Raw genomic sequence first — 57,671 nt, forward strand, 5'->3', positions numbered from 1 at the left:
GGCGGCCATGTCGCGTATCGCCGTGCCGGAAATGCTCAAGCACAACTATGACAAGGGGCTGGCCACCGGGACCATCGCAGCCTCGGGTACCCTGGGCTCACTGATACCACCCAGCGTATTGCTGGTGTTGTACGGGGTGTATGCTCAAGTCTCGGTGGGCCAATTGTTCATGGCAGGCTTTCTGCCCGGTGTGGTATCCGCCCTGCTCTATATCGGGATGATCATGGTGCGTACCAAGCTCAATCCCAGCCTGGCCGGTGATAGTGACGTGCGCTCCACGTGGCAGGAAAAGTGGGACGCCTTCAAGAACATCTGGCCGTTACCCTTGCTGATCGGGGCCGTTCTCGGCGGCATCTTCATGGGGGTTTTCTCACCGACCGAGGCCGGTGCCGTGGGCACGACCATTGCCGCACTGATTGCCCTGGCGCGCCGTTCCCTGACAATGGCAGCCATCAAGGAAGCACTGATACGTACCGCCGTGAGTACCGCCAGCATCTTCCTGATTCTGATCGGCTCGCTCTTTTTTACGCGCTTTTTGGCCATGAGCGGCGTACCGGAAGCGTTCTCAGAACTGATCCTCAGCGTCAGCACGGAGACCTGGTGGATCATCTTTGCCGTCACGTTGATCTATCTCGTCCTCGGCATGTTCATCGATTCCATCGGTTTGTTACTGCTGACGCTGCCGCTGATTCTGCCTTTGGTTCAGGGCGCGGATCTCAATTTGGTGTGGTTCGGCATCATCGTCGTGAAACTGCTCGAGGTCGGACTGATCACCCCACCGATTGGCCTCAATGTCTATGTGATCAAGGGAGCGCTGGGCAAGAGCGTCACGTTGTCTGAAGTCTTCAAGGGTGTGACATGGTTTTTGGCCATGGACATTGTCGCCCTGCTGCTGATCGTACTGATCCCTGCCCTTTCACTCTATCTGCCCCAGAAGATGTTCTGAGTGACATCATCAATAACATCAAGGAAAACCAATGACTACGACACGCTTGATCAATGCCAACGTGATCGACACCCGCAACGGGAAAGTCCTCGCCGAACAGCAGGTACGCGTTCAGGATGGCCGTATCGTCGAGGTCAGCAGCACGCCGCTTGAAGGAAGCGATGACCGGGTCATCGATCTGAAGGGACGTTACCTGATGCCTGGCATGGTCGATTCACACGTTCATGTCACGGCGATTACGCCCAACTTTGCACTGCTGGAAACGCTCTCACCCTTCTACGTCGGTGCCAAATCCAGCGAACTGCTCGAAAGCATGCTGATGCGTGGCTTCACCACCGTGCGGGACGCCGGCGGTGCGGACTATGGCCTGGCCAAGGCGGTTGATGAAGATAGCCTGATCGGGCCGCGAATCATGTACGCTGGCAGAGCCCTGTCACAGACAGGCGGGCACGCCGATATGCGTGGCCCGGGGCAGAATACCTTCGAGGGTTGCTTCTGCTGCGCGGGGCTCGGCCGTGTCTGTGATGGGGTCAGCGAGGTACGTCGAGCGGCACGCGACGAAATCCGCAAGGGCGCCACTCAGATCAAGATCATGGCTTCCGGTGGCGTCGCCTCACCCACCGACCGCATCGACAGCACCCAGTTCTCGCTGGAAGAGATCGATGCCATTGTCGAGGAAGCCACGGCGGCCAACATTCATACCATGGCCCATGCTTATACGGCGCGCGCCATCAATCGTTTGATCCCCCGCGGCGTCAAGACCATCGAGCATGGCAACCTGATGGATGAAGAGAGCTGTCGTCTATTCCTCGAGCATAACGCTTACCTGACCCCGACACTGGCCACCTACGACGCCTTGGCCAAGGAAGGCGTTGAAGCTGGGATGGCCGAACATCTTCAGCGCAAGGTCTTCGATGTGCTGGAAGCCGGTGGCAAAGCCCTGGAGATGGCCCAACGTTATGGCGTGAAAATGCTCTACGGCTCTGATCTGCTGGGTAGGATGCAGCGTCATCAGCTCAACGAATTCAATTTGCGCAAGGATGTCGTGCCGACGGATGAGCTGATCCGCACTGCCACCTGCAACGCTGCAGATGCCTACGGCCATACTGGCGACTTCGGCGAGATTATCCCGGGGGCCCGTGGAGACATGCTCGTTCTGAAGGATAATCCACTCGAGGATATTACCGTGCTGACCCGCCCGGATGAGCAGCTACTGCTAATCATGAAAGCAGGCAATGTCTACAAGGATATGCTGTAACGCTGAGGAGCCCCAGCACCCCTCGCGCAGGGATCTGCGCGAGGGATTAGGAATTTCAATCCAACTGCACCCGTAGCAGCGTATACGGCGCCTCGCAGGCGTGACGCTCATCGCGCTCGTCGACGCTGCCCAGCCCCATGTGCCGATCGTTATCGTAGGCGACAAATAGCCGCTCTCGATCCAGCACGGCTAGGCCTTCCGCCTTGTGTTCGAACTCAAGGGGAATGTCCCCTTCTGTCGTCACCAACGTCGGTAACTTGCCGGCGTCCATGTCTTCGAAACTCATCACCCAGAGGTAACCCCCAATGTGCGGGATGCCCTTTTCCTCGGTTTCGAAGCTGGTCACCAAGTACAGTCGCGCATGATAGGGATCGTACTCCAGGCTCGACAGGCCACACTCGAACCGCACGCCCTCATGATGGTTGGGGTCGAATGCATAGTGCTCCTGCATCTCATCGACGAAGACAAGATTGCCCTTATCATTGACCTCGTAGTGGGCCCCCACTAGCCGGCTGACGTAGTCAAAATCGTCATGGGCAGCGCCCTGCTCCCGAATGCCGAATAACAGCAGCCCGTCGCCGCGCTTACCGGGAATGGCTGCCAGCCCTTCGATCTTGTAATACGGGTAGCCGATCACCTGGTCGAGCTTGTTACGTAGCTCCAGGGAGCCCTCCACGCCGTCCCGGGGATCCGGATCGACCACCTGCACCTTTTCCGGCTCGCCCAAGGGCCAGATCAGTAGATGGTTATAGGCGTTGAGATCGTGACTGGCCTCGTCGATCCGGTCGAAGCCGGTGGTGGCCAAAACGTGACGGCCATCGGCGGTCAGGGCAAAGTCTTCATACTTGACCGCTTGCTTGATCAGGGGCGCGGTGAAATATTCGAGTTGGCTGTCGTCGGGGCCGCTTGCTTGCATGGGCATGGCAAAGACAGCTGAGCGAGCCTCGCCGGGAATGGGCTTATCGCTGGCCAGGATAAGTCGCTTGCCGTCATACAAGACGGCGGACACTTCGGCGTTGACCAGTTTACCTTGGTCGTCCCGAAGGCCTTCCGGAAAACAGTGAATGGTGCCTTGTTGCAGAATCTTGGCGTGCGTCATGGCCGGGAATGCCCCTCTTGCTGCAAATATCGAATCAGTCCCCTGCACTGTAGTCGATATGCGGGACACACCGCGCCAAGGCTTGCCGATTACACCTTATGGAGCTTCCATCTCGCCTTCAACGACGCCTTGAGCGGACGCGGGAAGCCGGCCAGGACCATCCGCTTCATGACACGCAGAAGGCGTTTCGCGTAGCCACGTCTTGCCGCCCCAGCGGGCGCGCCATCCCTTGCCGTGTAGATGCGATTATCTTCGCAGCTATACACGGCCTTGCCTGATAGCTTGGCGATACTGGCGGCCTGCCTTGCTTCACTCTCGATGAAAAAGCGGTAATCGGAATGCTTGTAGAATAGGCCCTTGTGCGTGGAATGAACGCCCTGCCGCTGACGCTCCGCCTTCGAGGGGAGATCCAGCATCACCAGGCGGTCGAAGTCGATGCCCTGCTGCTGCAGCCACGCTTCGGTCTGACTACGGTACTTCTCGAGCCGATTGGTCACCAGGCAGCCGATCCGACCGGCAGGAAGATACAGCGGCTCAGCACTGTTCAGGAAGGTAACGTACTTATCGCCGTCGTCGTTCTGTTGAGCGGTGGGATCGACACACAACACGCCATCGATATCGACACACGCCTGGCTGAGCAGCGCAGGGGTGAACAGGTTCCATTGAAAAGCGCGGGGCGCCTCCAGCGTGGCCAAGGCAATATCGATATGCGACTTACCCTTGGGGTCGGCGTAGATTGCCAGGGTATCGATCGTGCAGGGGCAGCCGTCAGGGATGGCCCGCCGCGCTTGCTGCATGGTGCGCCCTGTCAGCACGCTATCATCGACGAGGAGAACTTTTTTCGCCTCCCACGCGGTGCTGGGCTGCCCTTCAGCGTTTCTGCGCAAGCGGGTATTCAGCGCTTGGTTGGCAATGAAATCGGGGAGCCCCACCACATCGATATGCAAGCCCAAGGCAATCATGCTGGCCGGGATCATGCCACTGCGGGGAATGCCAACGACCAGGTCGTAGCCTTTACCCTGAACGCGATACAGGGATGCGGCAATGTCTTCGCTCAAGTCACCGTAGGATTTGTAGTTCATGGTTTGCGCCTCGCCCTTTGCCAGCAACAATAATGTAACATTGCGTAAAACAGGTGCCGGGACGATCATGCCATTGCACATGGCCTGGGGCGAGAACCAAAAGACTCAGCCGAAATCCTGCTATTGACTCAGGCGATCTTGCCGAGCTCCAGCAGCGTACGCATCAGGGTGGCGACGGATTCACGGGGCAAGGCATACTCTTCCATCAAGGCCTGCACACGGCGCTCGAACAGGGCCTCACGCTCGCGCTCCTTGCGCCTTGCCGCCAATTCATCGTCCTGCTCGATGGAAGGCATGGGTGGCTCAGCCTCGGGCTTGGGTGTCGGCTTGCCTTCGAGCTCGTTCAGCGCCTGGGCGAAGGCATCGTCCAGTTCGCGAAACTTACGCAGCTTTTCACGTTCGTCTACGTGGGTGTGGGCATTCTTATGCTTCATTGGCGCCTTTTACATGAATGAATAACGGTATTCGTTTAATGAAAGCCGACATTCTAAATATGCGAACCACGCAATGACTTGCTGACTACTAAGCATGCCTGGGCGTAGATAGTGCGCTGAGGACAGCAGAACCGTGCAGGCGTTAGTGCGTGGCGCAGGTCGTCCGCCGTCATGAGGATCCACCTGATGGTGAGCGGGGACGTGTGCAATCAGTATAACCCGTTTGTTAGCATTGGCGAAACTATAGGCGCCATTGCGGGTGGGTCGGTGTCGTTGCGGGAGCGCCAACCCTCGCGCAGCACTAGCCGGATCGCCGGGCCGTGCTCAGCTACACCCCAGCGTGTCGCCCCCGTAGAGCGCAGATCCTCTGCGCAATCAGTAGGCCTACCTGATCCCCCTACCGCCGAGCCAACCGTACCGTCCGTAAACCCTGACAGAATTGATCTGGCGCAATGAAACTGTGCTCAAACGCTCATTTGAATTAGCCGAACTTGCCTTAGGAACGGCGACCCCGTAATTAGTGGTCTAGCAGGAGCCATTCGATAACTAGAAAACGCCCTGAAAGTGCCATTGCCGATTAGATATCGCATGGAAGATACGTGACGCGCAGGGGCCGTAATGATCAATGACATGATGCGGGCTGAAATCTGGCTGCACGAGCGGCTGGATACACAGCAGGGAATTGAAGAACTGGCAGAGCGGCTAGGGTACTCTGCTTCACAAATACGTCGCAACTTCAAACGGTGCTTCGGCCTGTCTCCGAGTGCCTATCGCGATAAGTTACGCCTCGATCAGGCAACGCTGCTATTGAGCTATACCCCGCTCAACATCAACGATATCGCCTTTAAGTGTGGCTATCGCAATCATTCGGCTTTCTCACGAGCGTTTCTCAGGCACCACAACGTGAGCCCCAGAACTTTCCGAGAACAAGAACAAAGCCGGCTCCAGAAGCTACGGAGTCAGCTACGCCATGAATATGAAGTGACAATCGATCACGCCCAGGCCAAGCAAGGGATCGTTACACGCTTCTATGCCAAGCGAAACGATGAGCGTACCTTGCCCGACGAACTACTCTCCCACGAAGCGCTCGAGGTGTTACCCGAGAAACTTCGCCGTAAACGGACGATCGGCATCGTCTATGGCTTCAATAGCGATAATGACTTCTCCACCGCCGACATGGGTGTCGAAGTCGAGGCCGATATTGCCGATGAACTGGCAGCCCCCCTTCTTTTTCGCACCATACCCTTGCCTACCTATCGCTATGCCAGCGTAGATGCCACTGCGCTAAGCGAGTTACGGTCGATCCTGAACTATCTGCTAACCAAGGCCCTGCCCGAGCAGGAAGAGCGTATCAGTGGGGCGCCCTTGCAGCTCGTATGGCGCGATGAGGGAGTGAATGCCCTGGGCCAAGGCACGTTTGAAGTTCGCCTACCTTTGGCAGCACCGGCAAGTGGCGCCCGCGTTAGCAAACGATTGCTGAATTAGCCACTACATACAAGAAAACACCGCCTGAGTAAGGCGGTGTTTTACGGTACTGCACTATAGTGCTAACTCGTCATGGCGAGGACTTAGCTTTCTACGCGTACCAACCAGGATTCGACGGTGTCGTTGCCGTGCTCGTCTTTCCAGGCTTTGAGGGTCTTCTGGTTACCGCCGCGCGTTTCTACCACTTCACCCGTATTGGGGTTCTTGTAGATCTTCAGTTTGCGCTTGCGACGTCCACCTGAGCTGGATGCAGAAGCATTGCTCGGAGCAGACGCTTTAGAGCCGCCTTTGGGATCGAGTAACTCGATCACGTCAGACGCGTTCTTGTCGAATTCCTTCATCAGCGCCTCGAGTTTCTCTTTGAACTCGAGTTCGGCCTTGAGACGGGGATCGTTCTGAAGCTGCTGCAGTTTCTCGTTCAACTGCTTTAGCTGTTGCTCCTGCTGGAGATATTCGCTGAGTAGAGACATTACCTTTCCTTAACCGAGTGCAATTGGGATGCGAAGCTATTGTCACTGTTTCAGTTTAACTTGCCAAGAGGATAGCGAGGAATAACATAGTCCACAATGTAAAAATTACAACTTAGGCAACCCCAAGCAGATTAGAAAGACGACAGAACACGCAACTGACTACAAATAAATCACCGACGGTTATGCTTAGGCCATAAAAAACGCCGCCCCAAGGGGCGGCGTTTCGATGAAACCTGACTAATTAAAAGGTTATTAGTCCTGGCCCATCTGCTGCTTGATCAGATCGCCGATCGTGGTCGCACCACTGCTCTCGGAGCTCTCATCGCGCAGCTTCTTCATGTTTTGACGTGTATCGTCCTGATCCTTGGCCTTGATGGACAGGCTGATCGCACGGTTCTTGCGGTCGACACCGATGATACGGGCCTCGACGCTGTCGCCGATGTTCAGCACGTTACGCGCATCTTCGACGCGGTCGGCACTGATTTCAGACGCCTTGAGTACGGCGACGACATCGGTCGCCAGCTCGACGTGGGCTTCCTTGGCATCGATATCCACGACACGGCCGGTAACCATCGCGCCCTTGTCGTTGACGGCCAGGAACTCGGAGACCGGATCGTTCTCGAGCTGCTTGATGCCCAGCGAGATACGCTCACGCTCAGGATCGATCGACAGGATGACCGCTTCGACTTCGTCGCCCTTCTTGAACTGACGAACGGCTTCTTCGCCAGTCTCGGTCCAGGAGATGTCGGACAGGTGCACCAGGCCATCGATACCGCCTTCCAGGCCGATGAAGATACCGAAGTCGGTGATCGACTTGATGCTGCCTGAAACGCGATCGCCCTTGTTGTAGCGAGAGCTGAAGTCTTCCCACGGGTTAGTGGTGCACTGCTTGATACCCAGGGAGATACGACGACGCTCTTCGTCGATATCCAGCACCATGACTTCCACTTCGTCGCCGACCTGAACGACCTTGGACGGGTGGATGTTCTTGTTGGTCCAGTCCATTTCGGAGACGTGGACCAGGCCTTCGACACCCTCTTCCAGCTCGGCGAAGCAGCCGTAGTCGGTAAGGTTGGTGACACGGGCCATGACCTTGGTGCCTTCCGGGTAACGATCCTTGATGTTGACCCAGGGATCCTCGCCCAGCTGCTTGAGGCCCAGCGAGACGCGGTTGCGCTCACGGTCGAACTTCAGGACCTTGACGTTGATCTCGTCGCCGACGGCCACGATTTCGCTCGGATGCTTGATGCGCTTCCAGGCCATGTCGGTGATGTGCAGCAGGCCGTCGACGCCACCCAGATCCACGAACGCGCCGTAGTCGGTGAGGTTCTTGACGATACCCTTGATCTGCTGGCCTTCCTGGAGGGTGGCAAGCAGGGCTTCACGCTCGGCACTGTTCTCGGCTTCGAGCACGGCACGGCGAGAAACCACAACGTTGTTGCGCTTGGGATCGAGCTTGATGACCTTGAAGTCGAGCTCTTTGTGTTCGAGGTGTGCGGTGTCGCGCACCGGGCGAACGTCGACCAATGAACCCGGCAGGAAGGCACGGATAGAGGCCACGTCGACAGTGAAGCCGCCCTTGACCTTGCCGTTGATCACGCCTTTGACGATCTCTTCTTTCTCGAAGGCCGCTTCCAGCTCTTTCCAGGCTTCTGCGCGCTTGGCCTTCTCGCGAGACAAACGCGTCTCGCCGAAACCGTCTTCGACGGCTTCCAGGGCGACTTTGACTTCGTCGCCAACGGCAATGGTCAGTTCGCCATTGTCGTCACGGAATTGGGCAGCGGGAATCTGACCCTCGGACTTCAAACCGGCATTGACGATGATCCAATCACCTTCAATGTCGACGACCGTCGCCATGACAATGGCGCCCGGCTCCATGTTGATGTCCTGGAGAGACTGTTCAAACAAATCAGCAAAGCTTTCGCTCATGATATTCCTACGTGATCAACGTTTATGGCAGCAAGCCGCCTTTCTCCGCACCACCAGCAAGTACGGGCCTACTTTGATGATCCCCGGGGACGTTAACGCTGGTTCGACCTGGACAGGCTCTCTGCTTCCAAGGAACGTATCGCCTGGCCACGTCATTACGTCTTGCCGGGGGCTCCGCAAGGGATCGTCAGGCCTCGGGACCCAAGCCGCGCTGGGCAAGGGTGGCCGTCAACCGCTCCACCACTTCCGGTATTGTCAGGTGCGTGGTATCCAACTCGATGGCATCGTCTGCCGGCAAGAGTGGAGCGACACTCCGCTGCATGTCGCGGGTGTCACGTACCTGTATCTCCTTTAAAAGACTCGACAGACTAGCAGTTTCACCTGCCTCCCGCAACTGCCGGTAACGGCGCATGGCACGCTCCTCGGCGCTCGCCGTCAGGAATATCTTGAGCTCGGCCTGGGGGAACACCACGGTGCCCATGTCGCGTCCATCGGCCACCAGGCCCGGCGGTTGCTGGAAATTGCGCTGCCGTTGAAGCAGCGCCCGGCGAACCGCAGGAAGCGCCGCAACCTGTGAAGCACGGTCGCCCGCCTGTTCGGTACGGATCGCCCGGGTGACGTCTTCCCCCTCGAGGATGACCCTGACGCCTTCCGGCATGGGTTCGAAGACGACATCGAGATGGGCGGCCAAGGGTTCGAGGGCGGCCTCATCGGTGAGATCGACCCCGTGGCGCAGCGCCGCCAGCCCGGTCAGTCGGTAGAGTGCCCCGCTATCGAGCAGGTTCCAGCCAAGCCGGTCTGCAACCAGGCGGCTGATGGTGCCCTTTCCGGAACCGCCAGGGCCATCGATGGTAAGAATCGGTGCCTGGGTCGCGGTCACGCCGTGTTCGCTCATGCCGTCTCCTGCAGTTCCTCGTCGACCTGAAGCCCGACGCGCCGTGCCAACTCGACGAATCCCGGGAAGGAGGTTGCGACGTTGGCGCAATCGTCGATGACGATGATATCGCGGGCCCGCAGACCGGCGACGGTAAAGGCCATGGCAATGCGGTGGTCGCCAAGGCTATCGATGCGACCGCCCCCGTAATTGGGAACGTTGTTGGCGCCATCGCCCTGCCCGGCCGTTTGACCGACGATATCGATCCCGTCGTCATGGACCGTGTTTTCGACCCCCAGGGTGGCAAGGCCGTCGGCCATCGCCTGGATACGGTCGGACTCCTTGACGCGCAACTCCTCGGCACCGCGCAGGCGGGTCACCCCTTCGGCATTGGCGGCGGCCACGAACAGCGCGGGAAACTCGTCGATGGCCAAAGGCACCTGGTCCTGTGGAATATCGATGCCCTTGAGCGGCGCGTAACGTACATGGATATCCGCGACAGGCTCCCCTCCGACCTCGTGTTCGTTGGACAGTTCGAGATCGGCGCCCATCGCCTTGAGAATGTTGATCACCCCGATCCGGGTCGGATTGATGCCCACATGCTCGAGCGTGAGGTCGGCGCCGGGAGTAATGGCCGCGGCCACCAGGAAGAACGTGGCGGAGGAGATATCCGACGGCACGTCGATGGGCCCCGCCGTCAACGTGCCGCCACCCTGCAACCAGGCGGTGTCGCCGTCACGGGAAACGGGATACCCGAAGCCGTTGAGCATGCGTTCGGTATGATCACGGGTGGGCGCCGGCTCGCGCACGCGGGTTTCGCCTTGTGCATACATGCCGGCCAACAGCAGGCATGACTTTACCTGGGCGCTGGCCATGGGCATATCGTAATCGATGCCCTTGAGCGGCTGCCCGCCCTTGATTTTCAAGGGGGGGCGCCCGCCCTCGGCGGTCTCGATCACCGCACCCATCTGCCGTAGCGGATCCGCTACCCGGCCCATGGGGCGCTTGGTCAGCGAAGTATCGCCGGTCAACTCCGCGTCGAATGCCTGACCCGCCATCAAGCCGGCAAACAGGCGCATGGCCGTTCCGGCATTACCCACGTAAAGCGGCCCCGCCGGTGCCTTGAGGCCATGCATGCCCACGCCATGAATGGTGACCCGCCCTTGGTGAGGCCCTTCGATGGCCACGCCCATTTCGCGAAACGCCTGCAGCGTGGCGAGACTGTCCTCGCCCTCGAGAAAGCCCTTGACCTCGGTCACGCCTTCGGCCAATGCCCCCAGCATGATTGAGCGATGCGAGACGGACTTGTCACCGGGCACCCGAATGCGGCCGGTCACACTGCCACCGGGAGCAACCCGGTAGCGCACTGAGTTGTGTTCCATGGACTGTAAACCCGCTTGATAACTGGTCTGGTTGAGAAGCGTATCGAAATAGTGTCGTGCATGGCTGGCGCGATCGAAGATGGCGAGCATGGCATCGCCATCGCCGGTCTCCACTGCCTGGCGCAACCGACTGACGCCGGCCTCGAAATCGTCGAGAGCGCTGAGCACGGCATCGCGGTTGGCAGTAAAGATATCGCGCCACATGACCGGATCGCTGCCGGCAATACGCGTGAAGTCGCGAAAGCCTCCCGCGGCATAGCGAAAGATATCCAGTCGTTCGTCCTGACGTGCCAGGGTATCCACCAGCGAGAAGGCCAGCAGGTGCGGCAGGTGGCTGGTCCGAGCCAATACCTGGTCGTGGCGATCCACATCCATTTCGAGCACCTCGGCGCCACACGCCGACCACAGCGCACGCACGCGACGCACGGCCAGGGTATCGGTCTCGGCTTCCGGCGTCAGGATCACCTTATGGTTGCGAAATAGTGCAGGATTCGACGCGGCGACCCCGCTCTTTTCGGAACCGGCAATGGGGTGGCCCAGCACGAAATTCGTTGGCATGCGTCCAAAGGCGCGGATCGCACTATCACGAATCGCCCCCTTGGTGCTGCCGACATCGGTCATCACGCAGTGGGGCGCGACAGCGTTGCGGTGGTCGGCCAGTTCTGCCATGACGCTATCCATGGCCAGCACCGGCACGGCGAGCACCACCAGCGAAACGTCGTCGAGCAACGGAACCAACTGGGTGCCGCCATCGTCGATCAGGCCCAGCTCGATACCCAGACGAATCTCATCGGGATCCCGGTCGCAGGCAAGGATAGTCGCCTCAACCCCCGCCTGCTTGAGCGCCGCCGCCAGCGAGCCGCCGATCAGTCCCAGGCCGACGATCAGGATGCGGGATTCGGTGACGCTCGCCTGCATGGTCAAAGCACGCCAATGGGGTAGGACCCGAGCACCTTGAGCTCAGCCGCATGCGGCCTGACCTCCTCGATCACCGTCTTGATGGTGGGGTCGTCGTGATGCCCCTTGAAGTCGATGAAGAAGACGTAATTCCAAACGCCCGTGCGGGATGGGCGTGTCTCGAGGCGTGTCAGATCGATCTGGTGCCGGTAGAACGGCTCCAGCAATGCATGCAGCGCACCGGGCTGGTTGCGCATGGCCACGACCATCGAGGTCTTGTCCTGCCCGCACATCGGTACATCCTGGTTGCCGATGATCAGGAAGCGTGTCGAGTTATCGGGGCGATCCTCGATCTTCTCGGCGATGTAATCCAGGCCGTAGAGCTTGGCGGCCATGTCACCGGCGATGGCGGCACTGTGCCACTCCGTCTTGACCAGCTTGGCGGCTTCGGCGTTGGAGGCAACCGGGACCCGCTCGGCCAAGGGGTAATGAGCATCCAGCCACTTGCGACACTGGGCGAAGGACTGCGGGTGCGAGTAGATCCGCGACACCTTGTCCTTGCGCGTATTGCTGGAAATCAGCAGATGGTGATGAATGCGCAGCACGACTTCGCCGCAAATGCGCATCGATGAGTCCATGAACGAATCGAGCGTATGGTTGACCACCCCCTCGGTGGAGTTCTCGACGGGCACGACACCATAGTTGCAGGCGCCCGCCTCGACCTCGCGGAAGACCTCATCGATCGCCGCCATCGGCAGGCTGACGGCGCTATCGCCGAAGTGCTTGAGCGCAGCCTGTTGGGTAAAGGTGCCTTCCGGACCGAGATAGGCCACCTTGACCGGCTGTTCCAGCGCCAGGCAGGCCGACATGATCTCGCGGAACAGTCGTGCCATCTCTTCGGAATTGAGGGGGCCGGGGTTGAGGGCCATGATCCGCCGCAGTACCTGGGCTTCACGTTCGGGACGATAGAAGACCGCATCGGGATCGGAGGAGGTCTTGATCTCGGCCACCTGCTTGGCGCATTCGGCACGCTCGCTGATCAGGCGCAGGAGGTTGTCGTCGAGCTCGTCGATACGTTGGCGTAGCGCATCGAGGCTGGTGGATGTGTCTGTCATGTGGGTTCCTCCAGGTCGACGCCGACCCCTGCCTGATTCTTGTTGAGAGCACAAACCAGGAGCATCGCACAGCGAAACCGGATCGCCGGACCGTACGCTCCTATAAAACCATCTAGGTCTACCCGCGGCGCGTCTCGAAATCGTTCATGAACGCGATCAGCGCATCCACGGCGGCTTCGGGCACGGCGTTGTACAGACTGGCACGCATGCCGCCGACACTGCGGTGTCCCTTCAAGTTGAGCAGCCCCGTCGCTTCGGCCTCATCCAGGAAGGCCTGGTTGAGACGGTCGTCGGCCAGCACGAAGGGAACGTTCATACGTGAGCGGCTGCGCGTCGCGATCGGGTTCGAGTAGAAGTCACTCGAGTCGATGGCGGCATATAACTTGGCGGCCTTGCGGGAATTGATGGCATCCATCGCCTCCAGCCCACCGACCTCGTGCTTGAGCCAGTCGAAGACCAACCCCGCCAGGTACCAGGCATAGGTGGACGGCGTGTTGTACATCGAGTCGTTCTCGGCCATTACCTTATAGCTGAACATGGTCGGCGTATCGGGACGGGCGAGTTCGAGCAGGTCATCACGCACGATGGCGACCGTCAGCCCCGCCGGGCCGATGTTCTTCTGCGCACCGGCGTAGATCACGCCGAAACGCGACACATCGAGCGGCCCCGAAAGGATCGAGGACGACATGTCGCAGACCAGCGGAACCTGGACATCGGGAATGTAATCGAACTCCAGGCCACCGATGGTCTCGTTGGCGGTGTAATGCAGATAGGCGGCATCGCCGGACAGCTGGATATCTTCCTGGCGGGGTACGTCGGTAAGCCCGTTACCCTCACTGGTCGCGGCGACATGCGCGCTGGCCAGATGACGCGCTTCAGTAATCGCCTTCTTGCCCCAAATGCCGGTATAGAGGTAATTCGGCGTACCGCCCTGGCCCAGCAGGTTGTAAGGCAGCATGGCGAACTGCATCGAGGCGCCGCCCTGCAGGAACAGGATACGGTAATTGCTCGGCACGGCGAGCAGTTCCCGCATGTCACGCTCGGCCTGTTCGGCGATCGCCGTGTACTCGGGGCTACGGTGACTCATTTCCATTACCGAGAGGCCGCGCCCCTGGTAATCGAGCATTTCATCACGCGCGCGTTCGAGTACCGACGTAGGCAGCGCGGCCGGGCCGGCACAGAAGTTAAATAGACGTGTCATCAGCGTGCTTGACCCTATTCCTCGTTACCAGCATCAGTGGCGTCGCCTGCCGGCTCGTCACTGCCTGCCGTTTCATTGTGCCCTGCTTCGCCGTCGACAGGCGCATCGAGCAGAACGTCGTCCGGCTGTTCGTCGGGTTCGTCGATACGCACCGTCTTCACCAGGCGCTCGCTTTCGCCGAGACGAATCAGGGTGACGCCCTGGGTGTTGCGTGAACTGATCGAGACTTCCTCGACCCGGGTACGCACCAGGGTGCCGCGATCGGTGATCAGCATCATTTCGTCGTTGGCGTAGACCTGCATTGCCGCGACCATGGCACCGTTACGCTCGCTGGTCTGCATGGCGATGACGCCCTGCCCCCCGCGACCGCGCAGCGGGAACTCCTCGAGCCGCGTGCGCTTGCCGTAGCCATTCTCGGATGCGGTGAGGATGTAGATCTGCCCACCATTGGCGGCACTCACCGCCGTGGTGGCTTCGCTGTCACTCACGACCTCGCCATTTTCGTCATCGGCGTCCGAGTCGGCATCGATCTGCTGCGATTGCGGGATGATCAGGCTGATTACCTCGGCGCCCTCCAGCAGGCGCATGCCGCGCACGCCGCGCGCGGTACGGCCCATGGCGCGCACGTTACCTTCCTCGAAGCGGATCGCCTTGCCATTGGACGAGAGCAACATGACATGATCGTTGCCGGAGGTCACCGCAGCGCCCACCAGACGGTCGTCCTCATCGATATCGATGGCGATCAGGCCGACGCTACGCGGCCGCGAGAACTGGTCGAGGCTGGTACGCTTGACGGTGCCCTTGGCGGTAGCGAAGAAGATGTAGCAATCGGGGCTGTATTCCTGAACGGGCAGGATCGCGTTGATTGCCTCGCCTTCATCCAGCGGCAGCAGGTTGACCAGCGGCTTGCCGCGCGAACCACGGCTGGCGGCCGGCATCTCGTAGACCTTGAGCCAGTAGACCTTGCCCTTGTTGGAGAACAGCAGCACCGTGGCGTGCGTCGAAGCGACCAACAGGTGCTCTATGACATCCTCATCCTTCATTGCCGTGGCCGACTTGCCCCGCCCACCACGACGCTGCGCCTGGTAGTCGGAAAGCGGCTGGGTCTTGGCATAGCCACTGCGAGACACGGTCACCACCATGTCCTCTTCGGCAATCAGGTCTTCGATGTTGAGATCGAGATGGCTGATCTGGATCTCGGTACGCCGCTTGTCGCTGTACTGGTCGCGAATGGCGTGCAATTCTTCGCGAATGACCTCCAGCAGGCGGTCGCTGGACGCCAGAATCTCTGTCAGTTCGGCGATGCGCTCCAGGATGCCCAGGTATTCGTCGAGCAGCTTTTCCGTCTCGAGACCGGTCAGGCGGTGCAGGCGAAGCTCGAGGATGGCCTGGGCCTGGGCCGGAGACAGGTGATAACGGTTGTTGTCCGAATCGAGCCCGTAGCTCGGATCGAGATCCTCGGGCTTGCAGGACGTTGCCCCTGCCCGCTCCAGCATGCCGGTGACCTGCCCCGGCTGCCAGGATTTGGCCAGTAGCTTTTCCTTGGCTTCGGTCGCACTCGGCGAGGCCTTGATCAGTTCGATCACCTCGTCGATGTTGGAGATCGCCACCGCCAGGCCTTCGAGGATATGACCCCGTTCCCGCGCCTTCTTGAGTTCAAACAGGGTGCGCCGGGTCACCACTTCGCGGCGGTGACGGATGAAGGCTTCCAGCATCTCCTTCAGGTTCAGCGTCTTCGGCTGACCATTGTCGAGCGCGACCATGTTGATACCGAACACGTTCTGCAGCTGCGTCTGGGCGAACAGGTTGTTGACCACCACCTCGCCGGACTCGCCGCGCTTGACCTCGATCACCACGCGTAGCCCTTCCTTGTCGGACTCGTCGCGCAGTTCGGCGATACCCTCGATCTTCTTTTCCTTGACCAGCTCGGCGATCTTCTCGATCAGCCGCGCCTTGTTCACCTGGTAGGGAAGCTCGTGAACGATGATATGGTCGCGGCCGGTCTTGTCGTCATGCTCGATGGTGTGCTGGGCGCGCACATAGATGCGGCCGCGGCCGGTCCGGTAGGCATCGAGGATGCCCGCCTTGCCGTTGATGATGCCCCCGGTGGGGAAATCGGGACCCGGCACGTACTCCATCAGATCGTCGATGGTCAGCGTGTAGTCGTCGATCAACGCCAGGCAGGCATCGATGATCTCGCCCATGTTGTGCGGCGGGATATTGGTGGCCATACCAACCGCAATCCCGGAGGAGCCGTTGATCAGCAGGTTAGGCACCCGTGTCGGCAAGACTTCCGGGATACGCTCGGTCCCGTCGTAGTTGTCGACCCAGTCGACTGTCTCTTTCTCGAGATCGGCCAGCAACTCATGAGCCAGCTTGGACATGCGCACTTCGGTGTAACGCATCGCGGCGGCGTTGTCGCCGTCGATCGACCCGAAGTTGCCCTGGCCATCGACCAGCACATGGCGCATGGAAAAGTGTTGGGCCATGCGAACGATGGTGTCGTAAACGGCACTATCACCATGGGGGTGATATTTACCGATGACGTCACCGACCACACGGGCGGACTTCTTGTAGGGTTTGTTCCAGTCGTTACTCAATTCGTGCATGGCAAACAGCACGCGCCGGTGTACCGGCTTGAGGCCATCACGGACATCGGGCAGGGCCCGGCCTATGATGACGCTCATCGCGTAATCGAGGTACGACTGCTTGAGCTCGTCCTCGATATTGACTGGCAGAATCTCTCTGGCGATGTCACCCATGGGTCGTCAAATCCTTTGCATTGCGACACGTTGGCGCTGCAAGCGCCTGTCGAATAGCGTCTAGCGGCAGCCGGGGATTATATCATCGCAAGCGCCACAAAGGCAGCGGCAGCATGGGGCATCGACACGTTGCGTCAACGCGAGACGAGCAGCGGTTCGAATGTCTCGAGAAACGCCCCTTCGATCGGCAAGGGCTTCTGGGTCTGCATATCGAGCAGCACGAAGGTCAGGTCGGCATCGACGACCGGCGCGCCATCGCGGACTCGATGAATGGTCTGGTGCATGACAGCACTGCGCCCGCTGATCCGGCTCAGCATGGTGTGTACTTCGAGGTCGTCGCCGAGCACGGCCCCCTGGCGGTAATTGATGTTGAGATTGACCGCTACCATGGCCACGCCTTTGCGCAAGGTGTCGGCATCGCCGAGATGTTCGTCGAAATAGGCCCAGCGCCCCTCTTCGAGAAACTCGAGGTACCGGGCATTGTTGACATGGTCATAGACGTCGAGGTGAAACCCTCTGACGCGCAAGTTGTTCCGGGTAATGCGACTGTCCAGGGTATCGTCTGTCATGACTCGCTCCATCATTGCTATTTACGGATCAACACGATCGGATCAACACAATCGGGTTCTGATTCTAGACACAGGCCGGGCCTGATCACAAACGAACGTTTGAATCAGTCGCACTGAACGATCCAGACTGGTACCTGACTAGGCGTTTCGCCATAATGTGAATCCTTTCGCCAAGGATTCGCCCTTTTCCATGTGGTTCAAAAACTTGCATCTGTATCGTTGGCACGATGCGCCCGACATCGACCTGGATGCGCTCGAAGATGCGCTGATCGAACATGCCTATCGCCCCTTGGGCGGTAGCGAGGCCCGACGCTTGGGCTGGTGCCCGCCTGCGGGACGCCAGGGCGTCAGGCACGTGCATGAAGTGCAGGGCCACCGGCTGCTGGCGACACTGCGCCAGGAGCGGTTGCTGCCGGCCGGCGTGGTCCGCGAAGAGGTCGAGTCGCGCGCGGCAGATCGCGAGGCCGCCGAAGGGCGCCCTCTGCCACGCAAGGAAAAGCAGGCACTCAAGGAGCAGGTTTACGAGGAGTTCCTGCCGCGGGCGTTCGTGCGTAGTCAACGCGTCGAACTGTGGTGGGATACGCGTCGCTCGTTGATCGGCATCAATACCAGCAGCCGCAAGCGTGCCGAGGAAATGCTCGACCTGCTGCGTCAGACGCTGGGCAGCCTCAAGGTCACCCCGTTGGCAACCCAGACGTTGCCGATTCGCGCCATGACCACATGGCTGACCGACATCGACGCCCGCCCACCGATGCTGACACTTGGCGACCAGGTGGAACTCAAGGCCAAGGGCGACGATGGCGTGTTGCGCGCACGCCAGGTCGACCTCGACAGCGATGAGATACAGAACGTGTTGGCAGGCGGGCGCGAGGCCACCAAACTGGCGATTCATCTCGAAGGCCATTTGTCGCTGACGCTGCACGACGATCTCGCCCTGAAAGGCTTGCGCTTCGATGATAAATTGCTTGATGAAGCCTCCCAGGCTGACGATGGCGGCGATGCCATACTGCGCCTGGAAACGGATTTCGTTCTGATGGCTCAGGCACTGGCAACGACCGTCGAGCAATTGATCGACTGGCTGGGTGGCGAATCGCAGGCAGCCGCCTCACCACTTTCCAGCGATGCAATGGCCAGCGACGCACCATGAATTCACCCGTTTTCTTTACCGACTTCGACATCAGCAGCGTGACGCTCTTATCGTGACTTACGAATCGAACAGCCAGGCACAACAAACCGACTCGCAAGCGACGGATCCGTATGCCGAGATCCGGCCATATAATGACGACGAGGTTGCCGAAGTCATTGCGCGACTGGCCAATGATCCCGAGCTCCTCGATGCTCTGACGCAATATCGCCTGCCTCGGCTGCGGCGTTATGCCCCCCGGCTGGCCAGGGGCATTGCCAGCCTCGCCATACGGCGGGAAATGCGGGGCGTGAACTCAGTGCGTGATTTCCAGATGCGCCTAGCAAGCTACATGCATCGCATGATCCGCTCGACGACAGACGCCTTCGAGGTCGAAGGGCTCGACCGGTTGGATCCCGATACGGCCTATCTTTTCATCGGCAATCATCGCGATATTGCACTGGACCCGGCCTTCGTCAACTATGCGCTCTACCAGGCGGGCCGTAATACGGTACGCATCGCCATCGGCGACAACCTGCTGCAGAAGCCCTACGTGACCGACCTGATGCGGCTCAACAAGAGCTTCATCGTGCCGCGTTCGGCACGGGGCAAGCGTGCCATGCTGGCGGCCTTCCAGGCACTATCGAGTTATATTCGCCACTCGATCATCGGCGATAACCACTCTATATGGCTCGCCCAGCGCGAAGGTCGCGCCAAGGATGGTATCGACCGAGCCGATACGGCGATCGTCAAGATGCTCACCATGGCGCGCCGGCAGGCCGATAAAACGGCCGACTTCGGGGAAGCCATCGAAGAGCTGCGCATGGTGCCTATCTCGATCAGCTACGAATACGATCCGTGCGACCTGCAGAAGGCCCGCGAGCTTCATGCCATGCATACCGAAGGTCGCTACCAGAAGGTCGAGTTCGAGGATATCCGCTCCATCGTGGCCGGCATTACCGGCAACAAGGGGCGGATCAAGCTCAGCTTCGGTTCACCGCTGGACAGGATATTCGACACGCCCGACGCCGTCGCTGCAGAGATCGATCGTCAGGTATTGGGTGGCTACCACTTGTTCCCGAGCCATATGCTCGCACTCGAAGCCACCGGCCTGGCACCCGACCTGCTGGATCTTTCGGAGGTCACCGATGTTGACCGGGCGCGGTTCAGCGCTCGCCTGGCGGAAATCCCCACCCATCTGCATGACTGGTGGTTGGCGCAATACGCCAATCCGGTCCTCAACCGTGCCGGGCGCCTCACGGAGGAACGCTAGCGAGATAGGGGACCAATTCAGTCCACATTGGTGATGCCGCCCCGGTTTCGTGTAAACTGGGGCCACGCTTGACTGGCATGGCGGATGGCACCGCCCGAGGAACCTGACGCATGGGCACCCCTTTACCCTCTACCCTGACGCCCCGCGAGATCGATACTCGCGAGGCCCATCGTGTGACGCTGATCGGTGCCGTCATCGATGGTCTGCTGGGCATATTCAAGGTGCTCGCCGGCATCATGGTGGGCTCCGTGGCATTGATTGCCGACGGTATCCACTCCTTTTCCGACCTGGTCACCGATGCGCTGGTCCTGGTCGCTACGCACTTCGGACGCATGGAGCCGGACCATAACCATCCCTACGGTCATGGACGCATCGAGACACTGGCCACGTTGTGGCTGGGCAGTATGCTCATCTTCATCGCCGGGGGTATCGCCTGGGCCAGCCTGACCCGCCTTCTTGCCTCGGAACACGCCCTGCCCCCGGGCTACTGGCCGATCGTGCTGAGTGTCATTGCCCTGTTGGCCAAGGAATGGATCTTCCGTTACACCATGCGTGTAGCGAAGCGCGTCAAATCGCGGCTGCTCGAGGCGAATGCCTGGCACTCCCGCTCGGATGCACTCTCGACCGGTGCAGTCCTCGTCGGCCTGGTGGCTGCGCAAATGGGCATCGGCTGGGTCGATGCCCTGGCGGCGATACTCGTCGGCTTGCTGGTCGGCAAGGTAGGCTGGAGCCTGCTCAAGGAAGCAAGCCATGAACTGGTCGATACAGCCTTGCCCGAAGAGCAACAGGCCAGGATGCTAGCGACCGTGACCCGGGTGCCCGGCGTGCTCAGCGTCCATGATATGCGTACCCGCACCATCGGCGGCCAAATCCTGCTCGACATGCACCTGGTGGTATCGCCGCGCATTTCAGTCTCCGAAGCCCACGAGGTGGGCAACCAGGCGCATCGCAACCTGCACGAGGCCTTCCCCCTGCTTACCGATGTCACATTCCACATCGATCCGGAAGACGATTCAGACGTTCCCGATATCGAGCAGCGCGAAGGGCTTCCGCTGCGTGACGACGTCGAAGCGGAACTCATCGAGCGCTGGGGCGACCTGCCTGTCTGGCCGGAACATACGGCAATGCGGCTCCACTACCTGGATCATCAGATCGAGGTCGTACTCTACCTGCGTGCCGACGAACGCCGCTCCAGCAGCGATCTGAAAGCCATTGCTACTGACTTGAAGCAGCGAGCCAGCGATCTGGAATGGCTGGCGTCGGTGCATGTCTGGCAAGGCGAGGGGCATCCCTGAATCTAGGTTCTGGGGCCGACTTTCGCCTATTTGTCGTCCATCTGCGCAGCTTAGGCACTGCTGCCAACAACAACATGCCCGCCACCACCCGATACAGCGAACCTGCATAAGCTGTGCTATGGTCGCGCCAATAACCGGCAGGGCCGGTCGTCATCCATACAGGAGCTTGCCATGTCCGCTTCCGAGATTCAGAAAACCCGCGTCATCAATGAACTACGCGGCTTCATCAAGAAGCTGCTGCAGGACCCCAAGATCCTCGAACAATCGTTGGAAATCGCCCGCAAGCACCTCCCCCAGGGTGACAAGGGCGCCATGGCGCGTGTCGCCAACGAGATCTCCGATACCACCAGCGTCCACATCCCTGAAGACCCGAGTGAGCACTCTGAGGCCGATCGGCTGTATCTGGAACTGCTCAAGGAAGTGATCGACGAGGAGCAGGCCCTTTATTAAAGCCTCTTGTGTTCGCATTCGACTCGCCCGCTCTTGAACTTACCACCACGGACAGGAGCGGGACGGCCTCGCCAGTGGCAAACGTTTGTCTGAAACGATAACAAATATTATTTACACAACGTAACGAAACCTCTATAACGAGGTAAACGCTTAGCCTAAAAGGCCTCCCATGCGTCCCTGTGCCATTCCAACTCAGCCCCCACGGCGCCAGGCCGGGGCAGCACTGATCGTTACCCTGGTGCTACTGGTCACGACCACCCTTCTTGCCCTGACCAGCTACCAGTCATCGCTTTTGAATGAACGGATGGCGGGGAATTATCGTGCCTCCCTGATTGCACTGAACGAGGCTGAGGCAGGCGTTGCAGGGTTCTACCGCGCACTGCAGAACCCTGAGAATACAGATAATCCCCTTACCTATAAGAATAATCGTGGTTATGCAGCGCGCGAAAAACTGCTGGATGACCTAAAAAAAGGCAAGCTGAGCGGGACAGTAAGCTTAGCTCCTATCAACAATGGGCCAGCTAAAATTTTCCCCCATCTTGAGCCGTTCGACCCTGACAGCGAGGCAATTTCACTGGAAGGAGATGCCTTCTGGCTGGTCAGCGAGGGGCGATATGGGCCAGAGGGTAGTGAAGCGATCCGACGTATCAGAGCGCTATTTACTGTGCCACAGTCAACCTCGTATCCCTTCGGCGGCATCATTACCTGCGAAGGCGCCACATTGGGTGGCAGCGGCTTGATCGACAGCTACGATTCCCGCCTGGGTGCCTATGGGGCTAATCAGAACGCCGCGAGGAGCAATGTCACAGTCGCTAGCCAAGTCATTCGGGACGATCCGACAGATGATAGCGTCATCAGCCTCAACGGTAACGCACCGATATATGGGAACATTAAAGCTCCGGGCAACATAGTGACTCAAGGCTCGTCGGCTATTATCGGTAATATAGATGCGATGGGTCGTGTCGATATACGCGGGGGAAATTGGTGGAACTCCCAGACGCAACAAAATGGCCGTGTCTTCGGCGATATACGCGCTATCGGAAGCGTAAACAGTAACGTAACACTTCATGGTAATGTCGACTCACAAGAACGAATCATGCTGGATTGGGGAGCGAAGATAACCGGTAACGCTACGGCTCCCTATATCGAGCTACCCAACCATGCCAATGCCAGCGACTTTGTCGAGGGGACGCGTCAAGCAACTAGCGGAACGACTCCTGATTTCAGCGACATCGAGCTCGTCACGTCCGCAGCGGAGTGTGCCACGCTTGATGTCGACGAGCGCGTGCAGACGTTAGGCGATGTTGTCTCTTCCTCCGGCACCCTGTCACTTAATGGAGGCGGGAGAGATGTAGTGCTCAATGCCAGCGGTCTTCATGATCCCAACGGCGGCCCGGATGTTAGCGTAGCCAACCATACACTCGATGGCCGCGAGGTAAGTGTGGTTCGCTTCGACAGTTTCTCGATGGGTGGCAGCCCACGTTTCATCATTGGCGAGCCCAACCGACCCGTCGATATGGTCATGGTTGTGGATGGCAATACCGATATCGGCGGCGGCGGTAGTTTCACCATCAGCCCCGGCAGCACCTTGCAGATCGTGACAAGTGGACAATTCAATCTGGGCAGCGGTATCACCGTCGGCGACGGCAAGCCCAGCAAGGTGACCGATGAGGGTAGTGTTCCGATCCTCTCGGTGGTCTCAAACTATCGCGATGCCAATAGCAATGGCTATGGACACAGCGGGGTACGCATCGGGGGCGGCGCAGCCTTTTATGGCCAGGTTATCGCACCCTATGCGTTGGTCGATGTACATGGCAGTGGGGGAATGTATGGGGCTGTGAATGCCGGGAAGGTGGATATTTCGGGGGCAGGCGGGTTTCATTATGACGAGAGCTTTAATGACATAACGATTCACAACCCGAGCAATAGAGCAGAATCATTTAATTTACTAACAATCAATGAGACTTATTGATTTAGAACCAACCAGCAAGCTCACAATATATAATAAGCTTTACCCACCATTCATATTATCATTATAACATTCAATCCAATTAAAGCCATCAGAACTCAAGTTAGACTAAAAACCACGGAAAATAATACAATCAAGAATAAGCTAATTAAATATTACGCCGAAATAACTGCTACGTTCTTGTTATAAGGACCACCCAAAGCTGTGAGCAATAAAATCAAGGGCGCCGTGGCGCCCTTGACTCAATTTCACCCCGCGAGCTCTCTAACAACAGCCCTTTGAACCACTGTGCTTCTCGCTGGGGTCCCTTGGATTACCCTATTACCATCGGAGTCTGCAAAGGAAATAGCTGTGGCCCCCGCCCCCTCACCGGCCACACATGCCTCAGGCTCGATAGCTGCTATAGCTGCAGTTTCCGCAGCTGCTGTATCTGAATTTACTAATTCAGCGAAATATGCAGTCCTTACCGAGTTAACTTCTGCTAAACATGCGTTTTCCGACGCAGTAACCAAATAATTCTGATACTGCGGAATCGCAATCGCCGCCAAAATGCCGATGATCGCCACCACGATCAGCAGCTCGATCAGCGTAAAGCCGCCCTGACCGCCTTGAGTCCCCTGCATACCTTTCATTCTTTTCATCTCTCGTTCCCCTGGGCCAGCGCCCTGTCGTACTGTTCACCAGCGTTTCGATTCGCGGTCGTTTCGGCCGGCGGGTAGGGTTACGACCTGCTACCCTCGGCTTACGCCCAGATTACTTACCGTTGCGGTCCCAGCCTAACCGAACCATGCGTTAACGAATGAGGCGAGGTCATTCTCAAAACGCCTCCATTTCAACGGTTCGGCCTGACGCCCTCTGCGTAAACCATGCAAAGGCGCGCCCTCACGAGACGTAACATAACACAGCACAACATAAAGACACACAACAAGCCTCATACCGATACATTACTTGGTTGAGGTTGCGCTGGAGTGCTCAAACCTGCGAAATGGCGTTGAAATCATCACAAGCCCCATGATTCGCTGCACTATTGAGGTCATCACATAGCCGCTAGAATACGAAGGATAACGCGCCGTCTGCCCAACGAAGCGACGGCCATACCAGGGAACTTGCTAATGCACGACCCCACATCACCGCCGGTGACGGGTCCACACGATCATGAAGCAGCGGGCGAGAATTCATCGCTGGTCCGAGCAGCCAGCCGCAACGGCCTGCACGGTCTCGCACGCCGCCTGGTGGACGAAGGCCTGCTTTCCGAGGCGGCAGCCCACCGTGCCGAGCTCGAGGCACGCGAGGAAGATGTCTCGTTGATGCAGCATGTCGTTGCCAGCGGCCAGGTGACGGCGCGCGATGCCGCGTTCACTGCCGCGTGGGAATACGGCCTGCCGCTGATCGATCTCGATGCAGTGAAGCTAACCAGCCTGCCGGCAGCCTCGGAGCTGCCTGAGAAGCTGTTGCGTAAGCTCTCGGCCATGCCGCTCTACCGGGATGCGAACCATCTCACCGTGGCCATTCCCTACCCCACCAGCCTGGCCCAGCTCGACGAATTGCAGTTTGCCACGGGGTTGAGCGTGGAAGGTGTGCTGGCCTCGGTCGACCAGCTCGGCCCGGCGCTCGAGAACTATCTGAACCACGCCGACAGCAGCGCCATGCTCGGTGGGCTGGAAGGCGCCGAAGGCGAACTCGACCACCTCGATTTCGACGAGTACGATCCCGAGGACGATACCGCCATCACTGCCGGCAGTGACGACGCCCCGGTGGTGCGCTACGTCAACAAGATCCTGCTCGACGCGATACGCCGCGGGGCTTCGGATATCCACTTCGAACCCTACGAAACCAGCTTCCGGATACGTTTTCGCATCGATGGCATGCTGCTCGAGGCCGCACGGCCGCCATTTGGCATGCGCACACGCATTGCCGCCCGCCTCAAGGTGATGGCGCGCCTGGATATCTCCGAGCGGCGTTTGCCTCAGGACGGCGCGATCAAGCTGCGTCTGTCGCGTCAGCGCTCGATCGATTTTCGTGTGAATTCCCTACCGACGGTGTATGGCGAAAAGATCGTGCTGCGCATACTCGACCCCGCTTCGGCGCGGCTGGGTATCGATGCGCTGGGCTTCTCCCCCCGCCAGAAGGCAATGTACGAGAAAGTGCTCGCGCAGCCCCAAGGCATGATCCTGGTGACCGGCCCCACCGGTAGCGGCAAGACGGTCACGCTCTATACCGGCATCAATATTCTCAACACTGCCGAACGCAACATCTCCACGGCCGAGGATCCGGTCGAGCTCAAGGTCCCCGGGGTGAACCAGGTCAACGTCCAGCCCAAGATCGGCCTGGACTTCGCCAGCGCGCTGCGTGCCTTCCTGCGCCAGGATCCCGATGTGGTCATGGTCGGCGAGATACGTGACCTTGAAACGGCGGAGATTTCGGTCAAGGCCTCCCAGACCGGCCACCTGGTGCTGTCGACCGTACATACCAACTCGGCAGCCGAAACCCTGACCCGCCTGCAGAACATGGGCGTGGCGGCATTCAATATCGCCAGCTCGGTGTCGTTAATCATTGCCCAACGTCTGGCACGCAAATTATGTACACATTGCCGCCAACCTGCCGATATACCCAGGGAGGCCCTGCTCGAAGAGGGTTTCGCCGAAGAAGACATCGGTCAGGCCACGATCTTTCAACCGGTGGGCTGCCGACAGTGCACGCTGGGCTACAAGGGCCGCGTAGGCATCTACGAGGTAGTGCCGATCAGCAACGCCATGAGCCAATTGATCATGCGCCAGGGCAATGCCCTGGAACTCGACGCCCAGGCACGTCAGGAAGGACATCCCGATCTTCGCCGCAGCGGGCTCGAGAAGGTCATGCAAGGGGTGACCAGCCTCGAAGAGATCAATCGAATTACCAAGGACTGATGCTTCATCAGCCTTTACGCAGTCGTGCCGAAGCGTGGCGTTCAGACCCGCCGGCCCGTGAGATGACGTCGAAACGACGCAGGGAACCACTATGGCGACACAACAGATGAGAGCGCCACAACGCATCAAGCTGTATCGCTGGCGTTGGAGCGGCAAGGGCCCCAACGGCCGTCGCGTGAGCGGCGAGATCGTGGCCGGCCACAAGGACGAGGTCGAACGCGAGCTCTCGGGCCAGAACATCATGGTCAAGACGATTCGTCGTCGCAGCAGCCTGTTTGGCGGTGTCGGCAAGATCAAGCCCCGCGACATCATGCTGTTTGCCCGGCAGATGGCGACGATGATCCGTGCCGGTGTGCCGGTATTGCAGGCCTTTGACGTGGTGGCCGAAAGCCTCAAGAAACCGGCGATGCGCTCATTGGTCCAGGAATTGATGAACGATGTCTCGGCCGGGTCGAGCTTTTCCGATGCGCTGCGCAAGCACCCGCAACACTTCGACCGGCTGTTTGCCAACATGGTCGAAGCGGGCGAACAATCGGGGTCGCTGGATCGCATGCTGGAGCGGGTCGCCAGCTACAAGGAGAAGATCGAGTCGCTCAAGGGCCGGGTCAAGAAGGCGCTCTATTATCCGGCTGCCGTCATCTCCGTTGGGGTAGGCGTTACCGCCCTGCTGCTAATCAAGGTCGTACCGCAGTTCGAGAGCCTATTCCGGGGCTTCGGCGCCGAACTGCCGGTCATGACCCAGATGACCATCACCCTGTCGGAGTTCGCGCAACGGTATTGGCTATGGGGCATCGGCCTGCTCATCGCCTCGATATTTCTTCTGCGCCAGGGTATGAAGCGCTCGGAGGCGTTTGCCTACCGCATGCACGCGCTCTCGCTGAAGATACCGGTGATCGGCGATATTCTCGACAAATCGTCAGTGGCTCGCTATTCGCGTACGCTGGCCACCACCTTCGGGGCGGGTGTGCCACTGGTGGAGTCGCTGGATACCGCTGCGGGAGCTGCCGGCAACCAGGTCTACGAACGGGCCATCCGCCAGATTCGCGAGGATGTCTCCACCGGCCAGCAGTTGCACTTCGCCATGCGCCTGAGCGAGCGCTTCCCGGCGCTGGCGGTACAGATGGTGGGTATCGGGGAGGAGTCCGGTGCACTGGACGCCATGCTCAACCGCGTGGCGGACTATTACGAGGAGGAAGTCGATAACAAGGTCGATGCCCTCACCTCATTGCTCGAACCGTTCATCATCGTGGTGCTTGGCGTACTCGTGGGTGGTCTGGTGGTGTCGATGTATCTGCCCATCTTCGAACTCGGCACGGTGCTGTAGGTATGGGTCATGAAATCGCTACGCTCGACCTGCCTCCCGCCCTCCTTTGGCCACTAGTCGTCGTGCTGGGTCTGTGCCTGGGCAGCTTCCTGAACGTGGTCATCACCCGCGTGCCGGTCATGCTCATGCAAGGCTGGCGTGCCGAGGCCCGCGAGGCGCTGGAGCTCGAGACGGAAGATACGCCACGCTTCAACCTGCTCACGCCGGCGTCTCAGTGCCCTGCCTGTGGCAATCCCATCGCCTGGCACGACAACGTACCGGTGATCGGATACCTCAAGCGCCGCGGGCGCTGCGCTCAGTGTGGTACTCGCATCAGTCCACAGTACCCGCTGGTAGAAGTCGCCGGCGCGGCGCTGACAGTCGCGGTGGTCGCCATCCATGGGCCAAACCTGGCCTCGCTATTCCTTATAGGCGCCTGCCTGACGCTTCTCGCCCTGGCCGTCATCGATTTTCGCACCCAGTTGCTGCCGGACATGATGACCCTGCCGCTGCTGTGGGCCGGGCTGCTGTATCAGCTTCTGTTCCAGCCGCTGATGTTACACAGTGCCGTGATCGGTGCGATGGCAGGCTATCTTGTCCTGTGGTCGTTTTATTGGCTGTTCAAGCTGGTCACCGGTAAGGAAGGCATGGGTTACGGCGATTTCAAGCTGCTCGCCGCGCTGGGTGCCTGGCTGGGCTGGCAGCAGTTACCGCTGCTACTGTTGCTTTCTGCTGGTGTCGGGGCGCTGGTGGGCATCGCCATTCAACTGGCCCTTCCTCGTCTACGTGGCGCACCCATGCCTTTCGGACCCTACCTGGCCATGGCAGGTTGGATCGCACTGTTGGCCGGCGCGCCCCTTATCGCCTGGTATCAGGGCTTGCTAATCTAGCCCCTGACTGAACCCTGACGAAAGGACACACACGTGAAGAAGCTGACCATCGGCGTCACAGGGGGCATCGCCTCGGGAAAATCGACCGTTGCCCGCGCTTTCGAGGCGCACGGCATCCCCTGGGTGGATGCCGATGATGTGGCCCGCGAGATCGTCGCCCCCGGCGAGCCGGCCCTGGACGAGATCGTTGCGCGCCATGGCCAGGCCATGCTGGATGCCGAGGGCCAGCTCAATCGACGCGCCCTGCGCGAGCTCGTGTTTCGCGAGGCCGACGAGCGCGCCTGGCTGGAGTCGGTCATGCATCCGCGCATTCGTCAGCGCATCCTGGCGTATCTCGAACGGATGCGCGAGTCACAGGCGCCCTATCATCTGCTGGTCTCGCCCTTGTTGTTCGAGTCCGGTCAATTTCGCCTCGTCGACCGCACTCTGGTCATCGATATTCCCGAATCGGTGCAGATCACCCGCACCGCAGCCCGTGACGATGTCAATGAAGCCCAGGCCCAGGCCATCGTCGATGCCCAGATGCCACGCCATGAGCGTCTAGCCTGCGCCGATGATGTCATCGACAACAGTGGCGAGGCTAAATCGCTTGCCGAGCAGGTCGCCACATTGGACCGGAAATATCGGGCGTTGTGTGCATCGTCGTAATTGGGCATCCTTGTCCCACATGCCCCGACCCGCCGAATGCCATGAGCCAACACCACGCTACACGACCGCTTGAAGTCTCCTGCCCCCAGTGCCACACCAAGGTACTCTGGGTCGAGGACAATCTGTATCGCCCGTTCTGTTCCAAGCGCTGCAAGCTGCTTGATCTGGGCGCCTGGGCCGATGAATCGCACCGCATTGCGGGCGAGCCGGCCATGGACGAAACCGAAATCGACGAGATGATTCTGCGTGCCGAACGTGGACAGCGCGACGACGGCTAACCCGGCCATGAAGCCTACCTACCGGCTTCTGGCGGAGCTTGAATTGGCCTTCGACAGGACAATCGAAAGCATCGAGGCGCTTGCGGTGCACTACCGGCAATCGCCTGGGGCCGCCTGGGCGCTGCACAGTCCAACGCCGGACGCCGACTGGCTGCGTAGCGCCCTCCTGGATTTCTGGTATCAGGACGGCCAGGATGGCCGCGTGACCCGCAGCTACGTGGGGCTTATCGCCGCCGATGCCTCCCTGCTGGAGCATGTCGCCGCCGTCAATTCCGCAAAGGCACACTTTGCCGAGATTCTGGCCAGTATTCGTGAGGAAGCCGCCGGTCTGATCCCCGAACTCAAGGCCGTATTGCCCTTCCGCCACCCTGCCCTGCATACGCATCTACGCGGCCAGGGCCTGGCACGGCTGCATCTCAAGCAATGCTGGCGGGCGATCCCGGTGGCCGATGCCCCGCTATCGAGGGTGAGGCTCTCCTGGTACTCCAGCGGCCGCTCGATCAAGAAACTGACGGTACGCGAAGCCGAGCAAAAGCTGCTCGCGCTGGATCACGACGCACCACATATCCGTATCCAACTGCAGCGATTGGCAGGTATTCCCGACGGCGAGCCGTTGGCACAAGTGCAGAAACAAGCCCCGCTGATGCGCGCCAATCTGTTCTTCGCCGAACCGTTGGCGGATGGCCGGGAGCGCCGCGCCATGAATGTAGCGCTGCCGCTGTTCATCCCCAGCAGTGACGGCAAGCTGCCTGACTACAATATGCCGCCCCCCTTCCCTAGCGAAAAACGCACCCGCGCCAAGCGAAGTGATGAACGTCTGGAAGAAGAGGTGTTCTTGCCGAGCCTGAGAGCGTTTCGGTATCGGGGATGAGCTAGAGCGGCGGGGTTAACATAATCGCGCAGCTATTTTGCTGCGCGATTATGTTTATTGTGATGAACTCAGAACAACCGGTTCAACCCATTCTGTGCCGCGACGCGGTAGGCCTCGGCCATGGTGGGGTAATTGAAGGTGGTATTGATGAAATACTTGAGCGTATTCGCGCCACCTTCCTGCTGCATGATCGCCTGACCGATATGCACGATCTCGGAGGCCTGGTCACCGAAGCAGTGGATACCCAGAATTTCCAGCGTATCGGTGTGGAACAGGATCTTGAGCATGCCTACCGTGTCACCGGTAATTTGAGCACGGGCGGTATCCTTGAAGAAGGCCTGGGCCACTTCATAAGGGACCTTGGCCTCCGTCAGCTCACGCTCGGTCTTGCCCACGGAGCTGATCTCGGGAATGGTATAGATACCTGTCGGTACGTCATCGACGAAACGGAAGGTTGAATCGAGCAGATCGTCACTGGCGTTCTTGCCCTGGTCGTAGGCGGCACTGGCCAGGCTCGGCCAGCCGATGACATCGCCCACTGCATAGATATGCGGGATCTCGGTGCGATAGTGTTCGTCGACCTGGAGTTGGCCGCGTCCGTTGGGCTGCAGTCCGATATTCTCGAGACCAAGGTTGTCGGTGTTGCCGGTACGACCGTTGGCCCAGAGGAAGGCATCGGCACGCAGTTTCTTGCCTGACTTGAGGTAGACCACCACGCCGGCTTCATCCCCTTCGATACGCTCGTAGTCTTCGTTGTGGCGCACCAAGACGCCATGTTGGCGAAGATGATAGGAGAGCGCGTCGCTGATCTCGTCATCGAGGAATGAAAGCAGACGATCACGAGTGTCGATCAGGTCGACCTTGACGCCCAGGCCGGAGAAGATCGAGGCATACTCGCTGCCGATCACACCGGCGCCGAAGATGATCAGTGTGCGCGGGGTGTGTGAAAGGCCCAGGATGGTATCCGAGCAGTAGATACGGGGGTGGCGAAAATTGACGTCGCCCGGTCGATAGGGGCGCGAACCGGTGGCAATGACGATTTTCTGCGCGACCAGTTCTTCCGTGCCCTCATGGTTGTCGCGAACCATCAGGGTGTTCTCGTCCTTGAATCGCGCTACCCCGAAGAACAGATCGATGCGGTTGCGCGCATAGAACCTGGTACGCATCTCGACCTGCTGGTCGATGGTGACACGGGAGCGTTCAAGTACCCGGGGGAAGGAGAACCAACGAGGCTCACCGATATCGCGGAACATGCGGTTGGTATTGAACTGCATGATCTGCTTGACCTGATGGCGCAGCGCCTTGGAGGGAATCGTACCCCAATGGGTACAGTTACCGCCTACGGCTTGCTGTTTCTCGATGACCGCAACGCGCTTGCCGTGCTTGGCGGCGTTGATGGCGGCGCTTTCCCCCGCCGGGCCGGTACCGACTACCACCACATCGTAATTGTGCACTGCCATTGGCTGATTTCTCCTCCCTTCGTGTTCTCTTTGTACGAGACTCTATGGATCGCCGGACCGTGCGCTCCTACATAACCCAACGGGCTTTCCGTTCGATCTAGCGGCGTGTGGCGTCGTAGCCCAGATCGGCCCCACGGCTCTCGTCACTGCGGCGCCGCTCACCGCCCCGCTTGCGGTTCTCTTCCTCACAGACTTGATCGTTGCCACCACAGATGTCGCAGCCCTGCTTGAGGCCCAGATTGTTGAGCCCACCGCATGAACCGGCGATCGGTTTACGACCGACAATGACCCCGATGGCCATGGCGGCGACGATGAGCAGCATGAACGCGAATACCAGTAACCAGATCGTCATGATGACCTCCTTGAATGACCTGTCCCTTGGACAGAACATCACACTATTCGTTTAATCGGCCAATCCCCCTTGAATAGCGGCGACATCGGCACCGGCATTCAGCGGAAATCGAGGCGTCTAGCGATCAGGGCCGACCCTTTCGGATCGGCCCTGACACCGCCTGACGGCGGGGAGCGGCATCAGCCGCCGAAGTCGTCGAGCATGATGTTTTCGGGCTCGACCCCCAGATCCAGCAGCAACTTGATCACCGAGGCGTTCATCATGGGCGGCCCGCACATGTAGTACTCGCAATCCTCGGGCGCCGGGTGATCCTTGAGATAGTTGTCGTAGAGCACGTTATGAATGAAGCCGGTCGGCCCTTCCCAGTTGTCCTCGGGAAGCGGATCGGAGAGCGCCAGATGCCACTCGAAGTTGGGGAACTCCTCGGCCAACTGGTCATACTCTTCGTTGTAGAACGTCTCACGCCAGGAGCGCGCGCCGTACCAGAACGAGATCTTGCGATCCGACTTGAGTCGCTTGAGCTGGTCGAAGATATGGCTACGCATCGGCGCCATGCCGGCCCCACCACCGATGAAGACCATCTCGTTGTCGGAGTCCTTGGCGAAGAACTCACCGAACGGCCCCATCACGGTGACCTTGTCGCCCGGCTTCAAGCTGAAGACGTACGTCGACATCAGGCCCGGCGGATGGCTCGTGCCGGGAGGCGGCGTAGCGATACGGATATTGAACTTGAGGATACCCACTTCTTCCGGGTAGTTGGCCATCGAGTAGGCGCGGATGACTTCCTCGTCGTTCTTGTGGGCGATCTTGAATAGATCGAACTTCTCCCAGTCGCCGCGATACTCTTCCTCGATCTCGAAATCAGAGAACTTGATATCGTAGGGCGGCGCCACCAGCTGCACGTAACCGCCGGCACGGAAGTCGACGTTTTCGCCTTCGGGAAGCTTGAGATTCAGCTCCTTGATGAAGGTCGCGACGTTGGGGTTGCCGATGACTTCGCATTCCCACTTCTTGACCCCGAAGACCTCTTCGGGCACCTCGATCTTCATGTCCTGCTTGACCGGCACCTGGCACGACAGGCGCCAGCCTTCCTTTTTCTCGCGCAGGGTAAAGGCCGATTCCTCGGTGGGCAGGATCGCACCACCGCCCTCTTCGATACGGCATTTGCACTGGGCGCACGAGCCACCGCCACCACAGGCGGAGGACAGGAAGATGCCGTTTGAAGCCAGGGTTTGCAGCAGCTTGCCGCCGGCCTGGGTCTTGACGGTGTTCTGAGGGTCGCCGTTGATCTCGATGCTGACGTCCCCGCTGCTCACGAGCTTGCTGCGGGCGGCGAGGATGATCAACACCAGGCCGATGACGACCACGGTGAACATCACCACACCGAGCAAGATGACAGATGTATCAACCATGTCGGGTTCCTATACGTTGTGTTCCTAGAGCTGGATACCGGAGAAGGACATGAAGCCCAACGACATCAAACCCACGGTAATGAAGGTGATGCCCAAGCCTTGCAGTCCGGCAGGCACGTCGCTGTACTTGAGCTTCTCGCGGATCCCGGCCAGCGCCGTGATGGCCAGGGCCCAGCCCACGCCAGCGCCGGCGCCGTAGACCACGGATTCACCGAAGGTGTAGTTACGCTCAACCATGAACAGCACGCCACCGAGGATGGCGCAGTTCACGGTAATCAGCGGCAGGAACACGCCCAGCGCGTTATAGAGCGCGGGTACGTACTTGTCGAGGAACATCTCCATGATCTGGACCAGGGCGGCGATGACACCGATGTAGCTCAACAGGCCCAGGAACGAGAGGTCGATGTTTTCGGCACCCTCGATACCGGTCCAGGTTAAGGCACCCTCTTCCAGCAGGTAGGTCAGCACCAGATTGTTGACCGGGACGGTCACCGTCAATACCACGACGACCGCGATGCCCAGGCCGATCGCCGAGGATACCTTCTTGGATACCGCCAGGAAGGTACACATGCCCAGGAAGAACGCCAGGGCCATGTTCTCGACGAAGACCGAGGCAACGAACAGGCTCAGATAGTGTTCCATGGCTTACACGGCCTCCTTCGGCATGCTGTTCTTGCGGATCACGAATTCGTTCGTCTCGATCTGTTCCGGGTTGAGGCTACGCAACAACCAGATGAACAGGCCGATGATGAAGAACGCCGAGGGCGGTAGCAGCAGCAGGCCATTGGGTACGTACCAGCCACCATCGTTGACGGTGTGAAGGATCGTGAAGCCAAACACGCTACCGGCACCGAGCAGTTCACGGAAGAACGACACGATCAGCAGGATCACGCCGTATCCCATGCCGTTGCCGATACCGTCAAGGAAGGACAGGCCCGGCCCGTTCTGCATGGCGAAGGCTTCAGCGCGCCCCATCACGATGCAGTTGGTGATGATCAGCCCCACGAACACCGAGAGCTGCTTGGACATGTCGTAGGCGTAGGCCTTGAGCACCTGATCCACCACGATGACCAATGACGCAATGATGGTCATCTGCACGATGATACGAATCGACGACGGAATATGATGGCGGATCGTCGACACGAACAGGTTGGAGAAGGCCGTTACCGCGATGACCGCCAACGCCATGACCAGCGACACGCTCATGCTGGTGGTCACGGCCAGGGCCGAGCAGATCCCCAGGATCTGCAAGGCGATGGGGTTGTTCTTGAAGATCGGGTTGACCAGAACCCCTTTGGGAGTAACTGCAGACATGGTCAGGCTCCTTCTGCCGTTTCGAAGTCAGGATCGGCTTCGGCAGCGTCGTCTGGGTTCACACCGTCACGGAAGCGGGCAAGGTACTCCGCAAACCCTTCGGCGCTCAGCCAGAATTGCAACATGTTGGTGACACCGTTGCTGGTCAGGGTAGCACCTGACAGGGCATCGACTTCGGTTTCCCCGGATGCGCCCCCTTTGACCAGACGGATGGCGGGATCGATGCTATCGCTGTCGGCGTAGATCTGCTTGCCTTCCCAAAGCGCCTGCCAGCGTGGGTTCTCGACTTCACCGCCAAGCCCCGGCGTCTCGCTGTGCTCGTAGTAGGTGATGCCGACGATGGTGTTGCCATCGCCTTCCACGGCGAAGAAGCCGCGCATCCGCCCCCAAAGACCCTGGCCACGGATCGGCAGGATGATCTGTTCGGGATCTTCCGGATCGCCCACCAGGTAAACGGTACTGTACATCTCCTGACGGCTCAGCCCGGCAATGTCACGATCGCCGGATAGCGTGCGTCCGGTGGCCGGATCGCGCGCAGCCTCGAAGCCATCGAAGGTTTCAGGATCGAACTCGTCGGTGTATTCGCCGGTACGTAGGTCCACTACTCGCGCGGTGACGGACTCGAACTGCTCGTCGATCGGCACGCCCGGCTGGTACAGGTTGGCGACCCGCAGAATGTTGCTCTTGCGGTCGGCTTCCTGGTTGGCCTGCTGCAGCGGGCGCAATGCCACGGCAGCGGTCGATACGATCACCGAACAGACGATACATAGCGCGAAAGCGACGATCAGGATCTTCTTGATGGAGTTATTGCTGGCAGCCATCAGGCACTCTCCTCGGCCAAGTCACCGGTACGCTTCTGGCGACGTTTGATATTGGCCTGGACAAAGAAGTGATCGATCAGAGGCGCGAACAGGTTGGCGAACAGGATCGCCAGCATGATGCCCTCCGGGAATGCCGGGTTGACGACACGAATCAGCACCGTCATGACACCGATGAGCACGCCGAAGATCAGGCGTCCCGGGTTGGTCATCGACGCCGAGACCGGGTCGGTCGCCATGAACACCATGCCGAAGGCAAAGCCGCCGACTACCAGGTGCCAGTACCACGGCATGTTGAACATCGGATTGCTGTCTGAACCGATCAGGTTGAACAGCGCACTGGTCAAGGCCATGCCCAGGAAGGTCCCGAACATGATCCGCCAGGAGGCGATCTTTGTGAACAGCAGCACGGCGGCACCGATCAGGATCGCCAGGGTCGAGGTTTCACCGACCGACCCCGGAACGAAACCGAGGAACGCATCCCACCAGCTCCACTGGCTGGAAAGCGCCGCCATGCCGTCCTGAAAGCCCACCGAAAGCGGGGTGGCTCCGGTGAAGCCGTCGGCGGCGACCCACACCGCATCCCCTGAGATCTGCGCCGGATAGGCGAAGTAGAGGAAGGCACGACCGGTCAGCGCCGGGTTCAGGAAGTTCTTGCCGGTACCACCGAAGATCTCCTTGCCGATGACCACACCGAAGGTGATACCCAGCGCCACCTGCCATAACGGAATGGTCGGCGGCAGGATCAAGGCGAAGAGCACCGAGGTGACGAAGAACCCTTCGTTGACCTCATGGCCACGCTTGACGGCAAACACGACTTCCCAGAAGCCGCCCACCACGAACGTCACGAGGTAGATCGGCAGGAAGAAGGTCGCCCCCAACACGAAGTTGGCCCAATGGCTGTCGGGATCGTGGCTACCGGCCAAGGCCATCACCAGCGCTTCGCGCCAGCCGCCCAGGGCATCATAACCGTCGGCAATCGCCATGTTCGCCAACCAGCCGGCATTCCACATGCCAAAGAACATGGCAGGGAATGTGCACAGCCAGACGGTGATCATGATGCGCTTCAGATCGACACCATCACGCACGTGAGCCGTGGTCTTGGTGACATCGGGCGGCGCGTAGAAGATCGTGTCTACCGCTTCATACAGCGGATACAGCTTTTCGTACCTGCCACCCTTGTGAAAGTGCGGCTCGAGACTGTCGAGTGTCTGTCGGATACCCATCATCAGGCCTCTTTCTCGATCATGGTCAGGTTGTCGCGCAGGATGGGACCGTATTCATACTTGCCGGGGCACACGTAGGTGCACAGGGCGAGGTCCTCTTCATCCAGTTCCAGACAACCCAGCTGCATCGCGACCTCGATATCGCCGACGATCAACGAGCGCAGTAACTGGGTGGGCAGGATATCCAGCGGCATCACTTCCTCGTAGGCCCCTACCGGCACCATGGCACGTTCGGAACCGTTGGTGGAAGTGTTCGGCGCGTAATCGCGCAAACCGAATATCCGCGACAGGTAGATACCCATGTTGGAATGGCGGTTGGTACCCGGCGACAACCAGCCCATGAAGGCACGCTTGTTCCCTTCCTCGAGCAGGCTGATCTGGTTGTGGAAGCGCCCCAGGTAGGTCACGCAGCCTTCGGCGGTGAAACCGGAGAACACCGAACCGGATATCACCCGCGTGTCTTCGGGATTTTCTACCTCATTGGCCAGCAATTCCTCGCTGCTGGCCCCGACGCGCGTGCGTACCAGGCGCGGCGACTTGGCACGGGGCCCACCGATGGCGACGATGCGGGTCATGTCCAACGTGCCCTCGGCGAACAGCTTGCCGAAGGCGATCACGTCCTGATAACCGATGTGCCAGACCTGCTTGTGCAGGGCCACCGGTGACAGGAAGTGAATATGGGTGCCGGCCAGCCCCGCAGGGTGCGGGCCGCCGAAGGTCTGTTGCTCGACCCCTTCGATGCCACCAGGTATCTGGGCATCCGGAGCGGTGCACAGGAATACCTTGCCTTGGGTCAGGCGTGTCAGGACCTTGAGGCCATCTTCGAACGCCTCGCGCTGCCCGTCGATCACCAACGCGGGATCGGCAGACAGCGGATGGGTATCGATCGCGGTGACGAAGATGTTTTCGGGGTGGGCATCCAGGGCCGGCGTGCGCGAATACGGGCGCGTACGCAGCGCAGTCCACAGGCCCGATTCGACCAGTTGGTCGACGACCACTTGCCGGTCGAGACCTGCCAGGCCCTCGCGACCGTGCGCAGTGAGCTCGATGGTCTCCTGCTGGTCGGCCACCTTGATGACCACGGAAAGCAGCTTGCGCTTCTCGCCCCGATTGATGGCTACCACTTCACCGGACGCCGGTGCAGTGAAGCGCACTCCCTCGGTCTTCTTGTCTGTGAAGAGTAACTGGCCCAGCTTGACGCTGTCCCCTTCCCGGACCGCCATGGTCGGCTTCATGCCGACGTAGTCGCTACCCAGAATGGCCACGTGGCGTACCGGCTTCGCATCCTCGATGCGTTGCTCAGGCGCCCCCGAGATGGGGAGATCCAGGCCTCGTTTGACTTCGATCATAGTCTCGCCCAGTTAGGATCTGATGTGCTAGGAAAGGAGTTCGAAAGACGTGCAGACGCGCGGGAGCCTAGCCAGCGGAGGAGCCTGCCGCCACGGTTCGAATGCTTTTCTTATCAGAAGTTTGTCGTTCAGCCCGACCTAGGGCGGGCCTTCCCAAAAATCCCGAGCATTATAAAGACATGGGCCTCGAAAGGCCACAAAGGCTTAGGTCCTAATGCACGGGAAAAAGGCCGCTGCGTGAGCAGCGGCCTGGACGAAATCCCATGGGAAGGGGGAGTTAGCGTCTCTTGGCTGGACGCCTCAGTCGCGATCCTTGGGAAACGCGAGGAAGGAGACGTTGGACATATGCTGCAGAATACGCACCACCTGACAGCTATAACCGAATTCGTTGTCGTACCACACGTAGACCACGGCATTCTTGCCATCTGCGATAGTGGCCTTGGCATCCACGACACCGGCATGACGGTTACCGACGAAATCGGAAGACACCACCTCCGGTGAGTCGACATAGTCGATCTGCTTCTGCATCGGCGAATTGATCGCCATACGACGCAGGTAGTCGTTCAATTCCGCTGCATCGGTCTCCTTGTGCAAGCGCAGGTTCAGGATCGCCATAGACACGTTGGGCGTAGGCACCCGGATCGCGTTACCGGTCAGCTTGCCGCCCAGCTCAGGCAACGCCTTGGCCACCGCCTTGGCCGCCCCGGTCTCGGTCAACACCATGTTGAGCGGCGCACTGCGACCGCGGCGATCGCCCTTGTGGTAGTTGTCGATCAGGTTCTGGTCGTTGGTATAGGAGTGCACCGTTTCCATATGGCCATGCTCGACCCCGTACTGGTCGTTGAGCGCTTTGAGCACGGGCACGATGGCATTGGTGGTGCAGGACGCGGCGGACACGATGCGATCGTCGTCGGTGATATCGCTCTGGTTGATACCGAAGACGATGTTCTTGATATCGCCCTTGCCCGGTGCGGTGAGCAGTGCCTTGGCAGCGCCCTTGCAAGCCAGATGCTGGCCCAGGCCTTCCTCGTCACGCCAGATACCGGTGTTATCGACGATCAGGGCGTTGTCGATCCCGTGAGCGGTATAGTCGACATCGCTGGGTGAATCCGCATAGATCACCTTGATGACGTTGCCATTGGCGATCAGGGCACTGTTTTCGGCGTCGACGCTGATCGAGCCGGCAAACGGACCGTGAACGCTATCACGGCGCAGCAGGCTGGCACGCTTTTCGAGGTCCTTGGCGACATCGCCCCGACCGCGCACCACGATGGCCCGCAGGCGCAGCAGGTTTCCGCCACCGGCCTTCTCGACCAGGATACGCGCCAGGATTCGGCCGATACGCCCGAAACCGTAGAGCACCACATCCTTGGGTTCGCCATTGTTCCCGTTCTGGGCATGGCCGTTGACGATCTCTGCCAACTCTTTCTTGAGGAATGCCGTGACGTCGCTTTCGCCGGAATTCTTGAAGGCCACCGCCAGCTTGCCGACATCGACATGCGCCGGACCGAGGTTCAGGTCGGTCATGGCCTTGACCAGCGGGTAGGTGTCGCGAACCGACAGCTCGGTTCCCTCGACCTTCTTCACGAACCGATGATCCTTGAGGATACGGATCACGGAACGGTTGATCAGCGAGCGCCCGTATACAGAAGGCACAATGTTGTACTTGCGGTACAGCGTACCCAGCAGCGGGATCATCTCCTCTGCCAGCGCTTCATCGTGTTGCCATTCCTCGAAGACGGTCTCAAGCTTTTGCTGAGTCACGTGGGGCCTCTTTGATAGTTAAGGTCACAAATATGCGATGAGACGATGCATAATGTGACGTTTATTATCGGACCCCCGCTGCGCTGCCGCAATTGCTGTATAGTCGCACGCGCTGTAGGGCAATTACAGAATCGAGGGGTTGACTACAAGCTCGATATAGGCCAGCTATCAAATCACGCCGACATACGACCCGAACCATGCCGCAATTTTCTCCGCTCGACCCACCGCGTCCCACCGGCACGCGCGAAACGCTCTTCTGGCAGACGCCGCAGGGCAGTGCCACGGCGCTGGCCCTGTCGCGCCTGGCCGATACGGCCCCCCTGCTAGTCATTACCGCCGACACGGCCAGCGCCCAGCGCCTGGAAGTTGAGTTGCGATTCTTCTCGAGCGTGCCGGTACTGCCGTTTCCCGATTGGGAAACGCTGCCCTACGACAGTTTTTCGCCGCATCAGGACATCGTCTCGGCGCGTCTGCGTACCTTGAAGGAACTGCGCCATGTACAACACGGCATCGTGCTGGTACCGATCAATACATTGATGCAACGCTTGGCGCCCGTCGAATACATCGCGGGACGGGTGCTTACCCTCGAAGTGGGCATGACACTGGATCGCGAGTCGTTTCGCCGTACGTTGGCACAGGCCGGTTACCGGGCGGTGGAAACGGTCTACGAGCCGGGTGAATACGCCCTGCGTGGGGCTCTGATAGACCTCTACCCCATGGGCAGCGACGCCCCCCTGCGCATCGACCTTTTCGATGACGAGGTCGATACCCTGCGCTATTTCGATCCCGACACCCAGCGCTCCCGCGACAAGGTCGAATCGATCGAACTGCTACCGGCCCACGAATATTCGTTATCGCGCTCGGCCATCGCCTGCTTCCGCGAAGGCTTCGAGACCTTGTTCGACGTCGATCCTCGCCAGAGCCCGCTTTACAACGATGCGATCAAGGGTATCCCCTCCCCGGGGCTGGAGCAGTACCTGCCGCTGTTCTTCGAGGAGACCGCGACGCTGTTCGACCACTTGGCGAAAGGCACCCAGGTCGCCTTGCTGCCTGAGGTCCACGAGGCGGCGGAACATCACTGGGCGGCCATCGAGAGCCGCTACGAGAACCTGGGCGTCGACCCCACACGGCCCTTGCTGCCCCCGGCCCGCGCCTTCGTCCCGGTACCCGAGGTGTTTGCCGCCATCAAGCGGCATCCGCGTGTCGAACTGGTGAACGATCCCGAACACCCGCACGCCCAGCAGCCGCTGACCCAGCCGCCACCCCAGGTGGCGATCAACGCCCGGGCCCAGCATCCGCTGGCCTCGCTGGAGCGCTTCCTGAACCAGCAGGAAGGATCGCGCGTGTTGTTCGTGGCCGAATCCCGAGGCCGCCGCGAAGCGCTGGAAGAAACCTTGGCGCCGCTGCATCTCATGCTGCCTCACGTCGATGACTGGACGACCTTCCTGAGCCAGGATACGTCGCTGGCGATCACCGAGAGCGCACTGGACCGGGGGCTATGGCTCGAGGAAGGCACGCATCCGGCGCTATCGGTCATTACCGAAACCGAACTGTTCGGTGACGTGGTTCGCCAGAGCCGACGTCGCGAGAAAGCCACCGACGATAACGAACTGGCCATACGCCACCTGTCGGAGCTGCGCCCCGGCTCCCCGGTCGTGCATCAGACCCATGGCGTGGGCCGCTACGTGGGCCTGGAGACGCTCGAAGCGGGCGGCCAGGCGGCCGAGTTCGTTGCCCTGGAGTATGCCGAAGGCGCACGCCTGTACGTCCCGGTGGATAGCCTGCACTTCATCTCTCGCTATGCCGGGGCCAGCGATGAGCTCGCTCCCTTGCATCGGCTGGGCTCGGAGCAATGGGACAAGGCCAAGAAAAAGGCTGCGGAGAAAATACGCGATACCGCAGCCGAACTGCTCGACGTTTACGCCCGGCGCGAGGCCCGCGAAGGCTTCGCCTGCGATCCCCCCGGCGAGGAGTACCTGCGCTTTGCCGGCAACTTCCCGTTCGAGGAAACGCCAGACCAGCGGGCGGCGATTCATGCCGTCATCCAGGACATGACCGCCCCGCGCCCCATGGATCGCGTGGTGTGTGGCGACGTGGGCTTCGGCAAGACCGAGGTCGCCATGCGGGCCGCTTTCCTCGCCGTCCATTCGGGCCGTCAAGTCGTGGTGCTGGTGCCTACGACCCTGCTTGCCCAGCAGCATTACGACAATTTCCGCGATCGCTTCGCCGACACTGCGGTTCAGGTCGAGCTCGTGTCGCGTTTCTCGGCCGGCAAGGGCCAGGCGGATTCGCTCAAGCGCATCCAGGATGGCCGGGCCGACATCGTCATCGGAACCCACAAGTTGCTCTCCAAGTCGATGCAGTATCCCAACATGGGATTGATCATCATCGACGAGGAGCACCGCTTCGGCGTGGCGCAGAAGGAAAAGCTCAAGAGCCTGCGCGCCGAGGTCGATATCCTCACGCTTACCGCCACGCCCATCCCGCGAACACTGAACATGGCCATGAGCGGCATTCGCGACCTGTCGATCATTGCGACACCGCCGGCGCGTCGCCTGTCGGTCAAGACGTTCGTGCAGCAGCGTAACGAATCGGTGATCAAGGAAGCCTTGCTGCGTGAACTGCTCCGTGGCGGCCAGGTCTACTTCCTGCACAACGAAGTGAAGTCGATCGAACTGGCCGCAGAGAAGGTGCGCGACCTGGTACCGGAAGCCCGGGTCGGTGTCGCCCATGGCCAGTTGCCCGAACGCAGCCTCGAGCGCGTGATGTCGGATTTCTATCACAAGCGCTTCAATGTGCTGGTCTGCTCGACGATCATCGAGACCGGGATCGACGTACCCAGCGCCAATACCATCGTGATCGAGCGAGCCGACAAGTTCGGGCTGGCCCAGCTTCACCAGTTGCGAGGCCGTGTCGGCCGCAGCCACCACCAGGCGTATGCTTACCTGCTCACACCGCCGCCGAAGGCAATCACCCGCGATGCGGTCAAGCGCCTCGAAGCCATTGGCCAGGCGGAGGATCTGGGTGCCGGCTTCACGCTGGCCAGCCACGACATGGAGATCCGCGGTGCAGGCGAGCTGCTCGGCGACGAGCAGAGCGGCCAAATGGAGACGATCGGCTATAGTCTCTACATGCAGATGCTGGACCGTGCCGTGAAGGCGATACGTGCCGGGAAGACGCCCAACATCGAAGCGCCATTTGACGAGGGGGTGGAAGTCAGCCTCAATTTGCCGGCGTTGATCCCCAGCGACTACATGCCGGATGTACAGCAGCGCCTGATCATGTATAAACGCATTGCCAGTACTACGGACGAGGCCGAGCTGAAGGAGCTGCAGGTGGAGTTGATCGATCGTTTCGGCCTGCTGCCTGCCCCGGTCAAGACGCTGATTCGCCAGACGCTGTTGCGCCAACGCGCCGAGCGCCTGGGCATCACTCGCCTGGAGGCCGGCCCCCAGCGAGGCCGTGTGATCTTCGGGCAATCCACGGCCGTCGACCCGATGACACTGGTCAACCTGATTCAGCGGGATTCAGCCCACTATCGGCTGGACGGCGCCGACACCTTGCGGTTCGATGCCGACATGGAAAATGCCGAGGCACGCTTCGCAGCCATCGAGGCCTTGCTGACGCGACTCAACAGAAAAACCGAGGCCGCTTAGGCCATGAGACCATTCATGAAGAAGACGTTTCGTTATTGCGCCCAGCGCATCACCCGCGCCACGGTGGCCATTCCCGTCGTGATGACTGCCCTGCTGTTGTCGCCGGGACTACAAGCCCAGGAAGACGGATTGCCCCCAGGGCACTATTATCTGCCCGAAAGCGGCTCGGTCATCGGCAAGATCCAGACGGTCGTTGCCAATGAGAACGACACACTCATCGACATCGGTCACCAGCACAAGCTAGGGTTCGAAGAGATGCAGCGTGCCAATCCCGACCTCGGCATGTGGTATCCGGGGGAAGGCGCCGAGGTCGTTCTGCCGACGCGCTTCATTCTGCCGCCGGGGCCGCGCGAAGGATTGGTGATCAACTTGTCTGAGCTGCGTCTTTACTATTACCCGCCCGCTGGCCAAGGTGAGCGCCCCATCGTCGAGACCTACCCGATCAGTGTCGGTCGCCAGGGTTTCGAAACGCCGTTGGGTACGTTCAAGACCACGGTCAAGGTCAAAGACCCTGCATGGTCCCCGCCCGAGTCGATGCGCCGCGAAGCCGCTGCGCGGGGCGAGCCGGCCCCCAGCATCGTCCCCCCGGGCCCTGACAACCCGCTGGGTCGCCATGCGATCCTGCTCAACATTCCTAGCTACCTGATCCACGGTACCAATCGCCCCGCTGGCGTAGGTATGCGCGTGAGTCGAGGTTGTGTACGCATGCTGCCCGAGGATATCGAATCGCTGTATGAACGCGTCCCCAGTGGCACGCAAGTGACACTGATCAACGAGCCCTTCAAGGCCGGCTGGGAAGAGGATGAGCTTTTCGTTCAGTCCTACCCATTGATGGGGGAAAAAGAGGGAACGGTCGAGCCTTTGATCGATGCCCTCGATGTACTGGCCGAGACCTTGGGCGACAAACAGCCGCCAGTGGATTATGCCTTGGTCCGGCAAGCCGTCGAGGCCCGCTCCGGCCGCCCGATCGCGGTGCTTCGCGATCCGACACCTGAGCCTGAGCCGGTCTTCATCTATCAGGAAGTGGATACTGACGCGACGGTCGAATTGCTGCATCGCATCGATACCGTGTCCTGAATACTGACCGACCCGAAACACAAGAGACCCCGCCAAGGCGGGGTCTTTTGTCTTACAAACCGGTAACGGGAAGGTCCCCCTACCGGCTGATATCCGAAGCGCTTACTTCTGCATGGAGCGCTCGAACATGCGGTTCATCTGCTCGCGGTTTTCACGAGCCATTTGCAGAGCGGCTTGTGCATCACGCTGCGCCTGGTTGGCAGTATTCTGCGCCTGGTTGGCAGTGTTCAGAGCCTGGGAAGCGTCAGACTGAGCGGACTCAGCGGTAGTACGAACTTCTTCCAGGGCGCTGTTGCTGGCACAGCCCGCCAGAACGGCCAGAGAGGCAGCAGCGGCAGTCAGCTTAAGAGTGTTCTTGAAAGTCATCATGTTCTCCTTGAGAAACTTCCTTGATTGGGTTGTGCCTGGTGTCATTCAGGCGTCCTGCCCTTGCAGGTTCTTTCTACCATGACTTTGACACATAAGTCATGAAGTCAAACGCTGTTTTATTATAGATAGGTTAGTCCTGTCTACCTAGCAAAACCGCGTTTTCCATTGAGAGCCTAGCGGATCACGACTCGTGTGCCAATTCCCACGAGCGATGCCAGGCGTTCGATCTGTCGATTGGTCACTGCGACACATCCTTCGGTCCAGTGATATCGTTGATGAATCTCGGGATCGCCGCGTCCGAGACCATGAATGCCGATGTCTCCCCCCAAGGCAGTGTCCTGCGGCGGCCGACCATGCCGGCCCAGGTAGGCGTAATAGTCGTCCGCTTCCTGTTCGGTGATCACGCCGGCTTCTAGCGCATCGAGGACATGCCAAGGGGTGGGATAGTTGAGCCCAAGAAAGATATGAAAGCGGCTCTGGTTATTGATTCGATTGATGCGGAATTCCCCCAGCGGCGTTTTCAGGTCGCCCCGTATGCGCATGGGCGCAGCACCGCCTCGCCCCAGCGAAATGGGAGAAAAGCGTTCGATGACCTGATCGCCGCGATAGATTTCCAGGGTGGCTTCCTTGTCATCGACCAATACCCAGATCTCATTGGGCGAGTGCGGGACAAGATTGGCCTGAGCAGCCATGATAGGCAGCACGACCAAGGCACAAGCCAGCAATAAGCGGGTAAGATGACGCATCCTGGGGAACTCCAACAAAAGTGACGATAGCGGCGCATTGATACCGTATTGCCAGCCCTGACACAATCCCTCCCCTCGGTTATTTCCAACGCAAGCGTTGAATGCCCCTTCCACCCCCGTTTTTACGCCGTCAACTCGGCAGAGGCTAGGCCGGAACCTGAAGGCTCGACTTGAGCAAACGCGTCTTTCCATGCAAGGAAAGTCGTGTCGCATCGAACGGAAACGCGTCTCGGTATTCCTGGTTCGCCGGAGGTTGATGCGCGTGGATCATCGCTGCCTGGCAGCGCTCACGGTAGATGTGGGACACCGGAGCGATGCTGTAGCAAAGCGACTCCCCTTCTCCCAGGTACGATTCCCAGTGCGGCTTGTCGTCGTGATGCGTGATGCGATGGCGAACGTTGCGAGAAATACCTACATAAAGAAGCTTCTGGACCGAAATGCCGTCTTCTTCCGTATCGTTCCGGCAGGAGAAAACGCAGTAAAGACCCGCTTCCTCCGGGACCTGGTTCGCTTCGCTATCCCGCCAATAACCGGAAAATGTCAACGACAGGTATTGTTCCGTCATGGCTACCTCCCATCTGGCCTGCATTATTGGGTTCACTTATAGGGCAGCATATCCATCGGGATTGCGCCAACACCGGACCTCTGGCCCAGGGAACGTGCTATCAGGCCAGGGCACGCTCCAGGAGCGCCTGGTGTTCAGGGGCCAAGGGTATCGTTGCGGCAAGCTCATGCCCGCGAGGAGACATCTTGTTCCAGGTTTTACGCACGATACGTATCAGCTTGTCTTCGTCATGCTGGTTGGCAAAGTCGGCGAAATAATAGTGAAGGAAAACCAGGCAGGCCGTGTCCTCGAGCGCTTGGGTATCTTCGTCACGCCGCAGGTTCTCTTTTCGGATGTATCCGGAGACCCGTTCACGTGTCACCTCGTCATACCCGACCTCGGCAAGGACCTGGGCCGCACGTTCGGCTTGTCGGCGTCCCAGGTCACGGCGCCACATGAGGTAGCCCGGACGATCCCGCGAATAGTCATCACGCGGGATTTTCCAACGCTGCAAATGCTGGGCACGAACGGCCAGTCGTAGCGCCTCGCTGGCCTGTGGTGCCACTCGAGCGAGCCACTCGCTCATGCGCTGCGCATAGAGCAGCTCATGAGCGATGGTGGCACCATCGATCTCGACGCGACGGGGATCCTCGGCATGCAGGGCATCGAGGCGCGCCATGGCCGTCTCGAATCGTTGGGTGCCGTCTTGCATCTAGGCTCTCCTGTTTCTCATGAAGCCTGTCCGGGAAGAGGCTTCGCGTGGAATCACTGATAGGGTATTAGTTCAGTGCACGCCTTGGCTGCGCAGGTAATCGTCATAGCTGCCGGTGAAGTCGACGATTCCCTCCTCGCTCATGTCGAGGATGCGTGTGGCCAGCGATGAAACGAATTCGCGATCGTGACTGACGAATATCAAGGTACCGGGATAGTTGGCCAGGGCAAGGTTAAGGGCCTCGATCGACTCCATATCCAGGTGATTGGTGGGTTCGTCCATCAGCAGCACGTTGGGTCGCGTCAGTGACAGCTTGCCGAACAGCATACGCCCCTGTTCGCCACCGGAAAGCACCCGGATCGACTTGCCGATATCGTCGCTGGAGAACAACATGCGCCCGAGTGCGCCGCGAACGATCTGCTCGCCCCCCTCACTCCATTGGGCCATCCAGTCGAACAGCGAGGCCTCATGAGCAAAATCGTCGGCGTGGTCCTGGGCGAAGATGCCTAGATCGGCACTGTCGGTCCATTTAACCGCGCCGGCATCGGGAGGCAGCTCACCGGACAAGGTCTTGAGCAGCGTGGTCTTGCCGATACCGTTGGGACCGATGATCGCGATGCGCTCGCCGGCCTCGACCGTCAGGCTCAAGCGCTCGAACAAGGGCGTTTCGCCATAGCCCTTGGCAATCGCTTCGGCATTGAGCGCATTGCGATGGATCTTGCGATTCTGCTCGAAGCGGATGAACGGGCTGACTCGAGAGGAGGGTTTGACCTCCTCGAGCTTGATCTTGTCGATGCGGCGCTGCCGGGAGGTCGCCTGCTTGGCTTTCGAGGCATTGGCCGAAAAGCGGCTGACGAAGGTCTGCAATTCGGCGATTTCGGCCTTCTTCTTGGCATTGTCGGCGTGCAGGCGCTCGCGAGCGGCCGTAGCGGCCGTCATGTACTCATCGTAGTTGCCCGGGAACAGCTTGATCTCGCCATAATCCAGATCGGCCATGTGCGTGCACACGCTATTCAGGAAATGGCGATCATGGGAAATGATGACCATGGTGCTGTTTCGAGCGGTCAGGATGCTCTCGAGCCAGCGGATGGTATTGATATCCAGGTGGTTGGTCGGCTCATCGAGCAGCAGGACATCCGGATCGGCAAACAGCGCCTGGGCAAGCAGGACCCTCAGCTTCCAGCCCGGCGCGACTTCACTCATCGGCCCGTAATGCCGCTCAAGTGGAATGCCCAGCCCCAGCAGTAGCTCGCCAGCACGCGATTCTGCCGTGTAGCCATCCAGCTCGGCAAAGCGGGTCTCCAGATCGGCCACCGCCATGCCGTCCGCTTCGCTCATTTCCGGCAGCGCGTAGATTCGCTCGCGCTCGGCGGCGACCTGCCAGAGTTCGTGGTGACCCATGATCACCGTATCGATGACCCGCTCGGATTCGAAGGCGAACTGATCCTGGCGCAGCTTGCCCAGCCGGACGCCGGCTTCGAGCATCACCTGCCCGGACGAGGGATCGAGATCGCCTCCCAGGATTTTCATGAAGGTCGACTTGCCACTGCCGTTGGCCCCGATCAGGCCGTAGCGGTTGGCATTGCCGAATTTAACGGAAACGTTCTCGAACAGGGGCTTGGCCCCGAACTGCATGGTAATGTTGGCGGTGGCGATCACTATGGGTCCAATGGTAGGGCAAATGCGCGCCGATTGTACCGTTTTCAGCCCACCGCTCACAGCGCCAATGAAACGCTTGTCTCACCGTTAGCTCAACCGGCGACAGTCAATGGACGGTGGCCGGAAATGCCTGGTCGTCGCTTTCCTCTTTCCAGAGCTTACTACGGGTGATCGCATGATCGATCATTTCCTGCGCCACCTCGAAGCGGCTCTGCTGCAATAGATCCGCAGCCTCCTCGGAGAAGCGGATTCGCAACAGCGGTTCACCCTCGCCCTCGGCGGGCCGCAAGACGATCTCGCCATCGGCGAGCTCGACGATTTCCAGGATTGCGGTATCGGACATGGAAGGTCCCCCTGAATCGAAGCAGTAGAACAAAAAAAACGACCACGGCTAACCATGGTCGTTGTACTTATGACCTAGCGTACCATTGCAACGCCCTTGCCGTCACCACTCGTAGCTGGTTTCACGCATCTGGCCCAGCAGTTGCTTGAATTGCTGGCTACACCAGCGCAGTTCATCAGCCAAGGTGGCCTGCTGGGTCGAAGCGATCACCGCAGAGGTCGCCTGGCGGCGCGCTGCGCCCTCTTCACCATGCAGGGCATCGATCCGCTGCAGCAGCAATGCGAGCCAGCTCGCTTCGTCACCGGCCAACTCACGTAGCCGCTCGAGTTCGGCCAGACGCCGGCTATCGTCGAGAAGCAGCTCGCGCCACTCGTGGCGCGGCAACGCTGCGTGTTCGGTCAACTCGCGCAGGGCGGAATTCAGCGCCAGCTCGAGCAGTGCCAAGGCGCCCTCCTCGCTTGCCATTCGACGCGCAGTGGCATGCTCGTCATCGCCCACCGGGATTTCGAGCAGCAGCTCGGCCTGGTAAAGCAACTGATTGGTACGCCCACGCAGACTCATTTGCGCTTGTCCTCCACATGCCACCTGCCGTTATCGAACAAGGCACGCCAGCCGGTCGCCTTGCCGTCCTCCTCGGTCATCACGTACTGCTCCTTGGATTTCCGGGAGAAACGAATCTGGGCCGGCCGACCGTCCGGATCCTCGCTGGGCGCATCGAGGATGTAGCGGTACTTTTCGGGTATCTCCTTGGCGTGCGCCTTGAGCTCCCGCACCAGGGGCGGACGGGTTTCCCGGTTCTTGGGGAACTGGCTGGCGGCCAGGAACAGGCCACTGGCACCATCACGCAATACGTAATGATCCTCGACCTTCTGACAGGCCAGCTCCGGCATCGGAATCGGGTCCATCTTGGGTGGCGCGGCTTCCCCGCTCCGGAGCAGCTTGCGCGTGTTCTTGCAGTCCTCGTTGGTACAGCCGAAATACTTGCCGAAACGCCCGGTCTTGAGCTGCATCTCGGAACCGCACTTGTCGCATTCGATCGTGGGCCCTTCGTAGCCCTTGATCTTGAAGCGCCCCGTTTCGATCTCGTGACCGGTACAGTCGGGGCTGTTACCGCAGATATGCAGCTTGCGGGTCTCGTCGATCAGGTAGCTGTCCATGGCGGTACCGCACTTCGGGCAACGCCGCTTGGCCAACAGGGCCTCGGTCTCGGCTTCCTCATCGGCATCGGCGGCTACCGCCTCTTCGCCCGGAATCAGGTCAATGGTGGTCTTGCAGCGCTCCTTGGGGGGCAGGTTATACCCCGAACAGCCAAGAAAGACCCCCGTCGATGCCGTGCGAATCTGCATGGGTCGATCGCATGTCGGGCAGGCGATATCGGTCGGTACCGGTTGGTTGGGGCGCATGCCCTTCTCGCTCTGGGCATGCTCCAGGCGCTGCTTGAATTCGGCATAGAAACTGTCGAGCAGTCCCTTCCAGTCGCGCTCACCCTCGGCGACTTCGTCAAGATTGTCTTCCATGCGCGCCGTGAAGCTGTAGTCCATCAGGTCACTGAACGACTCGGTCAAGCGATCGGTGACGATGTCCCCCAGCTTCTCGGCGTAAAAGCGGCGGTTCTCCAGCGTCACGTAACCGCGATCCTGAATGGTCGAAATGATCGAGGCATAGGTGGACGGCCGACCGATGCCGCGCTTTTCAAGTTCCTTGACCAGACTGGCTTCGGTAAAGCGCGCCGAAGGCTTGGTGAAGTGCTGCTGGGGATCGAGGCGCTCGAGCTGCATGGGCGTGCCTTCGGCAAGATCCGGCAGCGACTGATCTTCGTCCTTCTTCCCGGCAGGCTTCATTACCTGGGTGTAACCGTCGAACTTGAGCACGCGCCCCTTGGCCTTGAGCTCATAACCTTCGCTCTCCACCGTCAGGGTGCTCGAGAGATACTCGGCCGGCGTCATCTGGCACGCCACGAACTGGCGCCAGATCAGCTCATAGAGTCGCTCGGCATCGCGTTCCATGCCCGGCAGATCGGTCGCCTTGCGATCGACTTCCGAGGGGCGAATCGCCTCGTGGGCCTCCTGGGCGCCCTCCTTGCTCGAGTAACGGTTGGGCGATTCGGGCAGGTAACGCTTGCCGTATTCGTTTTCGATATGCTCGCGCGCCATCGCCACCGCGTCCTGGGACAGGTTGGTCGAGTCGGTCCGCATGTAGGTGATGTAACCCGCCTCGTAGAGGCGCTGGGCCAGGGTCATGGTTTTCTTGACCGAGAACCCCAGCCGGCCGCTGGCCGCTTGCTGCAACGTCGAGGTGATGAACGGGGCATTGGGGCGCGAACGTGTCGGCTTGTCTTCACGCCCGGTAATCTTGAGGCTGGCCTTGCGTAATGCCTCGATACGCTCGAGGGTTTCTGCTTCGGAGGTCGGCCGGAAAGGCTTGCCCTCCTGACGCACCAGCTCGAAACGTACGAGCTCGGCGTCCTTCGACCCGTTGTCCGGGGTCAGGTCGGCATGAACGTCCCAGAACTCCTCGGGCACGAACGCACGTATCTCGCGCTCACGCTCGACGATCAGGCGAACCGCCACCGATTGCACACGCCCGGCGGATAGACCCCGGGCGATCTTGTTCCATAGCAGGGGCGAAAGCATGAAACCGACCACGCGATCCAGGAAGCGACGGGCCTGCTGGGCCTCGACCCGCTCGATATTCAGCGCGCCGGGGGCCTTGAACGCCTCCTGGATGGCATTCTTGGTGATCTCGTTGAATACGACGCGCTTGTAGCGCTCGTCACTGCCGCCAATGGTCTCCTTGAGGTGCCAGGCAATCGCCTCCCCCTCGCGGTCCAAATCCGTCGCGAGATAGACAGCATCGGCCTTTTCTGCGTGTTTCTTGAGCTCAGCAACGACCTTTTCCTTGCCGGGGAGCACCTCGTAATGCGCCTCCCAGCCATGCTCCGGATCGATGCCCATACGACGAATCAGCTGGTCCCAGGCCTTACGCTCCTTGTAGACGGCCTTCTCATCCGGTGACATCTTGCGCGTCGCCGCCGCCTGTTTGGCGCGCTCCTTGGGATCGGAAGCCGCCTTGCCTGAGCCGCTGGTCGGAAGGTCACGAATATGACCCACGCTCGACTTCACGATGTAATCGTTGCCGAGGTACTTGTTGATCGTCTTGGCCTTGGCCGGTGATTCGACGATGACCAGTGACTTGCCCATAGTGCTCCATATCCTCACGGCAGCGGGAAACTGCCCGTGCCTGACTATGCGTGACCCAGCAATGTACTGGGTGAAAGAGTTACCGGGTGAAAAATGCGCCTACCCTACCCCAGCCTTACCAAGTGCGCCAGTCGTGGAAGGTGATGCGCTTATTGACCCTAGACTGAGGGACTCTGCCACCGCAAGCCCGGGATGGTGCAAGCGTTGGCATGAAACGATGCACCAGCCCCCAAACCAGGCCAGCGAAACGACCTGGAGGTGTACGCTTTTTTCTCGGCCACGGACATGCTGTAATGAATGTAGTAAATTCACTACATCCGTGTAAATGTTCATACAAGAGAGGGCTTTCACGCGACTTGGGTTTGCCTGAACGCCACCTTTATATACCCTCGAGATAACCACTCGTTGAGACCGTCCTTAGGAGAGTTCACATGCCGTATGCGCTTCACGACCCTATCCGTCGCACCAAGATCGTCGCCACCCTGGGCCCGGCCAGCGACCGCGAAGGGGTGCTTGAGGCCATGCTCGAGGCTGGCGTCGATGTCGTTCGCCTGAACTTCTCTCACGGCAGCGCGGACGACCACCGCCGCCGTCTGGAGCGCGTTCGCGAGATCGCCGCCCGGCTCGGCAAGAGCGTGGCGGCGTTGGGTGACCTTCAAGGCCCCAAGATTCGCATTGCACGTTTCGAAAACGACAGTGTGATCCTGGAAGAGGACCAGTCGTTCATCCTCGACATGGCGCTGGATAGCCAAGCCGGTAACCAGGAGCGCGTTGGCTGCGACTACAAGCAGTTGGTCGACGATGTCGAAGCGGGCGATCGCCTGCTGCTGGATGACGGTCGCCTGGTGCTCAAGGTGATCCAGGTGGCCGCCCCCGAAGTGCACACGATCGTCGAAGTGGGGGGCAAGCTATCGAATAACAAGGGAATCAACAAGGAAGGCGGTGGGCTCTCCGCCGAAGCCCTGACCGACAAGGACAAGGCCGATCTCAAGACGGCCATCGATATCGGCGTCGATTATCTCGCGGTATCGTTTCCTCGCACCGCCGAAGACATGCTGGAAGCCCGCCGCCTGCTGGGAGAGGAAGGCAAGGAAATCGGCCTGGTGGCCAAAATCGAGCGGGCTGAAGCCGTTGCCGATGAAGCCACCCTGGATGGCATCATCGAAGCGTCCGAGGCAGTGATGGTGGCGCGCGGCGACCTGGGGGTCGAAATTGGCGATGCGCAATTGATCGGTATCCAGAAGCGCTTGATCAAGCGTGCCCGCACCCTGAACCGGGCGGTAATCACCGCGACGCAGATGATGGAATCGATGATCAGCTCGCCGTTGCCGACCCGTGCAGAAGTGTTCGATGTCGCCAACGCCGTACTCGACGGTACCGATGCCGTCATGCTCTCCGCCGAGACCGCTGCCGGGGACTATCCGGTGGAAACCGTCGAGGCCATGCATCGCTTGTGTCTCGGTGCCGAACGCGAACGGACTGCCCAGGAATCCGGCCACCGCATGCATGAAGGCTTTTCGCGCATTGACGAAACCGTCGCCCTGTCGGCCATGTATGCCGCCAACCACCTGGAGGGGGTCGCCGGCATCGCGTGCATGACCGCTACCGGCTATACGCCGCTGATTGCCTCTCGCATTCGTTCCGGCCTGCCGATCGTTGGCCTGGCCCACAGCCCGATCGCCCACCGGCGCATGGCGTTGTATCGCGGCGTGGTCTCGCTCTATTTCGATACCGATGGGCTCGAGCCGAGCGAAATGGACGCGGCTGCCATGAAAATTCTTACCGACCGCGGCCTGATCCTGCCTGGCGATCACATCATTCTGACCCGAGGCGATCACATGAACGCCCATGGCGGAACGAATACGCTGAAGATCCTCGAGGTACGCTGACATGAGCGATGCGCGGCCACGCCGACAGGTACAGCGCACGCTTCCGGCAAGGAAGCGGATCGCCCTGATCGCTCACGATGGCAAGAAGCCCGAGTTATTGGCCTGGATCGAGCGCTGGAAAGACACCCTGGCGCAACACCAGCTACTGGGTACCGGCACGACAGCGAGTCGTGTCACCAGCGAGCTGGGGCTCGAGGTGGAAGGCCTGATGAGCGGCCCGCTCGGCGGCGACCAGCAGATTGGGGCGCGTATTGCCGAGCAGCGTCTCGACCTGTTGATCTTCTTCTGGGACCCCTTCGCCCCTCAGCCGCATGATCCGGATGTGAAGGCGCTATTGCGACTGGCAGCGCTCTGGAACATACCGGTGGCGACTAATGTGGCGAGTGCCGATTTCATGCTGTCGTCACCCCATCTGAACAAGGCGATAGAGATCGACATCATCGATGCCGGTGCCTGGGTCAATCATCGTACTGGCCCATAGCCCAAGGCCTTCTTTCGCTTTGCTGCACATGAAATCGGCTGCCCAAGGGCAGCCGATTTCATTTCTGACGACGCTAGTCCAAGCCTCAGGATTCGGGCTCGTGACTGGGCTTGGTGCGTTTTGCGCGGCCCGTGCGTGACGGCTTGGGCTTGGTATCCGCTTTCGTCTGGGTCTGGGTCGACGCCTTGCCCCTACGCGAGCGGGTGCCGGTCGTAGCGGCCTGACTGGCCGAACGGGACTTGCTTCTGCCGCTTTTCTGAGCGGTGGAAGTGCCCGTGCTGCCGGCAGCCTTGGCCGAAGTTGCAGAACGCGTCGCTGACGAATCGGCCGAGTTTGATGCTGCGGCGTTGTTGTCCGCCTGCTTTTTCGGCGCGGCCTGCTTAGGCGAGGCCTGCTTAGGCGCGGGCTTCGATTCGATCGCTTTCTGCTCTGGCTGACGCGCCTTGTTGAAAGCGGCCTTGATCAATTCGTAACGCTCACCGGAATGCTCGGTCATCGGCGTGCATGCCTCGAGCACATGGTCGATATGCGCCAGTTGATCGTCGATTTCGGCATTGCTCAAACCGCTGAGGAGATGCGGGATAGTATCCAGCGCCGCCTGCCGATCGAGCTTGAGAATGAAGAACTGGTCGCGCACCAACGCCTTGAAGTGGGCCAGGTTGGTGGAGGGCTCCACTTCGGAGCGGGTCGCCTTGAGTCGCTGGAAATTGCGCTCGTCGGTGGAAGGCGCCCCGCCGAGAATGAAGATCAGCGCGCGCATCACTGCCTCTTGAGGGCCGCCGCTATCGATCCGTGAGCACAGTTCCTGCTTGCGATTCTCGACGAATCGGCGATGCTCCGGCTCGATGCCCGGGCGACGACGCAATGACTCGCCTCCAGCGCCTAACCCGACCATGGTCTGCAGCCAGGGTTGGCCATACACATTGAGAAAGGTGCGCTCGGTCGCTTGGTCGCGCACTTCGCGATAGCCGTCAAGGGATTGTTCGATCTGGTGCGAGACCATGCCCTCGAACACCCGCCAGGGATTGGTGTCGCTCGCTGCGTGGCGATCCTTACGTACCCAATCTGCCCACACCGGGACCGGCACCATCAGGGGATTGCGATCGGAATAGAGCTTGTAGCCCAACCGAATGGGATGCATGCGACGAATCCAACGTGCCGCCGAGGGCGTCATGATGGCCTGCATCCATGGCTGAACGAGCATCTGATAGATACCGAGATTGATGTCGGACACCCGAGCTACCGTTGCGAAGCGCCGGTCGTCCTCCTCGATTGGATGCACGATCTCGTCGAGATCGTCCAGGTCGCGTGGGGAGAACTCCAGTAGATAATCGCCATCGGCGTTCACCGCATCCTCACGGGTTGCCGTCTCGGTCACGGCCGTCTCGTAGAGGCCGGGCGGCAGCACATCGATGTAATCCATGTTGGCCGTGAATTCGGTATGTTCACGCCGCGAGACACTCCCCGAGACGAAAATGCCCAGGTGCCCCGTGGTGTCGTGTACGCAGTAGACGATCGTCTGTTCGTTGGCCTGGATGTCATCGACATCGGCATACAGGTCTCGCACCCAACCCAGCGCCTGGGGTGGCGGCGTAATGTCGTCGCCCCGCGAGCAGAACACCACGATCGGCGAGCGGATATTGCGAAGATCGATACGCCGTCCATCGCGAGTCGACAACTGAGACGTACTCAGCCGATTGCCGATGAAGAGGTTGTCGACGATATATTGGATCTCGTCGGCGCCCAGCACCACGTGGCCGCCCCACCAGCGTTCGAAGTTCAGATAGCGCTCGGCTTCGCTGTCGATGTTGGCGAACAGGCGATATTGCTTGGTCCAGAGCGTATTCGCGGGATTGAGGTTCTCGAAGTTCTGAACCAGCCAGGCACCATCGAACAGCCCCGCTCCCAGGTCGCCCGCGAAAGCGGTCATCCAGCTACCGCCATTCATGCCACCGGCGTAGCGCATCGGCGCCTTGCCGCGCTCACCCGACCAGTAGGACAGAGGGGCGCCGGCGATCAGGATCGGCCCAAAGACGTCCGGCTCGAGGGCCGCCGCCATCATGAGCTGCCACCCTGCCTGGCAGTTGCCGATCGCGACCGGCTTCTCCACGGTATCGGGATGGCGAGCCGCCACTTCACGCATGAAGACGATCTCGGCGTCGGCCACGTCCTCGACCGTCTGACCCGGGACAGGAAACGGTAAGAAGCCAATGAAATAGCAAGGGTGTCCTGCGCGCAGCGCGACGCCGATCTCGCTGTCTGGCTTGAAGCCACCAATGCCCGGGCCGTGCCCGGCACGAGGGTCGACGACCACGAACGGGCGCTTATCGGGATCAATGGTGATCCCCTGCGGTGGAACGATGCGCATCAATTCATAGTTGACCGGTCGCGGCAGATCGCGACCGTCCATCAGCACTTCGGCATCGAAGCCCAGGACGTTGGGCTTGGTCTTTTCCATATGCTCGAGATACTGGTTGCCACGCTCACGCATGACATCCAGATAGAGCACACTGCGCTGGAGCGTATCGCGCCAGTAATCAAATGTGTCGCGGCCGATGCCCAGCGGATCGAATAACGACAGCGTGGATCTGGCAATTTCGGTATAGGCCGGCAACATGAGGAACTCCCGTGAACTGTATTGCTGCACTGCAATACAGATTAGCCCGAAACCCTGTGTTTTGTCATGCGCTGCATGCTCGAAAGCGCTATTCGATCTCCACCAGCACTTCGCCAGGCATGACGCGCTCGCCGCGGTTGACATGAATCGCCACTACCTTGCCTGTCACCCGGG

The 57,671-nt window shown here is 59.9% G+C and carries 49 protein-coding genes (2 of these 49 only partly in view); 18 read left to right on the plus strand and 31 right to left on the minus strand.

What is annotated here, in order from left to right; translation table 11 throughout:
- Window positions 1-946, plus strand: the 3' portion of a protein-coding gene (locus JH15_RS16095) for a TRAP transporter large permease (RefSeq protein WP_043532191.1). The gene continues 362 nt to the left of window position 1, outside the view; the window shows 946 of its 1,308 coding nt (coding positions 363-1,308); the start codon falls outside the window, past its left edge; its stop codon occupies window positions 944-946.
- Window positions 947-977: 31 nt separating this feature from the next.
- Window positions 978-2,204 carry a metal-dependent hydrolase family protein gene (locus JH15_RS16100; RefSeq protein WP_043532193.1) on the plus strand — a complete coding sequence of 409 codons (1,227 nt, stop codon included), beginning with the start codon at window positions 978-980 and terminating at the stop codon, window positions 2,202-2,204.
- Between the two features lie 55 nt (window positions 2,205-2,259).
- On the opposite strand, the gene JH15_RS16105 is transcribed toward JH15_RS16100, so the two are convergent.
- From JH15_RS16105 to JH15_RS16115, 3 genes are all read right to left on the minus strand, one after another.
- Window positions 2,260-3,303, minus strand: coding sequence for a hypothetical protein (locus tag JH15_RS16105; RefSeq protein ID WP_043532195.1), 1,044 nt, complete (start codon window positions 3,301-3,303; stop codon window positions 2,260-2,262).
- Window positions 3,304-3,392: 89 nt separating this feature from the next.
- Entirely contained in the window at window positions 3,393-4,385 is a 993-nt protein-coding gene (locus JH15_RS16110) for a phosphoribosyltransferase family protein (protein WP_197053350.1), read from the minus strand.
- Between the two features lie 128 nt (window positions 4,386-4,513).
- Entirely contained in the window at window positions 4,514-4,819 is a 306-nt protein-coding gene (locus JH15_RS16115) for a hypothetical protein (protein WP_043532196.1), read from the minus strand.
- 618 nt (window positions 4,820-5,437) lie between these two features.
- On the opposite strand from JH15_RS16115, the gene JH15_RS17630 reads away from it, so the two are divergent.
- On the plus strand, window positions 5,438-6,304 hold the full coding sequence (locus JH15_RS17630) for a helix-turn-helix transcriptional regulator (RefSeq protein WP_052384187.1): 867 nt from the start codon (window positions 5,438-5,440) through the stop codon (window positions 6,302-6,304).
- 83 nt (window positions 6,305-6,387) lie between these two features.
- Here the strand turns inward: JH15_RS17630 and JH15_RS16125 are convergent, their stop codons facing one another.
- The 8 genes from JH15_RS16125 to JH15_RS16160 all read right to left on the minus strand — a co-directional run bounded on the left by JH15_RS16125 (window position 6,388) and on the right by JH15_RS16160 (window position 17,503).
- A complete protein-coding gene (locus tag JH15_RS16125) occupies window positions 6,388-6,774 on the minus strand; it encodes a histone-like nucleoid-structuring protein, MvaT/MvaU family (protein ID WP_043532199.1) in 387 nt (128 codons plus the stop codon).
- A 252-nt stretch (window positions 6,775-7,026) separates the two neighbouring features.
- On the minus strand, window positions 7,027-8,703 hold the full coding sequence (gene rpsA, locus JH15_RS16130; RefSeq protein WP_043532201.1) for a 30S ribosomal protein S1: 1,677 nt from the start codon (window positions 8,701-8,703) through the stop codon (window positions 7,027-7,029).
- Between the two features lie 187 nt (window positions 8,704-8,890).
- On the minus strand, window positions 8,891-9,598 hold the full coding sequence (cmk, locus tag JH15_RS16135; protein ID WP_043532203.1) for a (d)CMP kinase: 708 nt from the start codon (window positions 9,596-9,598) through the stop codon (window positions 8,891-8,893).
- Window positions 9,595-11,877, minus strand: a complete 2,283-nt coding sequence (locus tag JH15_RS16140) for a bifunctional prephenate dehydrogenase/3-phosphoshikimate 1-carboxyvinyltransferase (RefSeq protein ID WP_043532205.1) — start codon at window positions 11,875-11,877, stop codon at window positions 9,595-9,597. Before JH15_RS16140 ends, cmk begins: the two co-directional genes overlap by 4 nt.
- Window positions 11,878-11,879: 2 nt before the next feature.
- Window positions 11,880-12,971, minus strand: a complete 1,092-nt coding sequence (gene pheA, locus JH15_RS16145) for a prephenate dehydratase (protein ID WP_043532207.1) — start codon at window positions 12,969-12,971, stop codon at window positions 11,880-11,882.
- 118 nt (window positions 12,972-13,089) lie between these two features.
- Window positions 13,090-14,172, minus strand: a complete 1,083-nt coding sequence (serC, locus tag JH15_RS16150) for a 3-phosphoserine/phosphohydroxythreonine transaminase (RefSeq protein ID WP_043532209.1) — start codon at window positions 14,170-14,172, stop codon at window positions 13,090-13,092.
- Window positions 14,173-14,186: 14 nt separating this feature from the next.
- Complete coding sequence (gene gyrA, locus JH15_RS16155) at window positions 14,187-16,934, minus strand: DNA gyrase subunit A (RefSeq protein WP_043532210.1); 2,748 nt, start codon at window positions 16,932-16,934, stop codon at window positions 14,187-14,189.
- Between the two features lie 134 nt (window positions 16,935-17,068).
- On the minus strand, window positions 17,069-17,503 hold the full coding sequence (locus tag JH15_RS16160; RefSeq protein ID WP_043532212.1) for an acyl-CoA thioesterase: 435 nt from the start codon (window positions 17,501-17,503) through the stop codon (window positions 17,069-17,071).
- 190 nt (window positions 17,504-17,693) lie between these two features.
- Between JH15_RS16160 and JH15_RS16165 the strand changes: the two genes are divergently transcribed.
- The 5 genes from JH15_RS16165 to JH15_RS16185 all read left to right on the plus strand — a co-directional run bounded on the left by JH15_RS16165 (window position 17,694) and on the right by JH15_RS16185 (window position 23,616).
- Window positions 17,694-18,650: a recombination-associated protein RdgC gene (locus tag JH15_RS16165; protein WP_043532214.1), complete on the plus strand. Its 957-nt coding sequence runs from the start codon at window positions 17,694-17,696 to the stop codon at window positions 18,648-18,650.
- A gap of 52 nt (window positions 18,651-18,702) precedes the next feature.
- Window positions 18,703-19,899 carry a 1-acyl-sn-glycerol-3-phosphate acyltransferase gene (locus JH15_RS16170; RefSeq protein WP_043532592.1) on the plus strand — a complete coding sequence of 399 codons (1,197 nt, stop codon included), beginning with the start codon at window positions 18,703-18,705 and terminating at the stop codon, window positions 19,897-19,899.
- Window positions 19,900-20,009: 110 nt separating this feature from the next.
- Window positions 20,010-21,194 (plus strand): cation diffusion facilitator family transporter, encoded by a 1,185-nt coding sequence (locus tag JH15_RS16175; protein WP_043532216.1) that lies wholly within the window; start codon window positions 20,010-20,012, stop codon window positions 21,192-21,194.
- Between the two features lie 171 nt (window positions 21,195-21,365).
- Window positions 21,366-21,644 carry a hypothetical protein gene (locus tag JH15_RS16180; protein ID WP_043532218.1) on the plus strand — a complete coding sequence of 93 codons (279 nt, stop codon included), beginning with the start codon at window positions 21,366-21,368 and terminating at the stop codon, window positions 21,642-21,644.
- 169 nt (window positions 21,645-21,813) lie between these two features.
- Window positions 21,814-23,616 (plus strand): polymer-forming cytoskeletal protein, encoded by a 1,803-nt coding sequence (locus JH15_RS16185; protein WP_043532220.1) that lies wholly within the window; start codon window positions 21,814-21,816, stop codon window positions 23,614-23,616.
- A gap of 245 nt (window positions 23,617-23,861) precedes the next feature.
- Here JH15_RS16185 and JH15_RS18490 read toward each other — a convergent pair whose 3' ends face one another.
- On the minus strand, window positions 23,862-24,254 hold the full coding sequence (locus JH15_RS18490; RefSeq protein WP_269319800.1) for a prepilin-type N-terminal cleavage/methylation domain-containing protein: 393 nt from the start codon (window positions 24,252-24,254) through the stop codon (window positions 23,862-23,864).
- A gap of 471 nt (window positions 24,255-24,725) precedes the next feature.
- Between JH15_RS18490 and pilB the strand changes: the two genes are divergently transcribed.
- From pilB to JH15_RS16220, 6 genes are all read left to right on the plus strand, one after another.
- A complete protein-coding gene (pilB, locus tag JH15_RS16195) occupies window positions 24,726-26,519 on the plus strand; it encodes a type IV-A pilus assembly ATPase PilB (RefSeq protein ID WP_081949086.1) in 1,794 nt (597 codons plus the stop codon).
- 91 nt (window positions 26,520-26,610) lie between these two features.
- Window positions 26,611-27,843 carry a type II secretion system F family protein gene (locus tag JH15_RS16200; protein ID WP_043532225.1) on the plus strand — a complete coding sequence of 411 codons (1,233 nt, stop codon included), beginning with the start codon at window positions 26,611-26,613 and terminating at the stop codon, window positions 27,841-27,843.
- A 2-nt stretch (window positions 27,844-27,845) separates the two neighbouring features.
- Complete coding sequence (locus JH15_RS16205) at window positions 27,846-28,712, plus strand: prepilin peptidase (RefSeq protein ID WP_043532227.1); 867 nt, start codon at window positions 27,846-27,848, stop codon at window positions 28,710-28,712.
- 42 nt (window positions 28,713-28,754) lie between these two features.
- Window positions 28,755-29,360 (plus strand): dephospho-CoA kinase, encoded by a 606-nt coding sequence (coaE, locus tag JH15_RS16210; RefSeq protein ID WP_043532595.1) that lies wholly within the window; start codon window positions 28,755-28,757, stop codon window positions 29,358-29,360.
- A gap of 41 nt (window positions 29,361-29,401) precedes the next feature.
- Entirely contained in the window at window positions 29,402-29,638 is a 237-nt protein-coding gene (gene yacG / locus JH15_RS16215; protein WP_043532229.1) for a DNA gyrase inhibitor YacG, read from the plus strand.
- Between the two features lie 7 nt (window positions 29,639-29,645).
- A complete protein-coding gene (locus tag JH15_RS16220; protein ID WP_043532231.1) occupies window positions 29,646-30,509 on the plus strand; it encodes a DNA replication terminus site-binding protein in 864 nt (287 codons plus the stop codon).
- A 68-nt stretch (window positions 30,510-30,577) separates the two neighbouring features.
- On the opposite strand, the gene sthA is transcribed toward JH15_RS16220, so the two are convergent.
- The 9 genes from sthA to JH15_RS16265 all read right to left on the minus strand — a co-directional run bounded on the left by sthA (window position 30,578) and on the right by JH15_RS16265 (window position 40,204).
- Window positions 30,578-31,969: a Si-specific NAD(P)(+) transhydrogenase gene (sthA, locus tag JH15_RS16225; RefSeq protein ID WP_043532232.1), complete on the minus strand. Its 1,392-nt coding sequence runs from the start codon at window positions 31,967-31,969 to the stop codon at window positions 30,578-30,580.
- 97 nt (window positions 31,970-32,066) lie between these two features.
- Window positions 32,067-32,321 carry a (Na+)-NQR maturation NqrM gene (gene nqrM / locus JH15_RS16230; protein ID WP_043532233.1) on the minus strand — a complete coding sequence of 85 codons (255 nt, stop codon included), beginning with the start codon at window positions 32,319-32,321 and terminating at the stop codon, window positions 32,067-32,069.
- Between the two features lie 179 nt (window positions 32,322-32,500).
- Entirely contained in the window at window positions 32,501-33,733 is a 1,233-nt protein-coding gene (gene nqrF / locus JH15_RS16235; protein ID WP_043532234.1) for an NADH:ubiquinone reductase (Na(+)-transporting) subunit F, read from the minus strand.
- A gap of 24 nt (window positions 33,734-33,757) precedes the next feature.
- The gene (gene nqrE / locus JH15_RS16240; protein WP_043532235.1) at window positions 33,758-34,375 is read right to left on the minus strand and encodes an NADH:ubiquinone reductase (Na(+)-transporting) subunit E; all 618 of its coding nucleotides are present in this window, start codon (window positions 34,373-34,375) and stop codon (window positions 33,758-33,760) included.
- A gap of 3 nt (window positions 34,376-34,378) precedes the next feature.
- Window positions 34,379-35,047 carry an NADH:ubiquinone reductase (Na(+)-transporting) subunit D gene (locus JH15_RS16245; RefSeq protein ID WP_043532236.1) on the minus strand — a complete coding sequence of 223 codons (669 nt, stop codon included), beginning with the start codon at window positions 35,045-35,047 and terminating at the stop codon, window positions 34,379-34,381.
- A 2-nt stretch (window positions 35,048-35,049) separates the two neighbouring features.
- A complete protein-coding gene (locus JH15_RS16250) occupies window positions 35,050-35,868 on the minus strand; it encodes a Na(+)-translocating NADH-quinone reductase subunit C (protein ID WP_043532237.1) in 819 nt (272 codons plus the stop codon).
- A complete protein-coding gene (locus JH15_RS16255; protein ID WP_043532238.1) occupies window positions 35,868-37,094 on the minus strand; it encodes an NADH:ubiquinone reductase (Na(+)-transporting) subunit B in 1,227 nt (408 codons plus the stop codon). Before JH15_RS16255 ends, JH15_RS16250 begins: the two co-directional genes overlap by 1 nt.
- Entirely contained in the window at window positions 37,094-38,440 is a 1,347-nt protein-coding gene (locus tag JH15_RS16260; protein ID WP_043532239.1) for a Na(+)-translocating NADH-quinone reductase subunit A, read from the minus strand. Before JH15_RS16260 ends, JH15_RS16255 begins: the two co-directional genes overlap by 1 nt.
- Window positions 38,441-38,740: 300 nt before the next feature.
- Window positions 38,741-40,204: a glyceraldehyde-3-phosphate dehydrogenase gene (locus tag JH15_RS16265; RefSeq protein WP_043532241.1), complete on the minus strand. Its 1,464-nt coding sequence runs from the start codon at window positions 40,202-40,204 to the stop codon at window positions 38,741-38,743.
- A 197-nt stretch (window positions 40,205-40,401) separates the two neighbouring features.
- Here JH15_RS16265 and mfd point away from each other — a divergent pair, with 197 nt between their 5' ends.
- Together mfd and JH15_RS16275 are read left to right on the plus strand one after the other, a co-directional pair.
- Window positions 40,402-43,860 carry a transcription-repair coupling factor gene (gene mfd / locus JH15_RS16270; protein ID WP_052384188.1) on the plus strand — a complete coding sequence of 1,153 codons (3,459 nt, stop codon included), beginning with the start codon at window positions 40,402-40,404 and terminating at the stop codon, window positions 43,858-43,860.
- Window positions 43,861-43,875: 15 nt separating this feature from the next.
- Window positions 43,876-44,937: a L,D-transpeptidase family protein gene (locus JH15_RS16275; protein ID WP_052384189.1), complete on the plus strand. Its 1,062-nt coding sequence runs from the start codon at window positions 43,876-43,878 to the stop codon at window positions 44,935-44,937.
- A 102-nt stretch (window positions 44,938-45,039) separates the two neighbouring features.
- On the opposite strand, the gene JH15_RS16280 is transcribed toward JH15_RS16275, so the two are convergent.
- From JH15_RS16280 to topA, 8 genes are all read right to left on the minus strand, one after another.
- Window positions 45,040-45,303, minus strand: a complete 264-nt coding sequence (locus tag JH15_RS16280; RefSeq protein ID WP_043532244.1) for an Lpp/OprI family alanine-zipper lipoprotein — start codon at window positions 45,301-45,303, stop codon at window positions 45,040-45,042.
- 176 nt (window positions 45,304-45,479) lie between these two features.
- Window positions 45,480-46,052 (minus strand): L,D-transpeptidase family protein, encoded by a 573-nt coding sequence (locus JH15_RS16285; protein ID WP_043532245.1) that lies wholly within the window; start codon window positions 46,050-46,052, stop codon window positions 45,480-45,482.
- Window positions 46,053-46,197: 145 nt separating this feature from the next.
- Entirely contained in the window at window positions 46,198-46,617 is a 420-nt protein-coding gene (locus JH15_RS16290; protein ID WP_156105352.1) for a hypothetical protein, read from the minus strand.
- A 100-nt stretch (window positions 46,618-46,717) separates the two neighbouring features.
- On the minus strand, window positions 46,718-47,308 hold the full coding sequence (locus tag JH15_RS16295) for a DUF4202 domain-containing protein (protein WP_043532247.1): 591 nt from the start codon (window positions 47,306-47,308) through the stop codon (window positions 46,718-46,720).
- A 72-nt stretch (window positions 47,309-47,380) separates the two neighbouring features.
- Complete coding sequence (locus JH15_RS16300; RefSeq protein ID WP_043532249.1) at window positions 47,381-48,967, minus strand: ABC-F family ATPase; 1,587 nt, start codon at window positions 48,965-48,967, stop codon at window positions 47,381-47,383.
- A gap of 106 nt (window positions 48,968-49,073) precedes the next feature.
- Window positions 49,074-49,310, minus strand: a complete 237-nt coding sequence (locus tag JH15_RS16305) for a hypothetical protein (protein WP_043532251.1) — start codon at window positions 49,308-49,310, stop codon at window positions 49,074-49,076.
- 102 nt (window positions 49,311-49,412) lie between these two features.
- Window positions 49,413-49,871, minus strand: coding sequence for a DUF6586 family protein (locus JH15_RS16310; protein WP_043532253.1), 459 nt, complete (start codon window positions 49,869-49,871; stop codon window positions 49,413-49,415).
- Window positions 49,868-52,510, minus strand: coding sequence for a type I DNA topoisomerase (gene topA / locus JH15_RS16315; RefSeq protein ID WP_043532255.1), 2,643 nt, complete (start codon window positions 52,508-52,510; stop codon window positions 49,868-49,870). Before topA ends, JH15_RS16310 begins: the two co-directional genes overlap by 4 nt.
- A 431-nt stretch (window positions 52,511-52,941) precedes the next feature.
- On the opposite strand from topA, the gene pyk reads away from it, so the two are divergent.
- Both pyk and JH15_RS16325 read left to right on the plus strand, forming a co-directional pair.
- Complete coding sequence (gene pyk, locus JH15_RS16320) at window positions 52,942-54,399, plus strand: pyruvate kinase (protein WP_043532257.1); 1,458 nt, start codon at window positions 52,942-52,944, stop codon at window positions 54,397-54,399.
- Between the two features lies 1 nt (window position 54,400).
- Window positions 54,401-54,880 carry a methylglyoxal synthase gene (locus JH15_RS16325; RefSeq protein ID WP_043532259.1) on the plus strand — a complete coding sequence of 160 codons (480 nt, stop codon included), beginning with the start codon at window positions 54,401-54,403 and terminating at the stop codon, window positions 54,878-54,880.
- Window positions 54,881-54,965: 85 nt separating this feature from the next.
- On the opposite strand, the gene JH15_RS16330 is transcribed toward JH15_RS16325, so the two are convergent.
- The gene (locus tag JH15_RS16330) at window positions 54,966-57,497 is read right to left on the minus strand and encodes a DUF3141 domain-containing protein (RefSeq protein ID WP_043532261.1); all 2,532 of its coding nucleotides are present in this window, start codon (window positions 57,495-57,497) and stop codon (window positions 54,966-54,968) included.
- Window positions 57,498-57,585: 88 nt separating this feature from the next.
- Window positions 57,586-57,671: the 3' end of a sodium-extruding oxaloacetate decarboxylase subunit alpha gene (gene oadA, locus JH15_RS16335; protein ID WP_043532263.1), read on the minus strand. 1,723 nt of this gene lie beyond the right edge of the window; the window shows 86 of its 1,809 coding nt (coding positions 1,724-1,809); its start codon lies off the right edge, out of view; the stop codon is at window positions 57,586-57,588.

The sequence above is a fragment of the Litchfieldella xinjiangensis genome (genome assembly GCF_000759345.1).
Classification (GTDB): Bacteria; Pseudomonadota; Gammaproteobacteria; order Pseudomonadales; family Halomonadaceae; genus Litchfieldella_A; species Litchfieldella_A xinjiangensis.

What these genes read in the sequence shown, in the direction of transcription:
- JH15_RS16325 (WP_043532259.1), top strand. Translation starts at nt 54,401, where the DNA reads ATGAGCGATGCGCGGCCACGCCGACAGGTACAGCGCACGCTTCCGGCA.
- JH15_RS16115 (WP_043532196.1), bottom strand. Translation starts at nt 4,819, where the DNA reads ATGAAGCATAAGAATGCCCACACCCACGTAGACGAACGTGAAAAGCTG.
- nqrF (WP_043532234.1), bottom strand. Translation starts at nt 33,733, where the DNA reads ATGGTTGATACATCTGTCATCTTGCTCGGTGTGGTGATGTTCACCGTG.
- JH15_RS16105 (WP_043532195.1), bottom strand. Translation starts at nt 3,303, where the DNA reads ATGACGCACGCCAAGATTCTGCAACAAGGCACCATTCACTGTTTTCCG.
- rpsA (WP_043532201.1), bottom strand. Translation starts at nt 8,703, where the DNA reads ATGAGCGAAAGCTTTGCTGATTTGTTTGAACAGTCTCTCCAGGACATC.
- JH15_RS16175 (WP_043532216.1), top strand. Translation starts at nt 20,010, where the DNA reads ATGGGCACCCCTTTACCCTCTACCCTGACGCCCCGCGAGATCGATACT.
- pheA (WP_043532207.1), bottom strand. Translation starts at nt 12,971, where the DNA reads ATGACAGACACATCCACCAGCCTCGATGCGCTACGCCAACGTATCGAC.
- JH15_RS16295 (WP_043532247.1), bottom strand. Translation starts at nt 47,308, where the DNA reads ATGCAAGACGGCACCCAACGATTCGAGACGGCCATGGCGCGCCTCGAT.
- JH15_RS16305 (WP_043532251.1), bottom strand. Translation starts at nt 49,310, where the DNA reads ATGTCCGATACCGCAATCCTGGAAATCGTCGAGCTCGCCGATGGCGAG.
- serC (WP_043532209.1), bottom strand. Translation starts at nt 14,172, where the DNA reads ATGACACGTCTATTTAACTTCTGTGCCGGCCCGGCCGCGCTGCCTACG.
- cmk (WP_043532203.1), bottom strand. Translation starts at nt 9,598, where the DNA reads ATGAGCGAACACGGCGTGACCGCGACCCAGGCACCGATTCTTACCATC.
- JH15_RS16205 (WP_043532227.1), top strand. Translation starts at nt 27,846, where the DNA reads ATGGGTCATGAAATCGCTACGCTCGACCTGCCTCCCGCCCTCCTTTGG.
- JH15_RS16140 (WP_043532205.1), bottom strand. Translation starts at nt 11,877, where the DNA reads ATGCAGGCGAGCGTCACCGAATCCCGCATCCTGATCGTCGGCCTGGGA.
- nqrE (WP_043532235.1), bottom strand. Translation starts at nt 34,375, where the DNA reads ATGGAACACTATCTGAGCCTGTTCGTTGCCTCGGTCTTCGTCGAGAAC.
- topA (WP_043532255.1), bottom strand. Translation starts at nt 52,510, where the DNA reads ATGGGCAAGTCACTGGTCATCGTCGAATCACCGGCCAAGGCCAAGACG.
- mfd (WP_052384188.1), top strand. Translation starts at nt 40,402, where the DNA reads ATGCCGCAATTTTCTCCGCTCGACCCACCGCGTCCCACCGGCACGCGC.
- JH15_RS16310 (WP_043532253.1), bottom strand. Translation starts at nt 49,871, where the DNA reads ATGAGTCTGCGTGGGCGTACCAATCAGTTGCTTTACCAGGCCGAGCTG.
- JH15_RS16100 (WP_043532193.1), top strand. Translation starts at nt 978, where the DNA reads ATGACTACGACACGCTTGATCAATGCCAACGTGATCGACACCCGCAAC.
- pilB (WP_081949086.1), top strand. Translation starts at nt 24,726, where the DNA reads ATGCACGACCCCACATCACCGCCGGTGACGGGTCCACACGATCATGAA.
- JH15_RS16185 (WP_043532220.1), top strand. Translation starts at nt 21,814, where the DNA reads ATGCGTCCCTGTGCCATTCCAACTCAGCCCCCACGGCGCCAGGCCGGG.
- JH15_RS16110 (WP_197053350.1), bottom strand. Translation starts at nt 4,385, where the DNA reads ATGAACTACAAATCCTACGGTGACTTGAGCGAAGACATTGCCGCATCC.
- JH15_RS16180 (WP_043532218.1), top strand. Translation starts at nt 21,366, where the DNA reads ATGTCCGCTTCCGAGATTCAGAAAACCCGCGTCATCAATGAACTACGC.
- JH15_RS16260 (WP_043532239.1), bottom strand. Translation starts at nt 38,440, where the DNA reads ATGATCGAAGTCAAACGAGGCCTGGATCTCCCCATCTCGGGGGCGCCT.
- JH15_RS16250 (WP_043532237.1), bottom strand. Translation starts at nt 35,868, where the DNA reads ATGGCTGCCAGCAATAACTCCATCAAGAAGATCCTGATCGTCGCTTTC.
- yacG (WP_043532229.1), top strand. Translation starts at nt 29,402, where the DNA reads ATGAGCCAACACCACGCTACACGACCGCTTGAAGTCTCCTGCCCCCAG.
- JH15_RS17630 (WP_052384187.1), top strand. Translation starts at nt 5,438, where the DNA reads ATGATCAATGACATGATGCGGGCTGAAATCTGGCTGCACGAGCGGCTG.
- JH15_RS16200 (WP_043532225.1), top strand. Translation starts at nt 26,611, where the DNA reads ATGGCGACACAACAGATGAGAGCGCCACAACGCATCAAGCTGTATCGC.
- JH15_RS16290 (WP_156105352.1), bottom strand. Translation starts at nt 46,617, where the DNA reads ATGACGGAACAATACCTGTCGTTGACATTTTCCGGTTATTGGCGGGAT.
- JH15_RS16125 (WP_043532199.1), bottom strand. Translation starts at nt 6,774, where the DNA reads ATGTCTCTACTCAGCGAATATCTCCAGCAGGAGCAACAGCTAAAGCAG.
- JH15_RS16275 (WP_052384189.1), top strand. Translation starts at nt 43,876, where the DNA reads ATGAAGAAGACGTTTCGTTATTGCGCCCAGCGCATCACCCGCGCCACG.
- nqrM (WP_043532233.1), bottom strand. Translation starts at nt 32,321, where the DNA reads ATGACGATCTGGTTACTGGTATTCGCGTTCATGCTGCTCATCGTCGCC.
- JH15_RS18490 (WP_269319800.1), bottom strand. Translation starts at nt 24,254, where the DNA reads ATGAAAAGAATGAAAGGTATGCAGGGGACTCAAGGCGGTCAGGGCGGC.
- JH15_RS16255 (WP_043532238.1), bottom strand. Translation starts at nt 37,094, where the DNA reads ATGATGGGTATCCGACAGACACTCGACAGTCTCGAGCCGCACTTTCAC.
- sthA (WP_043532232.1), bottom strand. Translation starts at nt 31,969, where the DNA reads ATGGCAGTGCACAATTACGATGTGGTGGTAGTCGGTACCGGCCCGGCG.
- JH15_RS16280 (WP_043532244.1), bottom strand. Translation starts at nt 45,303, where the DNA reads ATGACTTTCAAGAACACTCTTAAGCTGACTGCCGCTGCTGCCTCTCTG.
- JH15_RS16285 (WP_043532245.1), bottom strand. Translation starts at nt 46,052, where the DNA reads ATGCGTCATCTTACCCGCTTATTGCTGGCTTGTGCCTTGGTCGTGCTG.
- JH15_RS16165 (WP_043532214.1), top strand. Translation starts at nt 17,694, where the DNA reads ATGTGGTTCAAAAACTTGCATCTGTATCGTTGGCACGATGCGCCCGAC.
- JH15_RS16220 (WP_043532231.1), top strand. Translation starts at nt 29,646, where the DNA reads ATGAAGCCTACCTACCGGCTTCTGGCGGAGCTTGAATTGGCCTTCGAC.
- JH15_RS16330 (WP_043532261.1), bottom strand. Translation starts at nt 57,497, where the DNA reads ATGTTGCCGGCCTATACCGAAATTGCCAGATCCACGCTGTCGTTATTC.
- gyrA (WP_043532210.1), bottom strand. Translation starts at nt 16,934, where the DNA reads ATGGGTGACATCGCCAGAGAGATTCTGCCAGTCAATATCGAGGACGAG.
- JH15_RS16160 (WP_043532212.1), bottom strand. Translation starts at nt 17,503, where the DNA reads ATGACAGACGATACCCTGGACAGTCGCATTACCCGGAACAACTTGCGC.
- pyk (WP_043532257.1), top strand. Translation starts at nt 52,942, where the DNA reads ATGCCGTATGCGCTTCACGACCCTATCCGTCGCACCAAGATCGTCGCC.
- JH15_RS16245 (WP_043532236.1), bottom strand. Translation starts at nt 35,047, where the DNA reads ATGTCTGCAGTTACTCCCAAAGGGGTTCTGGTCAACCCGATCTTCAAG.